The organism is Nonomuraea sp. NPDC050451, from assembly GCF_044458585.1.
Genome location: NZ_JBITHZ010000003.1, coordinates 397,117 through 454,387 on the forward strand (window position 1 = coordinate 397,117; position 57,271 = coordinate 454,387).

A 57,271-nucleotide genomic window follows, 5' to 3' on the forward strand; every position below is an offset into this window, starting at 1 on the left:
TGACGCTGGCCGTGGCCGCCACCGCATCGCTCGGCCTGCTCGCCGCCCCCGCCACCGCCGACGACCGCCACCGGGAGTTGCCGGTCGAGATCTACGGCGGCGCCTGGACCGAGGGGCACGTCCAGGGGATCGCCATTGACGAGCGCAAGGGGTACATGTACTTCTCCTTCACCAACGTCCTCGTCAAGACCGACCTCAAGGGCAACCCCGTGGGCTCGGTGACGGGCTTCACCGGGCACCTCGGCGATCTGGACTTCAACGCCAAGGACGGCCGGGTGTACGGCTCCCTCGAGTACAAGGAGCAGGAGTCGTTCTACATCGCGATCTTCGACGTCGACCGCATCACCAGCATGGGCATGGACGCCCAGACCAGTGACGTCGTCAAGACGGTCTACCTCAAGGAGGTCGTCGCCGACTACACCGCCGACATGAACGGCGACGGCAAGTTCGACGGCAACGTGGGCAACACCCCCGACCACCGGTACGGCTGCAGCGGCATCGACGGCGTGTCCTTCGGCCCCGAGTTCGGGAAGAAGCACGGCAAGCAGCTGCTGACCGTGGCGTACGGGATCTACTCCAACACCACGCGCAACGACAACGACCACCAGGTCCTCCTCCAGTACGACATCGAGCGGTGGAAGAAGTACGAGAAGCCGCTCACCGAGAGCGACCCGCACAAGAGCGGCCCGGAGCAGGTCGACGGCAAGTACTTCGCCTACACCGGCAACACCACCTACGGCGTGCAGAACCTCGAGTACGACGACTTCACGGGCAACTGGATGATGGCCGTGTACAAGGGCAAGAAGCCGCAGTTCCCCAACTACTCGTTCTTCATGGTGGACGGCCGCGAGCGGCCCAGGGAGGGCGACATCGTCGGCCAGCCGCAGCCCGAGCGGGGCCGGCTGCTCGCGCTGGCGCCGGGCGGGCTCCAGCACGAGGCCACCGGGGTCAGGGGCTGGGAATTCGGCGGCGAGTACGGCCTGATCTCGCTCGGCGGGGGGCGCTACTACGTGTCCAAGTCCGGGACCGTCACGGAGGGCGGGGTCAGCAAGTACACCGGTCACGCCCAGCTCTTCCGCTGGACGGGCCAGACGCCGACCCCGTTCGAGAAGGTCGGCTGATCGGAGCTGTAAGCGGTTGGTCAGTAAAGGCTGTTAGGGTCGGGCCGCAATCCCACGAACTCGTAAAGAATCCTGCATGGGAGGGTCATGCGGAGCGCGAGCAAGATCGCGGCCTTGCTGATCGGAATGACGGTCCCGGTGGCCGTGGTGGCGCCCGCGGCCGGCGCGCAGGCGCGTCCGGCCTGGGTCGCCTACCACGGCCTCACCGCCGAGCAGAGCGTGGCGAGGGTCAAGCAGCTCAGAGCTCAGGGCTTCCGGCCGATCACGGTGAACGTCTCCGACGGGGAGCGGTACGCGGCCGTGTGGGTCAAGGGCGGATCGCCGGCCAATTGGGGCCTCTGGCAGGGTATGTCGGCCGAGGAGTACCAGCAGCGGTTCGACCAGGGGCTGAAGGAGGGGGCGCAGCCGGTCTCCGTCTCCGCCACCGGGCCGAGCGACGCGCCGGTGTTCACGGCCGTCTTCGAGAAGCGGCGCGGGAAGTTCTTCGCCAGGTCGAACCTCACCCCCGCCCAGTTCGCCGCCGCCAACAAGCGGGCCACCGTCCAGGGGCTCGCACTGACCTCGGTCGACGTGTACGGCACCCCGGACGACCTGCGGTACGTGGGCGTGTGGACGGTCAACACGGGCGGGGCCTGGTACTACACGTACGGGAAGTCCAGGCAGCAGCACGAGGCCGCGTTCTACGCCAAGAAGAAGCAGGGGTTCCGGCCGGTCAAGGTGGCCGTGGCGCCCGACGGGACGTACACGGCGGTGTGGCGCAAGGACGGCGACAAGTCCTGGGCCCACTACATCGACATGACCTCCTCCGGCTACCAGAAGCGCTTCGACGACCTCAGGACCAAGGGGCTGGTCCCGGTCCAGGTGAACGCCGAGAACGGGCTGTACGCCGCCATCTGGCAGTAAACGGTGGGTCAGCGGGCCTGGAGGATGCGGACGTCCCCGGAGCCACTCAGGGCCTTGATGGTGTTGGGGCTCTTGGCGTCGTGCTTGAGCTCCGAGCGTTCGGTGCCGTCCGTGCTGCGGGCCGTGATCGCGTAGGCCGCTCTGGGCACGGTGGCGGTTACCCGGCCGTCGCTGGAGCGCAGGTCGAGGGCGGCGGGCGGGCTGGCGAACGACACGTCGATCGCGCCGTCCGACGTCCGGCACCTGACGCTCGGCGACTTCAGCCCTTCGCCCGTGATCGGGCCCTCGCTGCGCAGCCGCAGCTTGCCCGCGGCGCCTGACACCTGGATGCGGTCCCGGCTGGCCGCGTCGACGTCCTGGGTGAGGCCGTTCAGGATGACGCCGTCGTCGGCCTCGATCGACAGCGGCACGCCGGGCGGGACCTTGACGTGGTAGCGGGCGCCGCAGTCGCCGAAGACCATGCTGCAGTTCGCGCTCAGACGAAGGGTGCCGTCCCGCAGGGACCAGGTGGCGTTGCCGTCGTCGGCGGCCTTGCCGCGTACCCACCGCTCCACCTCGACGCGGCCCCCGGTGCCCTGCAGGACGCGCACGCCGCCCAGGGAGGCGCTGATCTTCAGCGCGGTGCCCGTGAACGGGAACGCCTGCGCGGTGTGGACCTCTTCGGCGTCCAGGTCCACCTTGCACCCGGTCAACGCCAGCGCCGCCGCCAACGTCGCCCCTGTCGCCACGACTCGCCTCATGGAGATGCTCATGACGACGATCGTGGCCGATCGCCCGCCGCCCGCCATCGACCATCCGGCCGAACGCGCCCGCCCCGCCATCGGCCTTTCGGCCAGGAACGACCGTCAGGCCGGAGAATGACCGTCAGGCCCGAGAACGAGCACCAGGCCGGAGAACGAGGGTCAGAGGGCCGACAGCAGGGCCGTGACGTGCCGCAGCGGGTCCGAACCCAGCGGCCGCACCGCCACCGTGGCGGCCCCGGCCGCCCACAGCGCCTTGACATGCTCGGCCGCGGCCTCAGGAGACCCCGACGCCATCGCCACCTCCTCGGGCGCGACCCCGAGGAACCCGGCCTGCCCCTCCAACATGGCACCGGCGCTCTCCGGGACCTCGCTCTCGGTGTTCAGGAAGGAGAAGACCACGAGCTCGTGATCAGCCGAGCCCCCGATCTGGTCCAGGATCCCGGGCAGCTGCGCGGGCCCGACCCCCTCGGGGATGATCGTCCCCTGGGCGACCCGGCCCGACAGGGCCAGCGAGCGCGGCCCCTTCACCCCGGCCAGCACGGGCGGGGGCGAGGCGGGCGGGTGCACCAGGGACACCCCGTCCAGGTGGACGGACTTGCCGTGCAGGGTGACCGTCTCGCCGCGCAGCAGCGCGCGTACGGACGTGATCGTCTCCTCCAGGAGCGCCAGCGGCGACGACGGGGCGGCGCCCACCTGGCGCATCCAGTCGCCCACGCCGTGCCCGATGCCGGCGGCCAGCCGCCCGGGATGCACCCTGGCCAGGTTGGCCAGCTCCATCGCGAGCAGCATCGGGTTGCGCAGGGGAGCGGGCGTGATGCCGATGCCGACCCGCAGCCGGGACGTGACGGCGAGCGCCGTGGCGGCCGACGAGACGCCACCGGTCCAGCCCAGGTCCTCCACCACCCAGAGGTCGTCCACGGACGTCTCGTCGAGCGCCTTGGCGAACGGGATCAACTGCTCGGGAGGAAGCTCCCGGTCGAACATGACTCCGAGTCTCACGATGCCCTCCAGTAATAGCGGAACAACCGGCCGACCTCCGAGTATTCAGCACGCAGGAAGGCGTCGGCAGTCGGGACGTTCGCCACGTCCGTGACGGCGACGATGCGCTGCAGCCCCGCCTCGGCCAGCGTGCGGGTGCCCTTGGCCAGCAGGTCGTCGACGTAGCCGTGGCCGCGGTGCTCGGGCACCACGCCGATGTACGCGATCGAGTGGTCGTCGGGGGCCACCAGGCCGACGGGGGAGTCGCCCAGGTAGCCGATCACGAACCAGTCGGGCTTGCCCTTGCGGTTGACCAGGTCGTCGTACATCCACCGCGCCTCGCGCCCGGCCCCCGACGTGGCCACCTCGATCCGCGTGTCGTGGTCGAGCGAGCCCTCCGAGATGCGCACGAGGATGTCGATCACCTCGGCGCTGTCCATGCGGCGCGCGGGGCGATACGTCAGGCGGCCGGGATCGACCGGGACGTCGCTGCCCGCCACCCATTCGAGCACCAGCCGCTCGACCTCCATGACGAACCCCGCCAGGGTCAGGGCCTCGTGCTCGACGGCGCGGTCGACCACGGGGTCGAGCCCCGGTTTGAGCGAGATGTCGTGGATTATCTTGCTCAGTCCCATCGTGCGCAGGCTGCCGCGCAGCAGCTCCGCGGCGGCGACCGGGTCGGGGCCCGGGTCGAACTGCCAGATGGTCACCGGCTCCGCGCCGGGGAAGGGCGCCCAGAACGCCAGGCGGGCCTGCCCCTCCACGAAACACCACTCAGGCCGGGTCCTGCCCTCGTCGAAGGCGGCCGCGAGCTGGGAGCGCCCCGGCTCGGGGAACTGGTCGAACAACGTGAAGGCCTCCACAGCTGAGGGGCTCTCCCCGGCCGCGGCCGTGGCGAGGGGTGCCCGTGATGACATGACCATGTTCTCGCACGGAAGCGATCAGTCAGACCGTCCCGAGCGGGTCCCGCTCAAGGTCAGGCGGCGCTGCCGAAGGCCGAGCGCGCCTCGCCGAGGGATTCGCGCGTCTCGAAGTGCCGGTCGAGGTTGGTGATCGTCAGCAGGTGGCGGATCATGCCGGGGGCGAGCACCAGGATCAGGCGGCCGTTCACGCGCCGGACGTGGTTGAGCGTGGCCACCAGCACGCCGAGGCCCACCGAGTCGCAGAACGGCACCTCGGTCAGGTCGACGACGAGGTTGAGCGGGTCGGCGGCGGCGATGGCCTGTTCGAGCTCGTCCCGCAGCCGGGGAGCGCCTGCCACGTCGAGGTCGCCCACGACGTGCAGCACCGTACAGGGGTCCTCCCGCCACGACCTGACCACCATGAGGTCTTCACCTGCCGAACCGCCGACTGTTATTACTGTTTCTTACATATGTTCTGCATTGCCGTTTTGGTGGTCGGAGTAACACTCGGTTTCGCTGAGGGCATGGAAGTCGACTTGGATTTCGCGATCTTCGGCTGATCGCTGCCGATGATCACTTCGACGCCCTTGACGTCGGCCTTGTCGAGCTCGGCTCCCGGGATGGCGGCGGCCACGACCTTCGCCTCGTCCTCGTGGCCCGCGCCGTAATGGATGACCGTCTTCTTGTAGTCCTTCTTGGTCGTGTTGCCGGGCTGGCCGGGGACCTTGAAGCCGTACGCGACCAGGCCCTCCTTGGTGCGGGCGCCGAGACCCGTGATGAGCGTGCCGTTCTTGACCTTGACTGTGATGCTGCCGGGCGGAATGGCCGACGGCTTCACCGAAGGAGTGGGCGAGGGGGAGACGGCGGGCTTGGTCAGGTCCTGGTCCGCGTTGATCTTCGCGAACATGTCGCGGGCGGCCGGCTTGTCCCACAGGACCGCGGACTCGCCCGTGGGCGCCTTGAAGTCGACGTTGGACAGCGGCACCTCGGCGAAGCGCACGTCGTCGAGGGAGACGTCCCGCAGCTGGGTGGCCAGGCCGAGGAGCCCGTCGTCGGGATCGACCTTGACCGTGCTCAGCGTGGAGTTGACGAACGAGGCCAGCTTGGCCGGGTTGGCCAGGGTGTCGGCGCTGAGCGCCCGGTTGAGCAGGGCCGAGATGACCTGCTGCTGCCGGTCGATGCGGTCGAGGTCGGAGCGCGCGGTGGCACGGGTGCGGGCGTAGCCGAGCGCCTGCACGCCCTGGAGCTGGTGGGTGCCGGCGGGCAGGTTGAGCCCGGTCTTGGGGTCGTTGATCGGCACGGGCGTGCAGACCGTGACGCCGCCGAGGGAGTCGACGACGTCGATGAAGCCGAGGATGTTGACCTCGATGTAGCGGTTGATCTGCAGCCCGGTGGCGGCCTCGACGGTCTCCTTGGTGAGCTTGGGTCCGCCGAACTGGTACGCCGAATTGATCTTGTGGTCGCCCTTGCCGGGGATCGTCGTCCAGGTGTCGCGCGGCAGGCTCACCACGGTGACCCGCCTGTGGTCCTCCGACAGGTGGATGACCATGATGGTGTCGGTGCGCTGGCCGGACTCGCGGCCCAGCTTGAGCCGATTTTGCTGCTGGCGGGTGAGGTCGTCGCGCTTGTCGACGCCGACCAGCAGGATGTTCTCGGCGCCGCGGGCCGCCGGCACGGTCACCCCGGCGTCGACGGTGCCGATCTGGCGCGGGGTCGCCCACACCACGCCGGTGGCGACCAGGACCCCGGTGGACAGGAGCCCGGCGACGAGAATGTTGCGACGGCGGGCCTTGGCGCTCCTGAGCGGCCTGCGGGGACGCGTGGGCGCGAGCTTGACGCCGCCGTAGGCGTCGCCGCCCACGAGCACACCGCCGTCCTCCTCGCCCGGGTCGCGCATCCCGTCCCCCTTTTGTCACCCGGAGGATCAGGCTTTCGATTGCCCGACTCCCCTGGTCGTACAGTAGCGTGAGCCCCGCCATGAAGCAGTTCCCCGACTCGCCGCAGGCCCCCGCGGAGACGCGCGCCTGGCCCCCCATCTCCGTCGTCATGCCGGTCCTCAACGAGGAGCGGCACCTTCGCGAGGCCGTCGACCAGGTCCTCGCCCAGAGCTACCCAGGTGAGATCGAAGTCGTGCTCGCCGTGGGTCCGTCCCAGGACCGCACCCAGGAGGTCGCCGACGCCATAGCGGCGGCCGACCCGCGGGTGACGGTCGTGCCCAATCCGACGGGCCGCACCCCCAACGCCCTCAATGCCGCCATCGCCGCCGCGCGCAACGGCATCATCGCCCGGGTCGACGGGCACGCCATGCTGCCCCCCGACTACCTGCGCGTCGCCGTCGAGACGCTGGCCGAGACCGGCGCCGACAACGTGGGCGGCGTCATGGCGGCCGAGGGCATCACGCCGTTCGAGCAGGCCGTCGCCTGCGCCATGACGTCCAAGATCGGGGTGGGCGCCGCCGCCTTCCACGTGGGCGGCACCGCGGGTCCCGCCGACACCGTCTACCTGGGCGTCTTCCGCCGCTCGGCGCTCGACCGGGTGGGCGGCTACGACGAGCACTTCCAGCGGGCGCAGGACTGGGAGATGAACCACCGCATCCGCGAGAGCGGCGGCCTGGTCTGGTTCCAGCCGCGCATGCGGGTCTCCTACCGCCCCCGCCCCAACGTCAAGGCTCTGGCCAAGCAGTACTTCCACTACGGCAGGTGGCGGCGCGTGGTCGCGCGCACCCACGAGGGCACGATCAACCTGCGCTATCTGGCCCCGCCCACCGCGGTGCTGGCCATGCTGCTGGGGCTGGTCGTCTCGCCGTTCTTCCCCTGGGCGCTCATCGTCCCCGGCGGCTACGCGCTCGCCATCGTGGCGGGCTCCGCGGTGACGGGCAGCGGGCTGTCCCCGAGCGCGCGGCTGCGGCTGCCGATCGTGTACGCCGCCATGCACTGCTCCTGGGGCTGGGGCTTCCTCACCAGCCCGAAGAAGCTGGCCAGGCCGCCCCGGTCATGACCCGGCGAAGACCCGCTCGACGGCGGCGTCGAAGCGGGTCAGCGCGTCCGGATACTCCGCCCCGAACAGATAGCTCCTGAGCTTGATCCTGGCCCGGGCCAGCGTGTCCTCCCCGTCGAGGAACTCCGCGAGCCCGGCCAGGTCCTCCCCGATCAGCACGCCCGCCTCGGTGCTCGGGTAGCGCTCGTGGAAGGCGCGCTCGTCCAGGCCGGCGACGTTCGTCACCGCGTACGGCTTCTCGCTGGCCAGGAAGTCGGCCACGACGCTGGAGATGTCGCTGATCAGCAGGTCGCACTGGTTGAAGCAGTCGTACAGGTGCGGCTCGGGGCCGGTGACGATCTGGTGCTCGATCCGCGGCGTCTCCCCGGTCGCCCGCGACGGGTGCCTGGCCTTCGACTTGGCCAGCTCGGCCGCCTCGATCATGGTTACGATCTTCCGGTGCGCGCGGGTGGCGCTCCGGTCGCGGTGGCCGGTCAGCGGGTGCGGCTTGTAGATCACGCGCACGCGCGGCCGGTGGTCGAGCAGCGCCCGCACGATGCGCGGGCCCATCATGATCAACGACGTGTGGAACAGGTCGTCGTTCCAGCCCTCCCAGGTGGGGGCGTACAGGACGGTGCGGTACGGCAGTTGCGGCCCCTCCGTCGAGATGCCTTCGAGCTGCGGCCGGCCGACCTCGTGGATGCTCTCGTCCCTGACGCCCACCCTGGCCCGGCGGTAGCGGTCGCGGCCCGCGGGACCGGCCACCCACACCTCGTCGTACACCCGGGAGAACGGGTTGAACGACGCCTCCTTGTCGCTGTCGCCGTGGTTGAGGAACGCGCTGCGCAGGGTCGGGATGCGCAGCATGTGGACGTTCCTGCCGACGTTGGAGACATACAGGCAGAGCTTGGCGCTGGACAGGGCGCGGAAGCTCATCAGGTCGGCCGCCGACGGGATGCACAGCATCGGCAGCGTGGTCGCGTCGAGGTGGTTGGCCATGCCGCGCTCGCGCAGCACGACGATGGCGCGCCGGCCGATGCGCTCCAGCGTGGGCAGCCACATCCTGGCCTGGTAGGCGGCCGCGGTGGCGCCGGAGAAGTAGAGGATGACCTCGGGCCGGTACTTCTCGACCTGCTCGCCCACGACGGCCAGCACCCTGGCCTTGTCGGTGAGCGGCGTGGCACGGCGCACGTACGGGATGAGCGCGAGCGCCCCGGCGGTGCCCAGCAGGACCGCCAGACCGGCGCCGATCGCGGCGGGCACGGCGCCGACGGCCGCGCCGACCACCGGCAGCGCGTCCAGGTAGAGGAAGCGCACGCTGCGGCTGTCACGCAGGAACGGAGGAGGCATCTTCGGGATGCGCAGCGCCGAGACGTCGAGGTTGCGGGTGGTCAGCGGCATTCGGCTGAGCATCCCCTTGAGCCGCAGCGCCAGGGCCGTGTGCCCGGCCCGCACCACGTGGATCGCGAAGATGCCCGACGCCAGCGCCACGAACCACGGCGAGTCCACCCCCGCTATCCGCGCCACCAGCAGCAGCGCCATGGTCTCCCTGGCGGCGAAACGCAGCGTGACCCCGAGGTGCACCCTGCCGAGCAGCTCGGGCAGGGGTCTGGCGGCGCGTGAGGCCGCGTACTCCACCGCGTAGGAGAGCGCGGCGACCGCTCCGAACACCGCCGGCGCGGGCCAGAGGGCCGACAACAGCAGGGTGGGGTAGCAGCCGAGCAGGGCCGCGATCACGATGAGTCTCCTCATGTGATCACACGGTAACAACTCTCAGGTCAAGGGGCATCCACGCGAACGTCTGTGACCTATCTGGGCAAGTCGGAGATCGACGGGGTTGCGGCGAGCTGGAAGAGCAGCTCGGCGATCCGCAGGTCGAGGGGGTGGGTGACCTTGATGTTGTGCTCGCTGCCCGGCACGAGGTGGATCGGCACGTCGGGCAGGTAACGCAGCACCACGCCGCAGTCGTCGGTGGCCGGGCGGCGGGCGAACCCGGGGTCGGCCAGCGCCCGCTCGTACGCCTCGCGGATCACCGAGAGCCGGAAGCACTGCGGCGTCTGGCTGCGCCGAAGCACCGACCTGTCCAGCACGTCGCCGATCACCTCGCCACCGGGGCCGGGCACGGCCACGAAGACCGTGTCGGAGCTCGGGATCGCCACGTTGACGGCCGAATGGGTCTCCAGCGCCTTGACGCACTCGGTGATGATCCGGGGCTCCACGAGCGGGCGTACGGCGTCGTGCAGCAGCACGTTGCACTCCTCGGTGCCCAGCGCCCCCAGGGCCAGCCATGTGCTCTCGGTACGGCTCGCGCCACCCTCCACGACCTTGCTGACCTTGTCGTAGCCGCCCTTGTCCACGATCTCGCGGACCCGGTCGGTGTAGCCGGGCGTCATCAGCACCACGATCTCGTCGATCTCCGGCGCGTTCTGGAAGACCGCCAGCGAGTGCTCGATGATGGGCTTTCCGGCGACCTCGATGAGCTGCTTTGGCCTCTCCTGCCCGATTCGCTGCCCCACGCCGCCCGCGAGAAGCACCCCGACCGACCGCAACCGTGAATCCATATCGGCAGCGTAACGGTCCTGTTCCGTGATTACGCCTTGACCTGTCGCTACGCTGTGCCTACGCACCCCCAAGCCACGCGGCTCCCGCGCGACCGGGAGGAGACCTGCGCTTTGCCCGACTCATTGACCCGCGAGACCACGGCCACCTCGGTCGTCCTGCTCGCCACGACCCCGGCATGCAAGCTCTCCGGCTCCGATGGCACCCTGCTCGACCGCGTCACCGACCAGCTCGCCACGCTGCCCGTGCGGGAGATCCAGGTGGTGACGCCGGGTGGCGGCCTCGGAGCCGACCTCAGAGGCGTCGCCAAGATCGCCCGGATCTCGACGGGCGCGGTCGCCGTGCTCCCCGCCGACCTGGTGGCGCACACCGAGGCGCTGGCGCTGCTGCTCGACCACCCCGCGCGCGGCAGCGGGGCCCTGGTCTCCTATGACGCCGCCGCGACGCCCATGCGGCCGCCCGTCCGCGTCGAAGGCGGCAAGATTGTCGCCGCGGGCAGCTCGTTCCACGTGGTCCCCGAGGCCAACGCCACGTTCAGGGGCGTGCTGAAGGCGGGCGAGGCCGACCTGGGCGCGCTGGCGGACATCGCGGAGGAGCTGGCCGAGCTGGCCGACACCGGCAAGCTGGGCCCGGTCACCCCCGTCGAGGCCGTCGACCTGCTGCTGGTCGGGCTGGTCAGGTCGGGCGTGTCGGTGCGGGCGGCCGGGATCGGGCCGCTGCACGCCGACCGGGTGACCGGCCAGAACGCCGCCGACGCCGCCGTCGCCAGGCTGGCCGAGGTGGACGAGGCCAAGGTCAGGCTCGACCTGTCCATCAAGGCGGACGACGGCTTCTTCGCCACCTTCTTCGTCTCCACCTGGACGCGCCACCTGATCAAGCCGGCGGTCCTGCTCAAGCTGGCCCCCAACACCGTCACCGGCGCCTCGATCGGGCTGGCCGCGCTGGCGGCCGTCTGGTTCTCGGAGGGCACCCAGGGCGGGCGGCTGGCGGGGGCGCTGCTGTTCTACCTGTCGTTCGCGCTCGACTGCCTCGACGGGCAGCTGGCCCGCTACACGCGTACGTTCTCGCCGCTGGGGGCGTGGGCCGACGGCATGGCCGACCGGCTGAAGGAGTACGTCGTCTACGTCGGCCTGGCCCTGGGCTTCGCGGGCGCCGGCATCTGGCAGCTCGCCGTGGCCGCCATGATTCTCCAGGTCGCACGGCACGCCATCGACCAGACGTACGCCGGGGCCCTCGTCGACGCCGCCCGGGTCGGCGCTCAGTGGGGGCGCCCAGCGCGCTCCCTCCTGGAGTCGGCCGACGGCAGCCGGGCACGGGGCGTGCTCGGGATCGCCCAGCGCCTGGAGCGCGACGCGATCGCCCGCTGGCTCAAGAAGAGCGTCGTGCTGCCCATCGGCGAGCGCACCGCGCTGATCGCCGTCACCGCCGCGGTCTGGAACGCCAGAGTGACGTTCCTGTCCCTGCTCTGCTGGGGCGGCGTGGCGGCCCTCTATCAGCTCGCCGGACGGATCGCGAGGTCGGCACGGTGATTTCGGTCCACATGACTCCCGTCCCCCGCAGCACGGTCGTGGCCTACCGCGACGACGGCCCGCTCTCGCGCGCCATGGGCCTGCTCGTGGCCGGGCAGCTCCCGCCCCTGCCGCCGGTGATCGCGGGCACGTTCGTCACGGGCGTGCTGCTGCTGCTCGGCGTGGCGGGCACGGACGGGCTCGCGGTGTTCGCGCCCGCCGTGACGCTGCTGCTGGCCGGTCCCGGCAGCACGCACGCGCACGACGGCAGGTTCGACTGGCTGGTCCCGCCGATCCTGCGGCTCATCGAGTACACCTTCGTCGCGGCGTGCGGGTTCGCCCACCAGGTGCACCCCGTGGTGATCTTCCTGCTGCTCGGCGCGCTGGCGTTCCACCACTATGATCTTGTTTACCGGCTGCGGCAGCGCGTGTACGCACCGGCGTGGCTGTCCACGTTCGGCCTCGGCTGGGACGGCCGGATGATGGTGGTCTCGCTGGTCGCCCTCACGGGCTGGCTGACCGGCGGTTATCTGCTGCTCGCGCTCTATCTGTGGGCGTTCTTCGGCTGGGAGAGCCTCACCTGCTGGCTCGCCGCGCCCCGTTCCGGGGTGGAAACGCCTGATATGGGAACGCAAGACTAACGCCGGATTACCCGCTCAGGGCCCAAAGACGAATACTCTTTGGGCTCACGAAGACATGCTCGACTGAGGAGTGCACGTTGCTGGGAATGGTTCTGGCCGCTGGAGCCGGACGACGTCTGCGGCCGTACACCGACACGCTGCCGAAGGCGCTCGTGCCGGTCGACGGCGAAACCACGATCATGGACATCTCCCTGCGCAACCTCGCCGAGGTGGATCTGCGGGAGGTCGTGGTCGTCGTCGGTTACGCGGCGCAGGCCGTACACGACCGCAAGGAGGCCCTGGAGCAGCGGCACGGCGTCAAGCTGACCCTCGTCCACAACGACAAGGCCGAGGAGTGGAACAACGCCTACTCCCTGTGGTGCGCCCGCGACTACTTCTCCCAGGGCGTGCTGCTGGTCAACGGCGACACCGTGCACCCGGTCTCGGTCGAGAAGACGCTGCTGTCCGCTCCTGAGACGAGCGACATCCTGCTGGCCGTCGACAACGTCAAGAAGCTCGCCGACGAGGAGATGAAGGTCACGCTCTCGCCGGAGGGCTCGCTGCGGCGCATCACCAAGCTGATGGACCCGGCCGAGGCGTACGGCGAGTACATCGGCGCCACCCTCATCCGGCCCGGCGCGGCAGACCTGCTGGCCGACGCGCTCAAGACGACCTTCGAGCGTGACCCCCAGCTCTACTACGAGGACGGTTACCAGGAGATGGTCGAGCGCGGCGAGGTCATCCACGCCGCGCCCATCGGCGAGGTCGACTGGGTCGAGGTGGACAACCACGACGACCTGGCGAAGGCTCGTACCATAGCCGTCCGCTACTGAGGGGGCGCGCATGCCGCTTCTAGCGAGGATGCTGCCGGCGCCGCTGACCATGCAGGTCAGGCGGGGCGCGGTGGCCGAGCTCGGCGCCCTGCTGGCCGACAGCCGGGTGGCCACCTCCGGCAGGGTCGCGGTGGCCGTCGGCCGCGGTCAGGGCGACCACATCGAGAGCTTGATCACACCCCAGCTGGGCGAGGCCGAGGTGTTCCGGGTGGCCGACGGCTCGGTCGACGCGGCCGTCTCGCTCGGCGCCGACCTGCGCAAGGCCGCCTACGAGGTGGTGGTGGGCGTCGGCGGCGGCAAGACCATCGACGCCACCAAGTACGCCGCCTCGCTCGCCGGCATCCCGATGGTCGCGGTGGCCACCAACCTCTCCCACGACGGCATCTGCTCGCCCACGGCCTCCCTGGTCTACGAGGGCGGCAAGGGCTCGTTCGGGGTGCCGATGCCGCTGGCCATCCTGGTCGACCTCGACTTCGTGCACAACGCGCCGGAGTCGCTGGTCAGGGCGGGCGTGGGCGACGTGGTGAGCAACCTGTCGGCCATCGAGGACTGGCAGCTCGGCAACACCGAGCGCGGCGAGCCCATCGACGGGCTGGCCTGCTCCATGGCCCGCACGGCCGCGGAGGCTCTCATCGGCCGCGGCGACTCCATCGAGTCCGACGCGTTCCTGACCGTGCTGGCCGAGTCCCTCATCCTGTCCGGCATGTCCATGGTGGTCGCGGGCTCGTCCCGGCCTGCCAGTGGCGGAGATCATGAGATCATGCATGCCGTGGACCAGCTATTCCCCGGCACCTCCAACCACGGCGAGCTCGCCGGGATCGGCGCCGCCTTCTGCTTCTTCCTGAGGGAGGACGAGGCCCGGGTCACGCAGGTGGTCGACTGCCTGCGCCGGCACAAGCTGCCCGTCGTGCCCGCCGACATCGGGCTGACCGGCCAGCAGTTCGCCGAGGCCGTCGCCCTGGCCCCGGCCACCCGCCCCGGCCGCTACACGATCCTGGAGCACCTGCGCATGCAGGACTCCGAGATCCACGATCGGGTGGGGGACTATGTCCGGGCCTTCGGTAGCTGAGATCCGGCGGGTCGCACAGCCCGCCGGCCACCTCGAGCGCAGGAACGGCGAGCACTGGGCCGGCGTGCTCTACATGCGCCAGCTGTCCATCTACGTCACCTGGCTGTTCGCCAGGACGTCCGTCACGCCCAACCAGCTCACCTGGGTGATGACGGTGGCCGGGGCCCTGGCCGGGGTCGTGCTCGCCCTGCCGGGCCTGTGGGCCGCCGTGGGCGCCGCCCTGCTGGTGCAGGTCTACCTGCTGCTCGACTGCTCCGACGGCGAGCTGGCCCGCTGGACGGGGAAGACCTCGCTGGTCGGGGTCTACCTAGACCGGGTCGGGGCCTACTTCTGCGAGGCCGCGGTGCTGGCCGGGCTGGGCTGGCGGGCGTCGGCCGTCCTGCCCGACTGGTACACCGTGCTGGGCTTCGCCGCCGCGCTCGGCGCGATCCTCATCAAGGCCGAGACGGACCTGGTGGAGGTGGCGCGGGCCAAGGGCGGCCTGGAGGCCGCCACGGAGGCGGCCGCGGTGCAGTTCCGCTCCGGGCTCCTGGGCCTGGGCCGGCGGGTGCTGTCGGCGACGAAGTTCCACCGGATCGTGCAGCCGATCGAGCTGTCGCTCATGGCATTGGTGGCCGCCGTGGTCGACTTGTTCCTCGGTGACCTGACGGCCTCGCGGGTCCTGATCGTGGCCTGCTTCGTAGCGGCATGCCTACAGGTTGTCCTGCATTTGGTAAGCATCATCGCCTCGAAGCGGCTGGCGTGATCTGATGTCGGAACCGGAAGAGCTCCCCGTCCGTCGTATAGATCGGACGTCCGCCGTTCGGTGGGGGTTCATCCTTGGTTCCGATACGCTTAGCCCCAGCCTTTCCAAAACATGCAGACCAGCAGACTCGGTGATCATGAAAGAATGCTCCGCCCGTGTTCTCAACGCGTCAGGACAGTGATTCGTTGAAGATCTCGTGCGTCATCCTCACCATGGGTAACCGGGTCGCGGAGCTGAACCGGGCGGTCGAGTCCGCGCTCAACCAGGTCGACGGCGACGTCGAGGTGGTGATCGTCGGCAACGGCGCAGATGTGCCCGAATTGTCGGCGACGCCACCCGAAGGGTCGGCCGCGGTCGTGAAATCGATCCGGCTCGATCAGAACACGGGCATCCCCGCAGGCCGCAACCGCGGCGTGGAGGAGTGCTCGGGAGACGTCGTGCTGTTCCTCGACGACGACGGCTGGTATGCCAACCAGAAGGTCGTCGCGCACGTACGCGACCGCTTCGCCACCGAGCCGGACCTCGCGGTGATCTCCTTCCGCGTGATGGACCCCGACGGCGGCATCGGCCAGCGGCGCCACGTGCCCCGGCTGCGCGCGGGCGACCCGCAGCGCTCCTCGCCGGTCACGACGTTCCTCGGCGGCGCCTCGGCCATCAGGCGCTCGGCCTTCCTCCAGGTGGGCGGGCTGCCCGAGCGGTTCTTCTACGCCCACGAGGAGACCGACCTGGCCTGGCGGCTCCTGGGCGAGGGCTACCGGATCGAGTACGACGCCGAGACGGTGATGTACCACCCGCAGGTCCCGCCGACCCGGCACGTCGAGTTCTACCGGCTCAACGCCCGCAACCGCGTCTGGCTGGCACGGCGCAACCTGCCGTGGCCGCTGGCGTTCTTCTACCTCACCAACTGGGTCGTGCTCACCCTCGTGCGCGAGCGCGGGGCCGGGCCGGCGCTCAAGGCGTGGTTCAGCGGGTTCTTCGAGGGCCTGCGCACCCCTGCGGGGGAGCGGCGACCCATGGCGTGGCGTACGGCGTGGCGCATGGTCAAGCTGGGCCGCCCGCCGATCGTCTGACCCGCGGCGGGCCATCGGGGCCTCAGACCTCGACGGCCTCGCCGAAGGTCATCTCGGCCCGCGAGATCGTGCTGGTGAACATCGCCCGCCTGGGCAGCCCCAGCTCGCTCAGCTCCTTGGCGATGGGATGGTTGCCCAGGCGGATCAGCGCGCCGCTGGGGCGGATCCGGGCGCCGCGGGCCCGTACGGACCAGGGCACGCGCCGCGTGATCCCGTCCCGGTGCGTGTAGGCGTCGAGCGGCGCCATCACCGTGGCGCCCGGCGCGGGCACGCCCGGCTTGATCAGGATGTCCAGCACGAGCCTGCCGTCCCTGCGCAGGACGCACCGTTTGTACGGCGTGCCGAGCCGCAGCTCGATGTCCGCCAGCTCCTTCGGGAACCCCCACAGCGTGCGTCCGGCCTCCAGCGTGAACGGCTGGTCCACGGGCAGCCAGTGCACGAACACCCCGGCCTGGCGCAGGTCCCACAGGCCGCCGGACCCGGACACGCCCGGGGGACGCACCAGGAACGCCATGCCGAACTCGTGATACGGGTCCAGGTCACCCTCGCGGTAGTCCACGAACAGCAGCACGCAGACGGCCTTGCCGGGCATGATCTCGGCCACGTCGAGTCCGGAGTACGCGATCACCGCCCTGGCGGCGTCGGCGCGCACCGCGTAGAAGGCGCTGCACACCTCCGCGTCCCGCACCCGCACCGGCATGGCCACCGTCCGGCCCTGGATGAGATGCGTTGCCATGGCCCCAGTACATCAACCTCTCGGTCGTGTCGCCATTCCCACCCCCGATGTCCTTCCGTCCACCCCGGCCCCCGGCGTGTCGCCGCCCGCGCTCTCGGAGGGGCGGCCGTCCGATGAGGGGTGCCGGTGGAGGTGGGTCAGACGGCCAGGGCGTGGGCGGGGAGGCCGGCCCAGGACTCGGCGCGGTTCACGAAGGCCGCCGCGTGGTCCGGCCAGTGGTGGTGCAGGCGTGCCTCCGCGTGCCCCAGGGCGCCCAGCCGGGCCCGCCGCACCGGGTCCTCCTTCAGGTCCAGTACGGCGTTCAGCACGGCGTCCACGTCCAGCGGCACCACGAGCCCGCACCCGGTCCGCTCGACCAGCGCCGAGCCCTGGGGAGTCGTGATGACGGGCAGCCCGCGCCCCATGTAGTCCATGATCTTCGTCGGCACCGTCCGCACCGTGTCGTCCGCCAGCGAAAGCCCGGCCAGCGCGCCCTCGGCCATGCGCAGCGCGTGCCGGTTGGGCACGTACCCGAACCAGTCGAGCAGCCCGACCCGCTGCGCGTCGCGCAGCAGCGGGCGGACGTCCCGGGCCGCCGCGCCGATGAGGTCGAGCCTGACGCCGTACGGGACCAGCCGTTCGGCCAGCCCGATCAGCTCCGACACGCCGCGCTCGGCCGAGAGGCGGCCGATGTGCACGACCCTGGTGTCGCCGGGAGGAGGCGGGCTGGGCGACACCAGGGTCGCCTCGGGAACCACCGCGGGCGTGATCACGCGGTGGCGTCTCCCCGCGCGGTCCAGCCGCCTGGGGGAGACCTCTTCGCGTATGTCCCAGACGACCGGAGGGCGCCTGTAGGGCAGCGCGCGCAGCAGCCGGTGCTCGTGCACGATCAGCAGGTCCGCGCCCTTCACACCGCGTCTCAGCGCCGCGCGCGCCCTGCCGTACGAGGCGTGCCGCGCCACGTCGATCGCGGTGATCCCCATGGCGGGGGTCACGTTGAAGTACGTGAACGGTGCGACGTAGGTGACCTCGTGGCCGGCGTCGAGCAGCGCCCTGATCTGCCGGTGCATGATCCGGGCGTCCTCGGGATGATGGACGGTCGTGGCGACACATGCGCGCATGTGTCGATGCTCCGCGCTTACCAGGTCAAAGGCGTAAATGTGGGTAGAACGGTCGCTTAACTTCGTGAGGGCCGGCGATAGAGCCAGGTCAGGCGGGGTTCGAGCACCCACTTGAAGACCGTGCGGGTCTCAGGCAGGCACAGCACGATCGCCAGCGCGAAGGCGCTGGAGGCGATCGCCAGCACGCCGAGCGGCCCGAACAGCCACGGGAACTCCAGCCAGCCCATCTCCTTGGCGACCAGCACGGGGATGCCATGCAGCAGGTAGCAGTAGAGCGTGCGGGTGCCGAGGTCGGAGAACCACGTCTCGCCCCGGGGCACCAGCGCCAGGATGGCGAAGCACATGGCCAGCGCGCACACCAGCAGCCCGGCGCGCAGGGCGAGGCCCATGTACCACGACAGGCCGAGGTCCTGGAAGCTGGCCTTGAAGTAGAACGGGTCGAGCGGCGCCTTGGGGGCGACGTAGATCGCGACCGCCGCCGCGCCGAGGACCGTGACCACCGACACGATCTTGATCCACCGCCGGTTGAGCATCTCGAAGTGCTCCGGCTGCATCACCAGGCCGATCACGAAGAACGGCATGAGACCGAAGAAGCGGTCCATGCTGAAGTCGCCCTCGATCTGCGAGAACCCGGCGAACAGGTAGATCGCGATCGCGACCGGCACCGGATATTTCATCCGCTTCCACACCGGTGTGGACAGCCGCCAGAACAGCAGCGCCAGCAGGTACCAGTTGAGCCACGCCGGGTCGATGATCGTCAGGCTCCACTTCTGGCCCACCGAGACGCGGAGCAGGGCGTAGCCGACCTCGACGATCACGTAGGGGACCAGGAACGTGTCGACCAGTTTGTTGGTCTTGGCGTTCGAGTTCCAGAAATTTCTGGACAAATAGCCACTGATCAGCACGAACAGCGGCATGTGGAACGTGTAGATGAAGATGTACAGGGCCCTGGAGGAGTCGGCCGACAGCGTCGGCACCAGCGAGTGGCCGACGACCACCATCGCGATCAGCACGAACTTGACGTTGTCGAGGTACGGGTCGCGCTTGCGCTTGGGCGGCTGGGGCTCCTGCTTCGGCTCCGGCTGCTGCTGGGCCGTCTCGTCCGCCGTGGCCTTGGGCCGCCGCCGGGGACGCCGCTCCTCCGCCGCCTGCGGGGGCTCGTCCGCCGCGGCCGGACCCTTCGCCGTGGGCTTCTCGTCCTTGACGGCGGGTTGCGGCTCGGTCAGCTCTCCCGGGGCCATCCAGTGCGGATCGGCCTCCTCGCTCCAGAACGCCTCCTCCGGCAGCGGCCAGCGGGCTCCCGTCTGGGCGGGGCCGCCGGTCTCCTCCTCGGGGCTCCGCGGAGTCGTGACCGGTGGGGAGAATCTGGTGTCAGACACAGGGGAGTCGCTCAGCTTCGCTCGGGGCCGGGGAACACGACGGCAGCACGACCAACGGTTGGCCTCTCGGCTCCGGGTCGCGCTGCGTCGCCGACCCGCAACAGACTATCCCGCCCACGCGCCTCCTGTCCCTTGAGCGAAGCGAGAATGCCCGATTCCACAGGGAACTTGGAGGCTCGTCAGGTGCAGGCGTTCTTCTGCTCGGAGGCGGTGATCGTGCTGTTGTTGACGCTGTCGGGCAGCTTGGTCACCTTGACCGAGTCGAAGTCCTCGCCCACCACCAGCTGGATCACCGGAGTGCCCTTGGGCGGGGTCTTCGCAGGGGGCGTCACCGGTGTGTACGGCTGCGGGTTGGTGACCGCGACCTTGCCCTCCGCCGGGGCGGGCTTGGGCACGACGGCCCCGGCCAGGGTGCCGGCGTGGTCGGGCGCCGACTCGACGGCGTTGGCGTAGTGGACCTCGGTCTTCGGCAGGCTCTTGCCGTCGGCGGCCTCGAAGTTGCCGAGGCCGGTGACGTTGAAGCCCTCCTTGGCGAGCTGGTCGGCGACCTCGCGGGCCTTGCCGACGGTCTTGGTGCCGTTGAGGACCTGGACCTTCACCTGCTCGGGCTTGAGCGTGACCTTGGGCTTGGTGGCGGTGCTGGCGCTGGCGGACGGAGCCGGCGTGGCGACCTCGGTGTCGGTCTTGATCGAGGTGAACAGCTCGTTGGCGTCGGGCTGCTTCCAGACCACGCGGTTCTTGTCCTCGGGGTCGGGCCCCCACGGGATCGTCGTGAACTTGACGCCGCCGGCCGTCATCTCCTTGGCGCTCAAGGCGATGTTGATGAGCTGCTCGGTGTCGTTGGCCAGTTCCGGGTCCATGGTGACCGACCCGGCGGCGGCCGCGATGAAGTCGCGGAGCTTGCCGACGTCGGTGAGCAGCTCGCTGCTGGTGGCCTTGGCGACGACCTTGCTCAGGAAGATCTGCTGCCGCCTGATGCGCTGGATGTCGCTGCCGTCGCCGTAGTGGCGCAGGCGCACGTAGCCGAGGGCCTTCTCGCCGTTGAGCAGACTCTTGCCGGGCGGCAGGACCAGCTTGGAGCTCTTGTCGTTGACGCCGGACTTCAGGCAGATCTCGATGCCGCCGAGCGCGTCCACGATGTTCTTGAAGCCGCTGAAGTCGACCTCGACGAAGTGGTTGACGCGGATGCCGGTGAGGGTCTCGATCGTGGAGATCGTGCAGGCGATGCCACCCGAGTTGTACGCCGAGTTGATCATGTCCCGGCGCGGCGCCATCTCCTGCTTGGTGGTCTCGTTCTTGCACTTGGGGATCTGCACCATCGAGTCACGCGGGAAGCTGATCAGCCGTGCCTTGTCCCGGTTGGGCGAGATGTGCATGAGGATGATCGTGTCGGTGCGCTTGCCGCCCGCGTCGGCCGTCCTGGCGAGCTTCTGGCCGTACCGCGCGTTGTCCTTGCCCGCGCGGGTGTCGGAGCCGACGAGCAGGACGTTGAGCGCGCCGGTGTCGACGGGCCGGGGGTTGATGATGTCGCTGTTGACGCTCTTCTTCTTGATGTTGCCGAAGGCGTCGCGGTAGACCGTGTAGCCGGTCAGCGCGCCGGCCACCATGAGCGTGGTGACGCCGATGCTGACCCAGGCCAGGACGCGCATCTTGTTCTGGCCACCGCCGCTGCCGCCGCCACGGTGGCCGCGCGGCGGCCGGTCGTCGGGCGGGGGCGGCGGAGTCGCGGCGGCCGCCGCTCTGCGCGCCATCCTGCTGCCGGGCTGAGTGGGGGCAGCCCGGTAGTCCTGCCCGGAGGTGACTACGGGCACGCTCCTGTAGTCAGTCATACGTCCCCTAGCCTCACTTCTCGCGCCTGACGCGCTGGCTTCGTCGCCTCGCGCCACGAGACGAGGTCACGTACGGCGTGCCAGGTGCCATGACCGCGGGGAACGACCGTGACCCGGGCGTGATTTTTCCGCGGCAAAGCATACTCAGAGCTGGACATTACGTGGAATATCATCGCCAAACTCTTTCTTGCTTTCGCACTGTCTTCGCACGTCAGGCCTGATGCTCAGGGCCGCCGCCAAACAGGCCAGGGGCACGGCCGGCAACACGTATCGGTAGTCGAACTCCGCCGCCGCGGCCGGTGTGACCAGCAGCACCACGGCCGCCGACCAGGGCACCAGCCAGGGCGCGGGACGTCTGCGCCTGCGGATGACGGCCGCCACCGGGGGCACCAGCAGCACCCCCAGGAACACCGGGCCGGGCAGCCGCACCATGCTCTGGTAGGCCCTCAGCCAGCCGGCGTAGGGCTCGACGATCTCGGTGCCGATCGCACCCCGCTCGTAGAGCTTGGCATAGTCGGCGCCGACCTGCGCGGGATAGCGGCCAGGTGGCCCCGGCTCCGTCACCGGGAACTGGTAGTAGGCGTAGATCTCCGGATCGGGGTAGACCGGGCGGCCCCACGTGAACGTGCGGCCCAGCTCGGACAGCACCGAGGCGGCGTAGTCGAGCGGCTGCCTGGCGATCGCCAGCGTCGCGAACCGGCCCGCCAGGTCGTCGGTCTCCTTCGTGAACGTGATGCCGGGCAGCAGCACGAGCGGGGAGTCCTTCGCCCAGATGTACTCCTGCGACGGCGGCCGCCGCTCCGGGGGGCGCGGGTCGCACAGGACCCGCAGGTCCGGCGGCGGGTCCATCCTGGCGCAGTCGGCGAACGACATCGTGCGGGCGTACAGGAAGACGCCGTTCGCCCCCACGAGCCCGACCCGCTGGTACGTGGCGTAGAACCAGGCGCCGTACGCGATGATCGGCACGAGGGCGGTGGCCAGCAGCAGCCCGGCGAGCCGCAGGCGCCCGCGCAGCACGTACCAGGCGGCCAGCAGCACGATGAGGGGCTGGCCGACGGTCCGAGTGAGGGTGGCGGCGGCCAGCAGCAGGCCGATCGCGACGACCCCGCCCGCCGCCCGGGCCCGCCGCTCCGACACGCACAGCGCCACCGCCGCCACGACCAGGAACATGAAGAGCGTGTCCGAGACGAGCAGGTGCTCCAGCTCGATCTGGTACGCGTCGAGCAGCACCGGCACCGTGGCCAGCGTCGCCACCCACCTCGGCGCCCTTCGCGCGACCCGGTAGATCAGCACGCCGGTGGCCAGGCCGAGCAGGTGCTGCGCGACCGCGACCATCCCGAAGCCGTGGAACGGCTCCAGCAGCTTCAGGAACATCGAGTAGCCCGCCGGGCGGACCAGGTCGGGGCGGGGTTTGAAGACGGTGACGATGTAGGTGTAGGAGTCGGGGAACCACAGGGCGGGCCGGTAGCCCAGCATCGCCAGGGCGCGCAGGGCCGTACCGAGGGCGAGGACCGCCAGGAACCACCCGTGCGGCTTCCACCGGGACGGATCCCTGACCCACGCCAGGCTGCCGCGAGCGGCCTTCGCGGGCTCGTCGGCGCGAGTCTCCGCCATCACCCGCACGTCCTCCCGCTGTCTCTCCGGCATGTCCCGTAGTGCCCACGTACGCTACCCGCCATTCAGTGAACCCCGTGCCAACCGGCCGATAGGGGGTACGCACGCCAGGTCTGCCCGGTTGCGCCGGACGGGGACAAGATCGCGCGCCGTGTGGCGGAACCCACCGGGACCTCCAGTTTGGATACGCTCGCTCACCGATGGGACTCGACCGATCCGGGCGGATGCTCGCCGTGCTCTCGGTGGCGCCCGCGCTCGCCGTGGCGGGCTGGCTGCTGGCGGGGCTGCCGCTGCTGCTGCTCGGCCACTTCGCGCCGCTGCCCGCGGCGCTGATCGGGCTGCCCGCCGCCGCCCTGCTCTGCTGGGCCGGCACCCGGCGGCTGGGCAAGGTGGTCGAGGCCACGTCCCGGCAGGTCATGGGCGTCGTGGCGGTGGCTGTGGCGTCCGGCGTGTTCAACACGCTCATGCACACCGAGCAGCTCGTCGTCAGGCGCGACCCGGCCACGTACGCGCAGTACGCGGCCTGGATCGCGGGCCACGGCTCGCTGCCCATCCCTACGCAGGCCGAGGCGTTCGGCGGCGCGGACCCGTCGCTGATCTTCAAGAGCGTCGGGTTCTACGAGGTCAATGGGGCGGTGGTGCCGCAGTTCATGCCGGGGCCGCCGATTCTGTTCGCGGTCGGCGACTGGCTGGGGGTGCCCTTCGCGATCCCGGCGGTGCTGGGCGGCCTGGCCGTGCTCACGGTGGCCGGCGTGGTGGCGCGGCTGGCGGGTGCGCGGTGGGCGGTGCTGGGCGCGGCGGTGTTCGCGGTGAGCCTGCCGATCCTCTACACCTCGCGCAGTACGTTCAGCGAGATCCCGTCGCTGATCCTGCTGTTCGGCGGGCTGGCGCTGGCACACGACGCGCTCGCCCGGCCGGGCCGGGGCCGCGGGCTGCTGGCGGGGCTGGCGTTCGGGCTGGCCGTGCTGGTCCGGGTCGACGGGCTGCGCGACGTGCTGCCGGTGCTGGCGTTCGCGGGGCTGCTGATCGCGATGCGCCGCTTCGCCAGGCCGCAGGGGGCGCTGGGCCTGCCGCTGCTCGCCGGGCTGGTGGCGGGCGCCGGCGCCGGGATGCTCGCGGCGTACCTGCTCTCCCGGCCCTACCTCGAGTACCTGTCGGGTTCGGTCAAGCCGCTGCTGCTCATCTGCGCCGCCGTCCTCGTGCTCACCGCGGTGGGCACGGCCGCCGCCCCGCAGCTGGCCAGGATTCGGCGGCCGGCGTGGGTCCCCGCGGCCGGGGCCGGGCTGGTCGTGCTGCTCATGGCCGGCCTGTACGCGCGCCCGTGGTTCCAGACCGTGACCCGCGTGCCCGTGACGGAGGACGACCGGCGCACGGCCCTGATGATCGCGCAGACCCAGCAGGCCAACGGCCTGCCCGTGGACGACACCCGGCTCTACTTCGAGAACTCCCTGCACTGGGTGACCTGGTACGTCGGCCTCCCAGTGGTGCTGCTGGCCACGGTCGCGGCGGCGGTGCTGGTGCGCAGGCTGCTGCGGGACGGCGGGCCGTTCGAGTGGCTGCTGCCCCTCGCGGTCGTCGGCTGGACCACCGTCACCACGCTCCTGCGCCCCGAGATCACTCCCGACCACCCGTGGGCCGCCCGCCGCCTGGTCCCCATCGTGATCCCGGGCCTGATCCTGCTCGCGATGTACGGCCTGGCCTGGCTGCGCGACCTGCTCCGGGCACACCCCCCGTCCTGGCCGCGCGGGCCCCGCGCGCGGCGGTGGGGGATGGCACTAGCCGTGCTGCTCGTCCTCGTGCCGCCGGCCGTCACCTCGATCGGGACGGCGTTCACGCCGGTCGAGCGGGGCGAGGCGGCGGCGGTGGCGGCGATGTGCGCGAAGTTCCCGCCCAACGCGTCGGTGCTGATCGTGGAGCGGGTCACCGGTGATCGGTTCACCCAGCTCGTCCGCGGCATGTGCGACCGCCCGGCGGCGAAGGTGGCTCTCGACGGCCCGGACACCGCCCCCGAGGCGCAGGTGCGCCGGCTGATCGCGCGAGTGCGCGCGGTGGGCCGCGTCCCCGTCGTGCTGGCCGCCGACGCCGCCCAGGTGGCGCCGTACGGACGTCCGTCTCAGGTCATGGCCCTGGTCTCCCGCCAGGACGAACGCTCTCTCGTGGACGCCCCGAACGGCACCTGGTCCCTGCGGATCGGCGCCTGGATGGCCCTCCCCGAGGGGAACGGGTGATCTTGGAAGTGGGAGCTCCCAGTGGGCGCGCGTGGACTCGGCTTTGAGTTGGGCAGAGTACCCTCAAGGCCCGTGAGCACGCTAGAGACCCCGAAGAGTGGACCTGCCGTGGAAGAAGCGCCGTACGTCACCATCGTCCTGCCCTGCTACAACGAGCAGAATCACGTCATCGATGAAGTCAAGCGCATCACGAGGGCCATGGACTCGAGCGGCTACACCTACGAGCTCGTGGCCGTGGACGACTGCTCGACCGACGGCACGCTGGCCAAGTTGAAGCAGGCCGCTCCCGAATATCCCCACCTGCGCGTCCGCGCCTTCCACCGCAACGGCGGCGCGGGCACGGTGCGGCGCATCGGGACGCAGGAGGCCAGGGGCGAGATCGTCGTCTGGACCGACGCCGACATGACCTACCCCAACGACCGCATCCCCGAGCTGGTGCAGATCCTGGAGAAGGATCCGATGATCGACCAGGTGGTCGGCGCGCGCACCAGCGAGGAGGGCTCGCACAAGTTGCTGCGGGTCCCCGCCAAGTGGGTGATCCGCAAGGTGGCGGAGCAGCTGGCCGGGCAGAAGATCCCCGACCTCAACTCGGGGCTGCGGGCCTTCCGCAGGACGGTGGCCAAGCCCTACCTGCGGCTGCTCCCGCCCGGGTTCTCGTGTGTGACGACGATCACGCTGTCGTTCCTGTCCAACCAGCACGACATCTACTACCTGCCGATCGACTACGCCAAGCGGGCCGGGAAGTCGAAGTTCAGCTTCGTGTCCGACGCGTACCGCTACATCCTGCAGGTGCTTCGGATGATCATGTACTTCAACCCGCTCAAGGTGCTCATGCCGCCCGCGCTGTGGCTGGTGGGCATCGGGTTCGTGAAGGGTCTGTGGGACATGATCCAGCACCCGTTCTACTTCCCGGCCAACACCGTGATGATCTTCCTTTCCGGGATGCTGATCGGGTCCGTGGCGCTGCTCGCCGACCTGATCGTGCGGTCGCGGGGGGAGTAGCGCGTGCGGATCGCGATCGTCGGCCCCACCTATCCGTACAAGGGGGGCGGGGCGCAGCACACCACCGAGCTGGCGCACCGGCTCGCGGCCCAGGGCCACGACGTGGTGATCGAGTCGTGGCGGGCGCAGTACCCGTCGTTCCTCTATCCGGGACAGCAGACGATCTCCGCGCCTGAGGGCACGCCTTTCCCGAAGACCCTGCGCAGGCTCGACTGGCGGCGACCCGACGGGTGGGTGTCCGCCGGGAGGCGGCTGAGGTCGGCGGATCTCGTGGTGCTGGCCGTGCTGAGCCCGGTGCAGGTCCCTGCATATTTGGGGATTTTGTACGGGATAGGGCGAAAAGTCAGGACTGTTGCCCTCTGTCACAACGTGCTGCCCCACGAGCGCAAGCCGTACGACGAACCGCTCATGAAGGCGCTGCTCAAGCGGGTCGACGGGGTGCTGACCCACTCCGAGCAGCAGGCCGGGCTGGCCAGGGGCCTGACGGGCAGCTCGGTCAGCGTGGCGGCGCTGCCGCCGCACCTGCCCTCCACCAACGCCGAGAAGTCCACCCAGGTCCATCGCCGGCTGCTGTTCTTCGGCATCGTGCGGCCGTACAAGGGGCTGGATCTGCTGCTCAGGGCGCTGCCCGACGGGATCTCGCTGACGGTCGCGGGGGAGTTCTGGGGCGGGCTGGAGGAGACGCGGGCGCTGATCGCCGAGCTGGGCCTCGGTGACCGGGTCGAACTGCGGCCCGGCTACGTGGCGGCCGAGGACGTGCCGGGGCTGTTCGCGCGGGCGGACGCGCTCGTGCTGCCGTACCGGAACGCGACCGCCAGCCAGAACGTCTGGCTCGGCCACGAGCACGGCGTGCCGGTGATCGCCACCCGCGTCGGCGCGCTCGCCGACCACGTCACCGACGGCGTGGACGGGCTGCTGGTCAAGCCGGGTGACGCCGGGGCGCTGCGCGCGGCGATCGAGCGCTTCTACGCCTCGGGCGAGCCCGAGAGGTTGCGGTCGGGCGTCAAGGCCGTCGACCCCGAGCCGTTCTGGTCGGCGTACGCGGGGACCTTGCTGGCCGCCTGACGGCCGAGCACGAACGAGATGCCCGCGGCCGTCGCGTCCGCCAGCGTGAACGCCAGCCGCGACACGATCGCCACCGCGAGCGCCGCCGGGGTGCCGATGAGCGGCCCGAGCACCAGCACCAGCGCGCCCTCCCGGACGCCGACCCCCGCGGGCACGACGATGGTGAGGATCCCGGTGGCCCACGCGAACGCGTACGCGCCGGTCGCGACGAGGTAGAGGTCGGAGCGGCCGGTGAGCAGCCACGTGTGCAGGCCGTACACGAACCAGCCGAGCGCGGTCCACGCCACCGCGACGACCACCGTGCGGCCGGGCAGCACGCTCTCCAGCGGCTCCTTGCGCGCGATGCGCAGCGCCAGGTTGAGACCCCAGGTGAGCACCTTGGGATGCAGGCACACGATGATCAACGGCACGAGCAGCACGAGGTACCAGGCCTTGCGCACCGCCTCCAGCGAGCCCAGCGTCGCGGCGGCGATCGAGACGGCGACGCCGAGGTTGATCACCAGGCTCAGCGAGATCGTCGCGAACGTGCGCCGCGGCGGGCTGCCGTGGTCGCGCCCGAGGTCCATCATCGCCGCGTACGCCCACACGGCGCCCGGGATGTACTTGCCCAGCTGGCCCACGAACATGATCCGCCCGGCGATCCGCAGCGGCACCCGCGTGCCGAGCCCCGCCAGGATCTCCCGCCAGGCCACCAGGATGAAGAACTGGCCGAGCAGCACCGCCGCGAACGCCCCGAGCACCGCCCACGGCGACATCGCCGCCACCGCCCCGGTGGTCTCGTCCCAGTTCGTGGCCAGCCCGTAGCCCAGGAAGCCGAGGGCGATCAGGGCGAGTACGACGCGCAGCAGGCGACGGAGCATTCGCTCAGGCTACGCGCGGTTCGCGGGGTAAAGCCAGACGACGCCGCCGACGAACGCGAGCCTCCACCAGTGCCAGGCCGGCCACCGTACCAAGCCCATTTGGGTACTGTGGGTCCTCGTGGGTAAGCAACGGGTCGCGCAGCTCGAATACTCGGAGTTCCAGTCAGCCATGCTCGACGAGGGCAAACGGCGGCGGAAGGCTGCGAAGATCATCGCGGTGCTCGAGCACTTCCGCGGGCCGCTCGGCGGGCTGACGGTGGGCGACGTGGGCTGCTCCGCGGGGTTCATCGCCGACGAGCTCGCGCAGGCCGGGGCGAAGCACACGCTGGGCATCGACATCGACGTGCCGGGGCTGCGCAAGGCCGCCGACCGGTTCGGCGAGCGGGTGGCGTTCGTGTGCGGCGACGGCACCGCGCTGCCGTTCCCCGACGGGTCGATCGACGTGCTGGTCTTCAACCACATCTACGAGCACGTGATCGACCCCGACGCCGTGGTGGCCGAGATGCACCGGGTGCTGTCCGACGACGGGGTCCTCTACCTGGGGCTGGGCAACCGGCTCGGCGTCATGGAGCCCCACTACAAGCTGCCGTTCCTGTCCTACCTGCCGCCCGCGCTGGCCGACCGCTACGTGCGGGCGTTCGGGCGGGCCGACCACTACTACGAGCGGTTCAGGACGCGGCGCGGGCTGCGCAGGATGCTGCGGGCCTTCCACGTCTGGGACTACACCTTCCCGGTGCTGGCCACGCCGGGCCGGTTCGCCGGGGGCGAGCTGTTCCCGGGCGCTCTGGGGCGGATCGCGCAGACCGTGCTGGCCCGCACTCCTCGCGAGGTGCTCAGGCTGCTGCTGCCCCTGGTGCCCACGTACCTGTGGGTGGCCACCAAGACGCCGCGGCGGCCCGCGGGTGCGGCGCTGCCGCAGCCGCCCGAGCGGGTCCGTCCGCTGTGAGCCAGGGCACCACCGTGGAGCAGCCCGAGAGCGCGGAGGCCGCGCCGCGGCGGTCGCCGGTCCGCAGGCTCGTCCGGTACGGGTTCCTGGCCGTCGCGCTCGGCTTCGGCGCCTACGCCGTGGCGAAGCAGTGGGACGCCGTGCTGGCCGGGTTCGCCCGGCTGTCGTGGGCCGCGCTGGCCGGGTCGCTGGTCGCCGTGGTCGCCGCGCTGCTCGGCGCCATGCTCACCTGGCGCACCCTCCTGGCCGACCTCGGCTCCCCGCTGCCGCTGAGGCCCGCCGCCAAGGTCTTCTTCGTGGGCCAGCTCGGCAAGTACATCCCCGGCGCGGTCTGGCCGGTGATCGCCCAGATGGAGATGGGCCGCGAACTCGGCGTGCCGCGCTCGCGCAGCGCGGCGGCGTTCTTCCTGATGATGCCCATCCAGCTGGCCACCGGCCTGCTGGTCACGCTGGTCACGCTCGGCTGGGACCGCTATGGCTGGCTGCTGCTGTTCATCCCGCTGCTGCTGGTCCTGCTGGAGCCCAAGGTCATCAACGCCGTGATCGGCTACGCCCTGCGCAAGCTCAAGCGGGAGCCGCTGGAGCGCCCGCTCACTCGGCGAGGCATGCTCACCGCCCTCGGCTGGGCGCTGGCCGGCTGGCTCTGCTACGGCGTGCACCTCTACTTCGTCGCCCCCCAGGGCGGCCTGCTCTTCGCCGTCGGGGCCTTCGCGGTGTCGTGGTGCCTGGGCATCCTGACCTTCGTCGTCCCGGCGGGCGCGGGGGTGCGGGAGGTCGCGATGGTCGCGGTGCTGGCGCCTCACGTGGACGGCGGCGCGGCGATCGCGGTGGCGCTTTCGTCCCGCATTGTCATCATTTTGGGGGACCTGATCTGCGCCGGTATGGCGGGAATCGCAGCGCGTCGCGACTCCGTGTGATTTGACCCTCGTTTTAGGGGAGGCTGGTCATAAGCTGAACTTCAGAGGGGGACGACCAGTCCCACGTTGATCTTGAGGGGAGAAGATCTACGTAATGCCTCGAGTGCTCGTCGACGCGGCGGCGGTCCCCGCGGACCGCGGCGCGTTGATCAGATATGTGGACGGGCTCGTGGCCGCGCTCGACCGGGCCGGCGCAGACCTCGCAGTGGTCTGCCAGCGCTCCGAAGCCGAACGGTACCGGCGCCTCGCGCCCTCGGCCCTGGTCCTCCCGGGGCCCGTGGCGATCTCCAACAGGGCCGCCCGGCTCGCCTGGGAACAGACCGGCCTCCCGCTGCTCGCCCGTCAGGCGGGGGCGGACGTGATCCACGCCCCCTACTACTCCATCCCGCTCGGCTCGGGCCTGCCGACCGTGGTGACGATTCACGACGCCACCTGGTTCACCGAGCTCGACCAGCACGGTCCGCGGGCGTCGTTCTTCCGCTCGGCCACCCGCACGGCCGTGCGCCACGCCCGGCGGGTGATCGTGCCCTCCAAGGCGACCAGGGACGAGCTCGTCCGCGTGCTCGCCGCCGACCCCACCCGCATCGACGTCGCCTACCACGGGGTCGACCTGGGGCAGTTCCACCCGCCGAGCGACGACGAGATCCGCCGGGTCGCGCTGCGGTGCGGGCTGCACGGCCAGCCCTACGTGGCCTTCCTGGGCGCGCTCGACCCCCGTAAGAACGTTCCCAACCTCATCCGCGGCTTCGCCGCCGCCGCGAAACGCCTGGACGCGCCGCCCGCGCTGGTGATCGGCGGCGGGGTTCACGAGGACGACGTCGACGCCGCCTGCCGGGAGGTCGAGGCCACGGTCAGGGTCATCCGGCCCGGCTACCTGCGCGCGCCCGACCTGCCCGGGTTCCTGGGCGGGGCGCTCGTGGTGGCCTTCCCGTCGCGCGGCGAGGGGTTCGGGCTGCCGGTGCTGGAGGCCATGGCCTGCGGCGCGCCGGTCCTGACGACGCATCGCACGTCTCTGCCAGAGGTCGGCGGCGACGCCGTGGCCTACACTGAGCCCGACGCCGACAGCATCGCCGCGGCGCTCGGACATCTGCTGGGCTCCCCCGCCCGCAGGCGGCAGCTGCAGGAGGCGGGGCTGGCGAGAGCACGCGAGTTCACCTGGGACGCCTCGGCCGAGGCGCATCTCAGCTCTTATCAACGCGCGATCGAATAGTTCGGTAACCTCACGGAGTGATGGAGAGCTCTTTGCCAGACCTCGAGGCGATCCTCCTGGTCGGGGGGCAGGGCACGCGCCTGCGTCCGCTGACACTGGGCACGCCGAAACCACTGCTGCCGACCGCCGGAGTGCCGTTCCTGGCCCACCAACTCGCTCGTGCGCGATCTTTCGGCGTCCGCCGGATCGTGTTCGCCACCTCGTACAAGGCGTCGATGTTCGAGCCCGCCTTCGGCGACGGGTCGGCGTTCGGGCTCTCCCTCGAATACATCACCGAGGAGACGCCGCTGGGCACCGGCGGCGCGATCCGCAACGCCGCCGAAGCCCTCACGGTGGGGCCGTCCGACCCGGTCCTCATCCTCAACGGGGACATCCTCTCCGGCCACGACATCGGCGATCAGGTGCGCACCCACCTCGCGCGACATGCCGCTGTAACGCTCCATTTGACAGAAGTCGACGATCCCTCTCGCTTCGGGTGCGTCCCGACCGATGAGACCGGGCGGGTGACGGCCTTCCTGGAGAAGACGCCCAACCCGGTCACCAACCGGATCAACGCCGGCTGCTACGTGTTCACCCGGTCGGTGATCGACTCGATCCCCCGGGACGAGATCGTGTCCGTGGAGCGGGAGACGTTCCCCGGGCTGATCGAGGCGGGCGAGCTGGTGCTGGGCTACGCCGACCGCACCTACTGGCTCGACGTCGGCACGCCGGCGGCGTTCGTGCAGGGGTCGCGCGACCTGGTGCTGGGGCGGGTCGAGTCGCCCGCGCTGCCCGGGCCGACCGGGGAGTTCCTCGCGCTGGAAGGGGCTCAGGTCTCGCCGGAGGCCAAGGTGCAGGGCGGCACGGCCGTCGGCGCGCGGGTCGTGGTCGAGGCCGGGGCGACGGTGGTGGGCTCGGTGCTGACGGACGACTGCGTCATCGAGACGGGCGCCTCCGTGACGGACTCCGTGGTGGGCCGGGGCGCGCGGGTCTGCGCGGGCACGGTGGTGTGCGACGCGGTGATCGGCGACGGCGCCATCGTGGGGCCGGGCAACGAGCTGCAGAACGGCGTGCGCATCTGGCCCGGGGTGGAGCTGCCCGAGCGCGCGATGCGTTATTCGAGCGACGTCTGAGCCCCAGCCCTCTGGGTGTCTGCCCTCGCTCCCGCGGCCCGGTCACGGGCAGCGGGGAGGTGGGGGCAGACTGGACGGGTGAGGGAGCGCAGGTGGGTGCCCGAGGGGCCGCTGGACGTGGGGCTGGCGTTGCAGCCGCACAAGCGCGGCGGCGGGGATCCCACCTGGCGGCAGAGCGGTGACGGGGCCGTGTGGCGCACGTCCAGGACGCCCGACGGGCCGTGCACGCTGCGGGTGAGCGTCAAGGCCGGGTGCGTGCACGGGCAGGCGTGGGGTCCCGGGGCGGAGTGGGCGCTGGAGGCGTTGCCGGCGCTGTTGGGGGCGCTTGACGACGTTTCCGGATTTGTCGCCAAACATGAGGTTTTGGCGGAGGTTGTCAGGAAAAATCCGGGTTTGCGGATTGGGCGTACCGGGCGGGTCATGGAGGCCCTCGTACCGGCCGTGCTCGAGCAGAAGGTGGTCGGGCAGGAGGCGTGGCGGGCCTGGCGGTGGCTGCTCGACCGCTACGGCGAGCCCGCGCCCGGACCGGCGCCCGAGGGGATGCGGGTCGTGCCCGAGACCGTGGTGTGGCGGCAGATCCCCAGCTGGCACTGGCACCGCGCGGGAGCGGAGGCCGTCCGCGCCCGGACGATCGCGAACGCCGCCTGGCATGCCGACAAGCTGGAGGCCGCCGCGAGCACCGAGGAGCTCGACCGGCTGCTGCGGGCGCTGCCCGGGATCGGGGTGTGGACCTCGGCCGAGGTGCGCCAGCGCGCGCTGGGCGACCCGGACGCGGTGAGCGTCGGCGACTACCATCTGGCCAAGCTCGTCGGGTACGCCCTGACCGGGGAGAAGACCGACGATCCTGGGATGTTGCGGCTGCTGGAGCCGTACCAGGGGCATCGGCACCGCGCCACGGTGCTGGTCTGGCTCAGCGGCCTGCGCCCGCCCGCACGCGGGCCCCGGATGCCCGTACGCGACTACCGGTCCTTCTGACCCGCGGGCCCCCTGAGTGCGGGCGGCGAACTCAGCCGTCGGTACTGTGCCCGTATGAGTCTCGTCAGTGATTCCGCGCTCCGCCGGGCCCTCGCGCGTGCCCGCGACGGCAAGGCCCTCGACGTCACGGAGGTGACCGTCCTCCTGCACGCCCGGGGCGAGCACCTCGACGCCCTGCTCGAACACGCCTCCCGCGTACGTGACGCCGGACTGCGGGCGGTCGGCCGCGAAGGGATCATCACTTACAGCAAGAAAGTGTTCATCCCGTTGACCCGGCTGTGCCGGGACCGTTGTGGTTACTGCACCTTCGCGACCGCGCCGCACAAGCTGCCCGCGCCGTTCCTGAGCCCTGACGAGGTGCTGGAGATCGCCCGGCAGGGGGCGGCCATGGGGTGCAAGGAAGCGCTGTTCACGCTGGGGGACCGGCCGGAGGACCGCTGGCACCAGGCGCGCTCCTGGCTCGACGCGCACGGCTATGACGACACCCTTTCTTACGTCAGGGCCATGGCGATCGGCGTGCTGGAGGAGACCGGGTTGCTGCCGCACCTCAACCCGGGGGTGCTGACCTGGCGTGACCTGCAGCGGCTCAAGCCCGTCGCGCCGTCCATGGGGATGATGCTGGAGACGACGTCGCGGCGGCTGTTCGAGGAGAAGGGGGAGGCCCACTACGGGTCGCCGGACAAGGACCCGGCCGTACGCCTGCGCGTCCTGGAGGACGCCGGACGGACGAACGTGCCCTTCACCACCGGCATCTTGATCGGCATCGGCGAGACCGTCGAGGACAGGGCCGAGTCGATCTTCGCGATCCGGCGGGTGGCGCGCGAGTACGGCGGGATCCAGGAGGTCATCGTCCAGAACTTCCGCGCCAAGCCCGACACGGCGATGCGGGGGCTGCCCGACGCGTCCCTGGAGGAGCTGGCGGCCACGATCGCGGTGGCGCGGCTCGTGCTCGGGCCCCGGGTACGCATCCAGGCGCCGCCCAACCTGGTGGACTCCGAGTACGCGCTGATGATCCGGGCGGGCATCGACGACTGGGGCGGGGTGTCGCCCCTCACGCCCGACCACGTGAACCCCGAGCGCCCCTGGCCGCAGATCTCCCTCCTGGAGGACCGGACCGCCGAGTCCGGGTTCCAGCTCCGGGAGCGGCTGACGATCTATCCCGAGTACGTGGTGGCCGGGGAGCCGTGGCTGGACCCCCGGCTCTTCGCCCACGTGGCCGCCCTGGCGGACCCCGCCACGGGGCTCGCCCGCCCGGATGCCGTGCTGCGGGGGTTGCCGTGGCAGGAGCCGGACGGGGGGTTCGCGCCGTCGGGGCGGGTGGACCTGCACGTGGAGGTGGACACGTCGGGGCGCACGCACGATCGGCGGGACGACTTCGACCACGTCTACGGCGACTGGACCGCCCTCCGCGACCGCCTCCCTTCAACCCCAGCCACCACGCCATCGTCCACCACGCCGTCGTCCACCGCACCATCGGACGGTGCGCCATCGGACGGTGCGGGGTCGGATCCCGCCGCCCGCGTTGCGCCGAGTGCCGCCGCCGGGGTGCCCGCCGTACCGGCGCCTGGAGCGCGGGTTGCGGAGGGCACGGCCGCCGACGCCGCGCTGCCAGGTGCTGTGGCCGGGAGCGCCGCTTCGGCGGGCGCGCCGGCGGACGGCGGGGCGGTGGGCGGCGTGACGGCGGGTAGCGGGACGGTGGACCGCGCTTCGCTCGCCGGGGTCGGTGTGGCGAGTGGTTGGGCGGCTGGGGAGGTGTGGCGGGCGTTGCGGCGGGCGGCGGCCGATCCGGGCGGGTTGAGTGACGCCGAGGCCGTCGCGTTGCTGTCCGCCGAAGGGGAGGCGCTGGACGAGCTGGCCGCCATCGCCGACGACCTCCGGCGGCAGGCCGTGGGCGACGAGGTCACCTACGTCGTCAACAGGAACATCAACTTCACCAACGTGTGCTACACCGGATGCCGCTTCTGCGCCTTCGCCCAGCGCAGGACGGACGCCGACGCGTACACCCTGAGCCTCGACCAGGTGGCCGACCGGGCGCAGGAGGCGTGGGACGCGGGCGCGACCGAGGTGTGCATGCAGGGCGGCATCCACCCCGACCTCCCCGGCACCGCGTACTTCGACCTGGCCAAGGCGGTCAAGGAGCGGACGCCCGGGATGCACGTGCACGCGTTCTCCCCCATGGAGGTCATCAACGGGGCGAGCCGCACCGACATGTCCATCCAGGCGTGGCTGGAGGCGGCCAAGGAGGCCGGGGTCGACTCGCTGCCCGGGACGGCGGCCGAGATCCTGGACGACGACGTCAGGTGGGTGCTGACCAAGGGGAAGCTGCCCGCGAAGGAGTGGGTGGAGGTCATCACGACGGCCCACAAAGTGGGCATCCCGACCACGTCCACCATGATGTACGGGCACGTCGACAACCACCTGCACTGGGTCAGGCACATCAAGCTGATCCGCAGCCTCCAGGAGCGGACCGGCGGGTTCTCCGAGTTCGTGCTGCTGCCGTTCGTGCACACCAGCGCCCCCATCTACCTGGCCGGGATCGCCCGCCCCGGCCCCACGGCGCAGGAGAACCGGGCCGTGCACGCGCTCGCCAGGATCCTCCTGCACGGCGCGATCAAGAACATCCAGTGCTCGTGGGTGAAGCTCCGCGACGACCTGTGCCGTCACGTGCTCCAGGGCGGCGTGAACGACCTCGGCGGCACTCTCATGGAGGAGACCATCAGCCGCATGGCGGGCTCGGAGAACGGCTCGTACAAGACGATCAGCGAGCTGCGCGAGATGGTCGAGGTCACCGGCAGGCCGGTCAGGCAGCGCACCACCGAGTACGGCATCCCCACGGACGAACGGCTCGCGGCGTCCGAGGCCAGCGACGGCGTGTGCAAGAGCGTCAGGAGGGTCCTGCCGATGGCGTAGTTGTAACATGTTCTAACAAGGCTTGCGCCCGCCATGGGAGGCGCTGGAAGAATCATCACTCCCCTGGGAGAGAGGTTCACCGTGCGGCTAGGTCGGCACCGCGCGCCGCTGCCCCCCGAGCAGCGACGCAGGAAGGCTTTCCGGCGCGGCATGCTGGCGGGTCTCACCGCCCTGGCCATCGTGGCCGCCGGCCTCGTCGTGGTGTTCGGCGGTGGCGGCGTGCTGTGCAGCACACGAGAGCCTGTTCTGGTCAGCGTCGCGGCGGCCGTCGATGTGGCCCCGGCGGCCATGGAGGCCGCCGAGCGGTTCAACGAGACGAAGACGTCCGTGGGCGGCCGGTGCGTGCTGGTCCAGGTGACCGAGCAGCCGCCGGCCACCGTGCTGCGCACCCTGATCGGCGACCGCGCGGGCGTCCTGCGCGAGCGGCCCGACGGGTGGATCGCGGACTCGTCGGCCTGGATCAGGCTGGCCCGCCAGCAGGGCGCGAGCGCGCTGCCCGCCGGTGAGAGCGTGGTGGCGACCTCGCCGCTGGTGTTCGCGACCCGCTCGTCGCTGGCCCAGCGCTTCTCGGTGGGCAAGACCGAGATGAACTGGCGGATGGTCTTCCCCGCGACCGTGCGCGGGCGGCTGACGCCCAACTCGTCCGAGCCGGACGTCGTACGCGTACCAGACCCGTCGCTGGCCGGGGCGGGCATCGCGACCGTGGCCGCCGCCAGGGACGTCGTCGGCACGGGGCCGGAGGCGGACAAGGCGCTGACCGCGTTCGTACGGTGGGCGCAGGCCGGCTCCGCCCCCGACTACCGCAGCATGCTCGCGGCGGTCGACGACCACACGTTCTGGCAGCGTCCGGTGGTCATCGTCCCCGAGCAGTCGGTCTGGAACCACAACCTGCGCCCCTCCGCCGACCCGGTCGTCGCGCTGCACCCGCGCGAGGGCACGATCAACCTCGACTACCCGTACGTCGTCACCGCCACCGACCCCACGGTCGCCGAGGCGTCGACGGTCTTCGCCGGCTGGCTGAAGGGCTCGCAGGCGCAGGAGATCGTCCGGCGGGCCGGGTTCAGGTCGGGCGACGGCACCCTGGGCCCGATCTCGCCGGGGCCGCAGATCCCCTCGGAGACCCCGAAGACCAGGTCGTCGGTGTCACCGCAGGACATCGACGAGGCGCTGCGGGCCTGGAGCCGGCTGGCCCCGCCGACGAACATCCTCGTCCTGGCCGACACCTCCAAGCACATGGCCGAGCCGCTGAACGGCAGCACCAGGATCAGCATCGCGCTGGACGCGGCCAAGATCGGGCTGCAGCTCTTCCCGGACTCGACGCACATGGGCCTGTGGGAGTTCGCCGAGCGGCTGGGCGGCATCAAGCCCTACCGGGAGCGGGTCGGGCTCGGCCCGATCAACGAGGCCCAGACCGGACAGGTGGTACGCAAGAGCCGCCTCGCCGAGCTGACCGGCACGATCACCGCCCACCCCACCTTGGACAGCTCGCTCTACGACGCGATCCTCGGCGGGTTCCGCAAGGTCACCAGCGAGTACCGCGAGGAGATGAACAACGCGCTCCTGGTGATCACGGCGGGCAAGGACGACGGCAAGGGCACGAAGCTGCCGGAGCTCCTCGACAAGCTGCGGCGCGAGTGGAACCCCGACAAGCCCGTACAGATCATCATCATCGCCTTCGGCAAGGGCGTCGACCACGACGGCCTGTCGCGGATCACGGCCGCCACGAACGGCTCGCTGCACGAGGCGCAGGAGCCGGGGGAGATCATCGATGTCTTCCTCGCCGCCCTGGCCCGCCGGATCTGCCACCCCACCTGCAAGCCGACCACATGAGAAAGGGGGCGCTCCAGGCGGAACGCCCCCTGAGGGCTAGACGCGCTGCCAGAGCGCCGGGACGTTGGGCGGCTCCCAGCCGGCCAGCGCGGTGTGGGCCTGGATGCAGCGGTACGTGACGCCGTTGTAGGTGACGGTGTTGCCGACCGCGTACGCGGTGCCGGCCTTCCACGTGCCCGACGGCGTCGTGGGAGTGGGCGTGGGCGTCGGGTTGGGGGTCGGCGTGACGGTCGGGGTGGGCGTCGGGGTCGGGTTGCCGCCACCGCCGCCGATCTGCAGGTCGATGCAGGAGTAGAAGGCGTTGATGGTGTCGGAGATGTTCCAGATCGCCAGGACCTTCTGCCGGCCCGAGTAGCCGGACAGGTTGACCGTGTGCGAGACCGTCGCGGGCGGCTGCTGGCCGTGGCCGTCGAAGACGGCGACCCGCGTGTTGCCGATGTAGTACTCGTAGTTGAGCGTGGCGTGCCTGGCGGTGAACGTCCAGTTGAAGGTCACCGTGGTGCCCACCTGGGCGGCCGGCCACGGCTTGCTCTCGTCGCTGAGCTGGGCGAACTGCGACAGGTTGGCGTGGCAGCTGCGCAGCCCCTTCGGGCCCTCCACACTCTGCGGCTCGTAGATGATGTTGCCGCAGTTGGGCACCTTGCCCTGGGCGCAGTTGGCCTGCCGGCTGGGCGGGGAGTTGACGTAGCCGTGCGCGAACGCCGGCGCCGTGTTGAACACCGTGGTGGCGACCGCGATCACCACCACGGCGACTAACGTGAGCGTCCTTCTCATGAAGTTGCTCCTTCACATGGGGGGATGCCCCAAATGTAAAGGAAAGTTTCCTAACGGTAAATGCCCGCCTGACCCATCCTTTCGGGTCGCGGTCAGCGGGTGACGATGAAGTCGTCCGGGTCGCGGGGCGCGCGGTCGCGCGGCGGGGCGGCCGCGTGGCCGACGGCCACACAGCCCATCGGGTCCCAGGAGGCGGGCAGGTCGAGCACCTCGCGGACGACTGGGCGGCAGAACATCGTGGACGACACCCACGCCGAGCCCAGCCCCTCGACGGCGAGCTGGATGAGGAGGTTTTCCACCCCGGCGCCGGTCGCCACGACGAACATCTCCCGCTCCGACGCGTTGCGCCGATCATCGCGGTAGGTGTGGGAGCCCTCCATCACCAGGCACGGCACAATCAGATAAGGCGCGTCGCGCAGCACGTCGCCCCGCTTGATCCGCTTGGCGATCGACTGCTCGGTGAACCCGTCGCCGCGCAGGTCCTCGATCCACGCGTCGCGCATGGCGTCGAGCAGCTTGGTGCGCGTCTGCGGCGACTCGACCAGCACGAACCGCCAGGGGGTCGTGTGGTGCGGCGCGGGCGCGGCGACGCCCGCCGCGACCGCCCTGCGCACCTTCTCCGGATCGACCGGCTGGTCCGAGAACTCCCTGATGGTACGGCGGGCGAACACGACATCCCGCGACCCGTAGCGGAACAGGTCGTCGTCGGCCGGGCGCACCAGCGGCCTGACCCCGGGCCCGTCGTCGTCGGTGACCAGATGGGACAGCCCGCGCACGATCGCCACCGGGACCCCGCTGAGCTTGCCCTTGACCAGCTCGGCCGCGCCCGCGAGCTCGTCGGCCAGCGCGGTGACGGTGGCGTTGAGCTCGTTGCCGTAGCCGTCGGAGGTGCCGCGGAAGTCGTCGAGCGGGCGCACGCCCGCCACTCCGATGGCCACGTCCGTGAGCCCGTGGCGCCACGGGCGGCCGAACGTGTCGGAGACGATCACACCCGCCCGCACGGCCAGGCCCTTCCTGATGCGCCTGGCCGAGGCGTCGGAATCTTCGGGGAGGAGGAGCACGGTGCCCGGCTCGGTGTTGGAGGCGTCGACCCCGGCGGCGGCCATGACGAAGCCGTGGCGGGTCTGCGAGATCACGGTGTCGCCCCGCCTGGCCACCACGCGCTCGGTCTCGTCCTCGATGGCCTGGATGCGGTCGGGCGCCCGGCGGACGCGGCCCTCGGCCTTGCTCACGATCTTGGACGTGACGACCACGATGTCGCCGTCCCGCAGCTCGGCGTCCTTGAGCAGCGCCGCGACGTCGTCGCCGGGCCGAACCTCACCGATGCCCTCGACGGCGATCACCTCGAAACGCCGGGGGGCGGTGGTCATCGGGCGAGCTCCTGGGCCAGGTCGAGCGCGGTGCGGGCGATGTCGGCGGCTGCGTCGGCGTCGTGCATGAGGATCGGCCGGGCGATCACCCGTACGCCGTCGAGCGCGACCCCTTCGTCCTCCTCCGCCACCAGCCATCCGTCGATCAGCTCCGAGCCGTACAGGTCGAGCACGGCCTGCGCCGTCGTCTCCACCCCGATGGCGGTCAGGCAGGCGTCGGCCATGCCCCTGACCGGCGCGCCGCCGATGATGGGCGAGACGCCGACCACGGTCTTGGGCAGCAGGGCCTCGCGGATGCCCGGGACCTGCAGGATCGTGCCGATGCTCACGACCGGGTTGGACGGCGGCAGGATCACCACGTCGGCCTGCTCGATCGCGTCGAGCACGCCCGGCGCGGGCTTGGCCGTGTCGGCCCCCACCAGCGCGAACGACTGCGCCGGAACCGAGGCGCGCAGCCGCACCCACCACTCCTGGAAGTGGATGGCGCGCTTGCCGTTTTCGTCCTCGATCACCACGTGGGTCTCGCAGCGGTCGTCGGTCATCGGCAGCAGCCGCACGCCGGGCTGCCAGCGCGTGCACAACGCCTGCGTGATCTGCGACAAGGGGTAGCCGGCCTCCAGCATCTGCGAGCGCACGATGTGGGTGGCGAAGTCGCGGTCGCCGAGCCCGAACCACTGCGGCTCCACGCCGTACGCGGCCAGCTCCTCCTTGACGACGTGGGACTCCTTGGCGCGCCCCCAGCCCTGCTCCTCGTCGATGCCGTTGCCCAGGGTGTACATCACGGTGTCGAGGTCGGGGCAGACCCGCAGGCCGAACAGGGTGATGTCGTCACCCGTGTTGCCGATGACGGTGATGGTGGCATCCGGCGCGGTCGCGCGCAGTCCGCGCAGGAAACGGGCGCCGCCGATGCCGCCGGCGAGTGACACGATGTGCATGCCGCCAGTCTTCCACCGGCCCCTCACAACCCCGTCTCGGGAGTGGTTTTACCCCACTTGTTATGAGAGAAGTGCCAGGTGTAGGCCGAATTGGGATGCAGGAGGTTCCTGGGACCCCCGCCACCCAAGTCAGTCATGTGGCAAACTCCCTTCGGGCTAAAGGGTCCGATGGGGGTACATGTGAGCAAATTTGACGTCGCCCGGCTTAAGGAGCCGGGCGCATGGATCATGCTCGTCCTCGGCTTGCTGACCGTGTTGCTGACGGTCGGCGACGTCCTGGTCGGCTCGTCGTTGTCCCTGACGAGGCGGGCAGCGGCCAACGTCCTGGACCTGGCGAACCCCGTCGTGCCCGCGCTGCTGCTCGGAGCCGTGCTGCTGGTCACCAAGGTCGGCGAACCGTCGCCCAAGGCCAAGCCGATCATGTACGGGTCGGCGGTCGGGCTGGTGCTGGCCACGGTGTTCGGCATGCTGTCGCTGATCCTCGGCCTGTTCTCCGGGCTCCCTCTCTGGGCGATGATGCAGCTGGTGCTCCTCGGTGTGCCCTCCGTCGCGTTGACCGCCGTCGCGCTGGTGTACCTGCTCCCGCAGATCCTGCCGGAGCGGCCCGTCGCGCAGGTCTACCACCACCCGAACCTCGGCCAGCAGGCGCCCTGGCAGCAGCCGCAGCAGTTCGGCCAGCCTGACCAGGGCCAGCAGTTCGGCCAGCCGGAGCAGGCTCCCGGCTTCGGCCAGGCCCCTTACGGCCAGCAGCCGCCCTCGGGCGCGTACGGCCCGCAGCCGGGCTTCACCCAGCAGCCGCCGTCCGGCCAGCAGCCCGGCTACGGCCAGCAGCCCCCTTCCGGCCAGTACGGCCAGCAACCCCCATCGGGCCAGTACGGCCAGCAGCCCCCGAGCTTCGGCGGCCAGCCCGAGCCTCAGGCCGCGCAACCGGAGCCCCAGGCCGCCGCTCAGCAGCCCCAGCCGCACGTGATCAGGGGGGCCCTGCCCGCCGCTCCCTCGGACCAGAGCCAGCCCGAGCAGCCCTACTCCACGCCCAGCTTCGGCCCGCCGGAGCAGAGCCAGCCTGACCAGTCCTACGCTCCCCAGCGCTTCGGGCAGGGCGAGCAGGGCCAGCCGGAGCCGTCCTTCGCTCCGCAGAGCTTCGGACACGAGCAGGGCCAGCCTGAGCAGCCTTTCGCTCCGCAGGGCTTCGGAGCTGACCAGGCCTATTCCTCGCCGAGCTTCGGCCCGGCTGAGCAGGCCCAGCCCGAGCAGCCCTTCGCTCCGCAGGGCTTCGGACCGGGGCAGCCGGACCAGTCCTACGCGCCGCAGAGCTTCGGGCAGGGCGACCAGGGCCAGCCGGACCAGTCCTACACCCCGCAGGGCTTCGCCCCGTCGGCCTACGCCCCCGCCGACACGGCCCCCTCGGTCCAGGAGTACTCCACCCCGCCGGCCGTCGAGTACCAGCCCGCCCCGTACGTCCCGGCCGACAGCCAGCCGAGCGTCTACGGCCAGCCCAGCCCCAACCCGTACGCGCCGCCCGGGACCGACCAGCCCAACCCGTACGCGCCGCCCGGGACCGACCAGCCCAACCCGTACGCGCCGCCCGGGACCGACCAGCCCAACCCGTACGCGCCGCCCGCGGACCAGCAGCCCAATCCCTACGCCCCGCCCGCGGACCGCCCGAACCCGTACGCGCCCCCGGAGCCCGCGCCCAACGCGTTCGCCGACCAGGCCTTCCCGACGCCGGCCGGCGACACCGCGCCGAGCGTCCCCTACCCGCCGGCCGCCGAACAGCAGCAGCAGCCGTACTTCGGCCAGAGCGCCTTCGACCAGCAGGGCGGCCAGCCGTTCACGGGCTACTCGGGCCGCGAGTACGCCACCCCGCCCGCCTACCAGGAGCCCGACCCGCCCGTGGACCCGCGGTCCCAGCAGCTCCTGGACGCCTACCAGCAGGCGGAGACGTACCAGCACTCGACCGGCCAGCACTCGACCGGCCAGCACTCCACGGCCCAGCACTCCACTGCGGGCACCCAGCCCGAGCTGCGCGTGCCCGACTACTCCAGCCAGGCGGCGCCCAGGTCGTACGACGACCCGTTCGGCCACCCGCAGCACCCGCAGCAGCCCCAGCAGGGCGGGTACGAGCCCCAGCAGGGCCAGTACCAGCCCACCCACCAGGCGCCACAACAGCAGCAGCCCTGGCCCCAGCACCAGGCGGAGCCTGTCGGCGACGCGACGATGCGGCTCGACTCCACCCCCTTCGGCGGCGACTACAGCACCCGCCCGGGAGACGACCCCATCGACCCGACGGCCATATACACCCCCAACGAACCCCGCAGGTAACGGACCGGTAATGAACGACTAGAGAGAAGGTGGGCCCTGGGCGGGTGTCTATCCCGCCCTGGTACGGTTCGGACCGCTGACAGGTTGAACGAGCCTTACGACGCCGCGCGCAAAAGGGTGTCGGCCGGGCGTGAACATCACATGCCAAGCACACCGGGGCGAGCTCTGGTCTTTCCCCGGATAGCTGCATGCCGCTTGACGTCAGCTACAGCACACGCGTGTAATTACAACCATGTTGTTACGCCTTCCGGATGGGTGGGTAATAAGGAAGGCGTCCATGGGGGGCTCCATTGCGGGCGGGCGGCAGGGAGGTGTGCAGTGACCGATCCGGTCATCGCACAGGATCAGCTTGACGCTGAAGAACTCGGCTGGCAGGAGCGCGCGTTGTGCGCGCAGACGGATCCGGAGGCGTTCTTCCCGGAGAAGGGCGGCTCCACCAGAGAGGCCAAGAAGGTCTGCCGATCGTGCGAGGTCCGTGCCGAGTGCCTTGAATACGCACTCGAGCACGATGAGCGGTTCGGCATCTGGGGAGGGCTGTCCGAGCGGGAGCGCAGACGGATCAAGCGCCAGGCCGTTTAGGTATATGGGCGGAAGGGTCACGCGGTCGAACGCGTGACCCTTTTCGCATCTGCTGTCCCCGCTGTCACAGGTATATGGTGGGCGCGCCTGCTCAACCCCCCTTCAGGAGCATCCGCCCATGTCACGTCCCTACGTCACCGTGATCGTCGTCGCTCACGACGGCGCGCGCTGGCTGGGGGAGACGCTGCGTGCTCTGGTGAACCAGAGCCGCAGGCCGGACCGCGTGGCCGGCGTCGACAACGGCAGCAGGGACGGCTCGGCCGACCTGCTCGCCCAGGCGTTCGGCCGCGGCAACCTGATCTCCCTGCCGCGCTCCACCGGCTTCGGCGAGTCCGTCGCCGAAGTCCTCGCCAAACTGCCGCCCGCCGGAAGCGACGAGTGGATCTGGCTGCTGCACGACGACTGCGCCCCCGACAGGCGCGCGCTGGAGGTGCTGCTCACCGCGGCGGCGCAGGACCCCAAGGCCGCCGTGCTGGGCCCGAAGCTGCTCGACTGGCTCGACCGCCGGCGCCTGCTCGAACTGGGCGTCACCGTGGGCCGTACCGGGCGCAGGGAGACGGGGCTGGAGCCGCGCGAGTTGGACCAGGGGCAGCACGACGGGACCCGCGACGTGCTGTCGGTGTCCACGGCCGGGATGCTCATCCGGCGCGACGTGTGGGAGCGGGTCGGTGGGCTGGATCCGTTCTTCCCGCTGTTCCGCGACGATCTCGACCTGTGCTGGCGGGTGCGCAACGCCGGGCACAAAGTCCTGAACGTGACCTCCGCCGTGGCCTGGCACGCCGAGGCGGCGGCGCGCAGGCGGCGCAGGATCACGGTCAGCGGCGACCATCCCCGCAGGCTGGACCGGCGTAACGCGATCTTCGTGGTGATGGCGAACCTGCCGTTCGGCGCCATGCTCTGGGCGCTGCTGCGGAACGTGCTCGGCTCGGCCTTCCGCACGGCGCTGTTCGTGGTGAGCAAACAGCCCGCGAACGCGCTGGACGAGATGGTGGCGATGGCGTCGGTCCTGCTGCATCCGTTCCGGCTGCTGCGGGCGCGCCGGGCGCGCCGTCACGGGCGCAAGAAGGGATATATCCGCATAAAGCGGTTGATGACCCCCCGGGGTGCGGCCTGGCGGCGGCTCACCGACATGGTGCAGAGCTTCCTCGCCGGCGAGGCGCCCGTGGACTCGGCGGGCCGCCACCACCACGCCACCGTCTCCACCGAAGACGAGTACGAGGTCGTCCCGGCGGACACCGGGGCGGTCAAGCGCTTCCTCAGCCGCCCGGGCGTCGTCCTCATGCTCGCGCTGACCGCGGTCGCGCTGGTCGCCGAGCGTTCCCTCCTCGGCGGCGAACGGCTCGGCGGCGGCGCCCTCGTCCCGGTCACGGGCGGCGCGGGCGACCTGTGGGCCTTCTACACCGAGGGTTTCCACGACATCGGGCTCGGCTCGAACACCTGGGCGCCCCCGTACGTCGCCGTGCTCGCGGCCCTGTCCACGCTCGCGTTCGGCAAGACGTGGCTGGCCGTGTCCGTGCTGCTGCTCGGCTCGGTGCCGCTGGCGGGCGCGACGGCGTACCTGGCCACCCGGCACGTCATCCCGGCGGTGCCCGCGCGGGCCTGGGCGGCGGGGACGTACGCGCTGCTGCCCGTCGCGACGGGAGCGATCGCGGCCGGACGGCTGGGCACGGCGGTGGTGTTCGTGCTGGTGCCGCTCTACGCCTCGCTCGGGACGGTGGTGCTGTCCGGCGAACGCCGTCGCGCCCGCCGGGCCGCGTGGGCGCTCGGGCTGCTGCTGGCCGTGGGGACGGCGTTCGCGCCCCTGGTCTATCCGCTCTTCGCCGTGCTGGGGGTGCTGGCGGCCGTCGCGTTCCGCGGCGTGGTGACCTCGATGGCCATCGCGCTGGCGGTGCCGCCGGTGCTGCTCTTCCCCTGGCTGGCGGGGCTGGTGACCTCCCCCAGCAAGATCCTGCTGGAAGCGGGGCTGCACGATCCCGCCCTGGTGGACGCCGCCCTCGCCCCCGAGTCGCTGCTGGCGCTCAGCCCGGGAGGGCCGGGGCTGCCGCCGTTCTGGGTGACCGGGGGCCTGGTGGCCGCGGCGCTGGCCGCGCTCCTCATGCGCCGCCAGCGGATGATCGTCGCCATTGGCTGGGGCATCACCCTGTACGGGGTGCTGGCGGCGATCCTGGTCAGCCGGGTCACCGTCGAAGGCGCGCGGGCCTGGCCCGGGGTCCCGCTGGCGTTCGCGGGGACCGGGCTCGTGGTCCTGGTGGGCCTGACCGCCCACCGGCTGGCCGAACTCCGCGCCGGGGGCGGGCTGCGGCGGCTGGGGGCGATGGTGGTGGCGGCGGTGGCGTTCAGCACGCCGCTGCTGGCGGCCGGGTACTGGGTCGCCACTGGCGTGCGGGGACCGCTCGTGGGCGACGCGCCGGACGTGCTGCCCGTGCTGGCCGCCGCCCGTACCACGCAGGGAGAGCGCACGCTGGTGATCAAGGGCTCCTCCTTCACCGTGCTGCACGGCCGTACCCCGCTGATCGGCGAATCGGAGCTCCCGATCGTGTCCGAGGCCAGCACCCGCCTGGGAACGGCGGTCCAGGGCCTGGTCGGCGGGCGCGGCGGCGACGCGGCCACACTGGGCAAGCTCGGCGTGGGCATGGTGGCCGTGGCGCCGCCCGTACCCGCCGAACTGGCCAGGACGCTCGACTCGCAGCCGTCGCTGGCACGCATGAGCCTGTCGGAGTCGGGCGGGCTGTGGCAGCTGGCCGAGCCGATCGTCCGCGTACCCGCCCAGCCGGTCAGCGCCCTGCACACGCCCTGGCTGTGGACGCAGGCGGTGCTGGTGCTGGTGATCGCGGTGCTGGCGGCGCCGGGGCGGCGCGAGAGCGCCCCCGAGGCCGTGGAGCCGCCGGCGGCGGTCGCCGCCAGAATGGCCGTGAACGTGGCGGGTGGGCGATGAAGGCGTTCGTGGAGAACCGGTTCGGGCTGCCGGCGCTGGTCGTCGTGGCACTCGCGGCCCTGTACGGCGTCGCGTACGTCACCAGGCCGGCCCCTCCGGCGGCCGCCGCCCCGCAGCCCAGGAAGGTCGCCGTCGAGTCGGTCACCGCGGTGTGCCCAGGCTCCAAGGGCGAGCGGGTCAGCGTGTACCTGCCCGGCACGCTCACCTATGAGCCGATGCGCGACGCCAAGCCGTACGTGACGAAAGGCCCCGGCGGGCTGGAGGCCGGCTACCTCACCCGAGCCACCAAGGGCGCCGGCCGCGGCCTCGCGGGAGTCCGCTGCACCGAACCCGCCCCCACGACCTGGCTGGTGGGCCCCGGCCCCGCGAACGCCGACATCCGCCTGCACCTCACGAACGCCGACAAGGCGCCGGCCCTGGCGGACGTACAGGTGTACGCGGCGGAAGGCCCCATCTCGGGCGACAAGGGCACCGGCCTGGAGATCGCGCCCGGCGAACACCGCGAGATCGACCTCAAGACCATCGCCCCGTCGGCGGACATCATGGCCGTGAGCGTCACCACCGCCTTCGGCCGCCTCGCCGTCGCCGCCAGGACCACCCTCGAAACCGGCGGCGTCGACTGGCTCCCCGCCGCCGCCCCGCCCGCCACCCGCGTCGTCGTACCCGGCCTCCCCGGTGGCGGCGGCCTCCGGGAACTCCTGGTCGCCGCCCCCGGCGAGAACGACGCCGAGGTGCAGATCAAGGCGGTGAGCGAGGACGCCGAGTACGCCATGAAGGGCCGCGAGTCCCTGGACGTGCCCGCCGGCAGCGTGACCTCCCTGGACGTCACCACAGGCGTCGGCGGCTCCTCGGCGGCCCTGGTCCTCACCTCCCCCACCCCGATCGTGGCCGGCCTCGTCATTACGGGCACGGGCGGCCGCTCGGACGTCGCCTTCACCGCCGGCACCCCCGCGCTGGACCTGGGCAGCACGGTGGCCCGCAACGGCCCGGGCTCGAAGCTGATCCTCACGGCCGTCGGGGGCCCCGGCAAGGTGCGGATCCAGGTGATACCCGAGAAGGGCCGGCCGGACGAGCCGTTCGAGGCGTCGATACCGGCGGGCCGCACGAAGAGCGTCAAACTGAAACCGAAGGGAGACTACGCGCTGGCGGTCACGCCGGTCGCGGGGGAGGTCTACGGCGCGAGAGTGATCGAGAACCCCCTGAAAACCGGCCTCCTGCTCACCACCCAGCCCCTGGCCCCTTCCCGCCTGTGGACCCTCCTCCCACCCTTGACCGACACCCCCAACGTGGTGACGCCTTAGGGGCTCCGGGGGGAACTGCATGGGCCTCCGCGATGCGAGGCGCTTCGCGCGGATCGGCTCCGGGCAGCGCCTCCCAAGGGGGCACGCCCCCTTTCGATCCCCCGAAGGCGAGGTCCTCGCACGAGGGCGCGCTTCGCGCGATGGAAAGCTCGGGCAGCGCCCTGTGGGGGCCAGGCCCCCACACCCCCAGGCGGGGACCTGCCGGTCCCCGCACCCCTGGGACGCGACCCCGATCACCTCGTGGCAAGCATGACGGTTGTGCGTTCAGGGGTGAGAGAGCCAGAGCGCGATGATCGTCATTCGTCGCCGCCGGCCAAGAGTCATTCCACTGCGCCGGGAGAATTCTCCGAGTCGGCGGCTTGCCGGTACGACAGTTCGTAGAGGTGGCCACCCTTGATCAGGATTGAAGCCTCCACGGGTCGCCCGGAGTCGGTGTAGACGACCCGGAACTGCCGGAACACCGGCACATCGGGCGGCAAGTCGAGGCCCTCCACTTCCTCCGTCGTGGGTTGCCTCACGGAGATGCGGTCCTCGAAGTGCCGCTCCGGGAATCCCAGATCGGCCAGGACCTGGGGCGCGCCTCCACGGATCTTTCTGCGAGCCGCCAGAGGAGTCCCCGCGGCGACATGCAACGGGTAGTACGACCACGACAACTCGACAGGATCCCCGTCGTGCATCAGTAGCCGATGGCGCATGATGACCCGGTCACCGTCTGGGATCGTGAGCGCGGCGGCCACGTCGTTCGGCGGCTCTGCTTCGGTGACCTCCAGGAGTTCGTAGCTGTAGCCATGTGGTCCTGGGGATTTGTAGCTGGTGGCTTCCACGACGAGGGGTTGCTTGTCTCGTACGAACACGCCTTTGCCCGCGTGGCTCCGCACGAAGTCCTCATCCTTCAGAGATTGAAGAGCGCGCTGGATCGTCGCGTTGGCGGCGTCGAAGCGGGTGACCAAGCCCGCTGTCGAGGGGAGTTGTTCGCCTGGTCTCAACGCACCGGACATGATCTCGGCGCGTAGCTCTGCCGCGATCTGCTGATGACGAGGACGCGGGTCCGATCGCCTTGCCAAGATAGTCAGGTCCCCTCGTTGATGATCATTTTGTAGTGCAACTCACGGCCATCGGCGACCATGGTCATCACGGTGACCTCAATCGGTGCTTCTTCGCTGGTTCGCAGCACCCTGGTGAGCACCAGGACCCAGTCTTCCTGGCGAATATCAAGCGCTTGCTGTTCCGGTTCGGTCGAGGGACGGGCCATGACCCGCTCCTCTGCGCTGTGTGGCCGATAGCCGAGTTCGGCCAGCATGGCGAGGGCTCCGCCCGGGATCTTCCGCATTTCAGCAAGCCGGGTACCGCGCGCGAGCGCCGCCGGGTAGTAGGAGTCCGCGAGCTCGGTCGGCCGCCCGTCGAGGAGCACCAGCCTGCGTCGGACGATGGACGTCTCCTCGGGGCTGAGGCCAAGCGCTTCAGCGACATCTCGGGGTGGGCGGACCTCTTCGACATCGCGGAGTTGGTGTGTGCCGACGTGGCCCTGCTGCGCGGCCTCTTCCGCCCAGGCGTCCGGTTCTCCTGGGCGGCGAGGCCTCACATAAGGCGCAGAAACGCTGACCCAGCCTGTGTCTGCCATGCGCTCCTCCACCGGACATGACGGGCCATCTACCAGCCACCGTACCGGCTCGGCGTGGGGCGGTCCGATCAAGAGTACCCACTGTTTCCTTGATGCCTTTCGGGAAATGCAGTAAGCCTATGCGCGTTAGAGAGCGGCTAACCGAAAGGAGAACCCGAGTGAGGAATCTGTACGGCCAGCAACTTGGCCGATGTGCCGTTCACCAAGCTGTGCGGTGGCAACCAACAGGAAGAAAACATGGAGTCCTGCGTCCTGATTGCCCCCATCCCTGGCATTGAGGACGCCTACGCGCTCCGCGACTCCAAAACCCGGACGCCGGGACCCTCCGGTTCACCGGTACCGAACTGCGCGCCGCAGGCCTGACCACCGTCTAGTCGCCACCCGCGAGACGGCGGTCCCTGCCTGATCGAAGCAAGCAGGTGCCGCCGCCTCAGCACTGTACGGGAGCAATCGGGCCCATGCACTGGCATGCCTACCACTGGGCCGGTACCGGTACCGACCGCGCCAACGAAGCCGAACGCCGGACGAGTTCCCCTGACTTCGCCACCTCACCGCTGCCGCCCATGCGCACCGGCGACTGGCTGGCCAAACCCGCCTCCCGGATCGCCGCCAGTTTCGATCAGGTCGACGCGGCGACCGCCTGGCTCGCGGCCGAGTACGACAAGATTCGCTCGGCGCTGCTGCTACCTGAACGGATCCCGCCGGAGGACCGGCTGGAGCACGCCCGGGATCTCCTGTCGCGCGGTGTGGACGTCCAATAGGGTGAGTGGCTCCAAGGTGGCCGGTTCGCCACGATTGGCATGATCTGCTGCCCGAACCGACACGTCTCCCGCCCCTGCCCGATTCGGCGAAGCGCCGGAGCCAGTGGCTAGCGCCTCATGAGCAGGCGCGGCGGCGGCGATCCCACTGGCTGGTCTCGCCGCTGCGCCATGAAAGCGATCCGACATGTACCGATGGGATCCTCACCTGCCGCACTGCCCGCGCCTGCGGGTGGTCGCCGTGTCCTGTTGCGACGAGTATCAGCTGTGCTCCGAAGGTGGCCAGTACTTCGTCCTGCGCCGTGCCGGCGACGGCTACGAGGAGACCGGCAGGGGCGTCCACGCCAAGGCCGTCCAGGTGTGGAACGCACTCGTCACCAGCCACCGGCACCAGGCGGCAGATGCGTCGTGACCGCTGTCCGTGGGACCGCCAGTGGGTATCCCTGGATGGCTCTGAAGGGCTGAGCTGGGACCTTCCGGCCCAGCTTGCTTTGAGGGCGGACGAAGGCTGCCCGCACGCCAGAGGTCACTTGAGCTGAAAGTGGCATCTCGGGTCGAGCGATGAGTTTTTTGCGGTTCACGAGTCCAACCGGGCGAACTGAACGACAGGAGGCCCGAGGTGGGCGAGCAAGTGAGTAACGGGGTCGCCGGCGTCAAGACTGTCGGCGTCCCCGTCACCGACCAGGACCGTGCCGTCGAGTTCTACGTGGGCACACTGGGACTGGAGAAGCGGCTGGACGCGCCCGTCGAGCAGCTCGGCGGACGATGGATCGAGGTGGCGCCGCCGGGAGCGGCGACCACGATCGCGCTGATCCTGGCGGCTCCCGGGACGGCGGTCGGGGTCGAGACGGGCATCCGGCTCGGCACGGCGGACGCGGCGTCCCTGCACAAGGACCTGGTGGTGCGTGGAGCTGACGTGGACGAGCTGCTGCGATGGGAGGGCGTCCCGCCGATGTTCGCCCTCCGTGACCCGGACGGCAACGGCCTCAAGATCGTCGAATAGCGGAGAGGGAAGCCTGCGATGAGTGGTGTCACGCGAGCGCATGACGTGGTCCAGGAGCTCGACAAGGAGTTCACCGCGACGCTGGTGAAGAGCCCGAACAGGGGTGGGTGGACGTACGTCGTGATGCCCGGGTCCGCCGAGTTCTTCGGCACTCGGGGGCTCGTGAAGATTCGGGGGACCATCGACGGTCACCCGTTCCGGAGCTCGTTCATGGCCCTGGGGGATGGCACGCACAAGCTGCCCGTGAAGAACGACGTACGGGAGCTGATCGGGAAGGGGCCGGGGGACAGCGTCACCATTCACCTGCTGGAACGGATCAAGTAACGGGCTGTAGGGAGCGCGAGTGTCTGTCGCCCTCCTTCGAGTCTTTGCGGTCCGGAGGACGGCAACCAGGCCAGGCCGCCCCTTGTCTCAATCCTGAAAGGGAGAGATCGCGGCGCGTGATGTCGACCTCCGTCACGCGGCTCCGACCGTTCGGGGAAGATGGCGGCTATGACCGTTCTGGGGTTCGGTGAGGGTCCTGCGTTAGCGAGTGACTTCGGAGTGGTGCCGTCATGCTTCGAGGCGTGAAGCGGCGCGCTGTCCTGACGACTCTGATCGGGATCGTGGTGGGTGCCCTGGTCGTCGCATGCGTCTTCTTTCTGCCCGCCTGGATTGTCCGGCATGACCTTGGGGACGCAGCGTCAGGGTTCTCGGCCGGCGAGCGGCTCAAAGCCGTCAACGACGTGCGGGTGACCTTGCTGCAGGCGTTGGCTGCGCTGGTGGCGCTGGGGAGTGTTGCGCTGGGCGCCATGATGACGCTGCGCCAGATTCGGGTGAGCAGGGAGGGACAGTTCATCGATCTGTTCACCAAGGCCATCGAGCAGCTGGCGAGCGATCACGTCGGAACGCGGATGGGCGGTGTCTACGCGATGGAGCAGATCGCGTATGCCGCGCCGCACTATCGCGGTCACGCCGCCGCCCTGCTGGCCTCGTTCGTCCGGTTGCACGCGCCCTGGCCGCCCAGCCGCCCGATGCAGGAGGTCGACCTTGAACGGAAGCGCTATCACGGAGGGTTGCGCGACGATATCGGTGCGGCGATGGCGGTGCTCAGCCGGCGAACGATGGTTCTTCCGGGCGACAGCATCGAACTGGAGAAGATCGACCTACGGGCGGCCGACTTGGCCGGGCAGGACCTGAGCCGATTCTGCTTCGCCGGCTCCAACCTCGAAGGCGCGATCCTGACCGGATGCAACCTCACGGAGACCACCTTCGCCGGCGCCATCCTGCGGAACGCGGACCTGACTGGTTCGAGCCTTTCTGGAGCGGATCTCAGCGATGCCGATCTCACAGGAGCTGTCGGCATCAATTCGGGTCGGGTGGAGCCGACTCCGGCTGACGGTCGTGGCGTGGCTGGAGGGCCGTCCATAGAGCGGGACTCATGAAATCAATGGGAGCGCACCGGAAACGCAGAGTCAGTCCGAGATTCTCTGTGTGGAGCGCCTGCGGATCACTTCTTGCTCCTCCGGCGGCAGTGCCTCGGCGACCAGCAGTCGCGGCAGTAGTTCCGGCTCCAGGGTCATCGCGCGGAAGACGAGCGCGACGGTCACATCATGATCGGGCCGGTGCACGATCTCGACCGGGTCGCCGGCGTGGATATCACCGGGCTCGATCACGCGCAGATACGCGCCCGGCCGTGCGGCCTGTGTGAATCGCTTGATCCAGCCGTCACGCTCCAGCCAGCCCTGGAAGGTCCCACACGGGATCCGCGCGCACGACACCTCCAGGACAACGTCCGGCCCGATCCGCCAACGCTCACCGATCAGGGCGCCATTGACGTCCAGGCTCAGGGTCGTGAGGTTCTCCCCGAAGACGCCGTTTGTGAGTGGCCTGCCCAACTCGGCCTGCCAGGTGTCGAGATCCTCGCGGGCGTAGGCGTAGACGGCCTGGTGAACGCCGCCGTGATGCTTCACGTCGTACACCCGGTCTCCGGCGAGGCCGACCTCACCGGTGCCCTTCGGGCCTGGGGCTCTCACAGCGACTGGGCCGTCGACGGGCCGCTTGTCGATGCCCGTCGCGCTCAGGCCCTTCCAGGGGTTGGGTCGGGGTCTGCCGATATTGACGGAGAGCAACCTCATAGAGCATGACGGTACGGCCCTCATCCGCGCTCTCGCGACTCATTTCTCCTGGGCCCTTGGGAATCAAGCGCCCGTGCCCTGGTCTGCGCCGGCCAAAGATCATCCATGGTGGAAAACGGCCAGGGCCGGGGAGCGCGAGGGGCCGGGAGGCCTCTCGCCGATCCGCGCGAAGCGCCTCGCCTGGCGGAGGTCCATGCAGTTCCCCCGGGGCTCAGCGGCGGTCGTCGTAGCCGGGGTCGACGGTTTCGGGGGAGAGGCCCAGGAGGGTGGCCACTTGTTCCACCACCGTGTCGTGGACCATGGCGCCCAGGGTGTCCCGGTCTCTGGCCCGTGCTTCCAGCGGGCGGCGGTAGACCACGATCGACGCTGGGTTCTGGCCGGTTGCGGCGTCGGCGCGGCCGAAGGGGATCGGGTCGGTGCCCAGGCTTGGGCCGTCGCCGAGCTCGCTCAGCGGAGGGACCTCCTCCACCGCGAACTCCACCGCCGACAGCTGTCGCTCCCAGCGGGGGCGGAGGCGGTCGACCGCGTCCAGGACGAGGTCGTCGAAGCGCTCGCTCCGGGACTTGGCCATGGGCACGTGGGAGGGAGCGAGCGGGCCGCGCAGGCCGCGACCGTGGCGATCGCGCCGTCTGGGACCGCGCTTCTGTGTCACGCAAGCAAGTGTACGGGGATGGCCTGTCAATTCTGAGGAATGGTGTCACGTCTCCGCGCCTCTGGGTGATGAGGTTCTGGGTGGTTGCCGGCACCGCGAGAGGTTCGGGGAGTCGGTCCGTGGTGTCGGTTCTGCGGGGGCAGGGGTGGGGTTCCACGGAGATGCGGGGGTCGGCTGGGCGGAGGCCGGGTGGGGTGCTGGGGCGTTGCCCGTGTCCCTGGGGTCCGGGTGGGTGCCGGGCGTCGTCCGTGTTCCGGTGTCCGGGCGATCTGGGGTGGGGTGGGCGATCTCTGGGGAGTTGGTACGGCGTTGCCGCTCCCCACCACGCGTTGATCCCCTTAGGCTCTGTGGAAGCGTCACCGTTCACCACCTCTGCGTGATCCCCCAAGGTCCGGAGGGCCGGTGTCTTCGGGGCATGTGGGTGGAAAGGCTGCGACAAGTGTCCGAATTGTGGCGACACGCTCGTTAAGAGCCCTCAGATAGTGGCGCCTCGCACACTTACCAGATACGGTCCCTCCGTGAGCCCCGTCCGCCGCTGTTCCCGCACCGCCTGCAGTCAGCCTGCCGTCTTCACGCTCACGTACGTATACGCCGACTCGACCGCTGTTCTCGGCCCCCTGGCGACGTACGCGGAGCCACACTGTTACGACCTGTGCGCCGAACATGCCGAGCGGCTGACCGCTCCCCGAGGCTGGGAGGTGGTACGGCTGCCGACGGACGGCGCCTCCCCGAGTTCCGACGACCTCGAGGCGCTGGCCAACGCGGTCAGGGAGGCCGCGCGGCCCACGCCCCCCGGCGGCGGTGAGCCGGTCGGTCAGGGCGTGGAGGTCGGTCGCAGGGGGCACCTGCGCGTTCTGAGGTCGGCTCAGCAGCACCGCGACCGGTAGGCTCGATTACGCTGGAGAATCGACCCAAGGGCGGAGCTGGAGAGTGGGCGACCTCGCCAAGATCTTCAAAGCGTACGACGTTCGCGGAGTGGTGCCCGACGAGCTCGACGAGCCGACCGCCGAGGCCGTTGGGGCTGCCTTCGTCGAAGTGACAGGGGCCGAGTCGATCGTGGTCGCGCACGACATGCGCGAGTCCTCGGGTCCGCTGTCCGACGCGTTCGTCAGGGGTGCCCGTTCGCGTGGCGCGGACGTGGTGCACGCCGGGCTGGGGTCCACCGATCTGCTCTACTACGCCAGCGGCAGCCTGGGGCTGCCCGGGGTGATGTTCACCGCCAGCCACAACCCCGCCCGCTACAACGGCATGAAGATGTGCCGGGCCGGCGCCGTGCCGATCGGCGGCGACACGGGGCTCGTCGACATCCGTGACAGGGCCGCTGAGCTGGTGGGCGTCACGGCCACGCCCACCGGGTCGGTGATCGAGAAGGACCTGCTGCAGGGCTACGCCGACCACCTGCGCACGCTCGTCGACCTGTCGCGCATCAGGCCGCTCAAGGTGATCGTCGACGCGGGCAACGGCATGGGCGGGCACACCGTCCCCGCCGTGTTCGAGGGCCTGCCGATCGAGCTGACGCCGCTCTACTTCGAGCTGGACGGCAACTTCCCCAACCACGAGGCCAATCCGATCGAGCCGCAGAACCTCGTCGATCTCCAGCGGGCCGTGGTGGAGGGCGGGGCGGACATCGGCCTCGCGTTCGACGGCGACGCCGACCGGTGCTGGGTGATCGACGAGCAGGGGCGGTCGGTCTCGCCGTCGGCCGTCACGGCGCTGGTCGCGACGCGAGAGCTGGCCAAATACCCCGGGTCGACGATCATCCACAATCTGATCACGTCCCTGGCCGTTCCCGAGATCGTGCGCGAGCAGGGCGGGGTGCCCGTGCGCACGCGCGTCGGCCACTCGTTCATCAAGGCCGAGATGGCCCGCACGGGAGCCGTCTTCGGCGGCGAGCACTCGGCCCACTACTACTTCCGCGACTTCTGGTTCGCCGACTCCGGGATGCTGGCGGCGCTGCACGTGCTGGCCGCGCTGGGCGAGCAGGAGCGCCCGCTGTCGGAGGTGGTGGAGGTCTACTCGCGCTACCACGCCTCCGGCGAGATCAACAGCGCCGTGGCCGACCAGGGCGACGCGTTGCGGCGGGTGCGGGAGGCGTTCGCGGCACGGGGAGAGTTCGACGAGCTCGACGGGCTGACCGTGACCGGGTCGGGCTGGTGGTTCAATCTGCGGGCGTCCAACACCGAGCCGCTGCTCAGGCTGAACGCCGAGGCGGCCGACGAGAGCACAATGAGGGCGATCAAGGACGAGGTCCTCGCCATCGTGGGAAGGGTGTCAGAGTGAAGATCGACGACTGGCTGCTGGAGATCCTGGCCTGCCCGGCGTGCAAGGCTCCCTTGCGCGCCGAGAACGAGGCCGAGGAGCTGGTCTGCACGGGCTGCGGCCTGATCTATCCGGTACGGGATGACATCCCCGTCCTGCTCGTCGACGAGGCCAGGAAGCCGTGACCTGGGAGCCGGAGCGGCTCGACGACCAGCGTCACCTCAGCGAGGCGGATCCCGGCGGGATGCTGCCGGCGGTCGCCTCCTCGGCGGCGCACGTACGCACCGGCTATCGCACCGCGGTCGAGACCCGCGTCGACCGCCTGGCCGGCCACGGGCGGCCGCGCGCCATCGTGGTCGCGGGCATGGGCGGCTCGGGCATCGTCGGCGACATCCTGGCGGCGATCGTCGGCAACGGCGCGCCCCTGCCGATCGTCACGCTGCGCTCCTACCAGCTCCCCGGCTGGGTGGGCGCCACCGACCTGGTCGTGGCCGTGTCCGGCTCCGGCGACGCCGAGGAGACGGTGTCCGTCGCCACCCAGGCCGTGCGGCGCGGATGCACGCTGCTCGGCGTGGGCGCCCCCGGCTCCCCACTGGAGGCCGTCGCCACCCAGGCCTCGGCGATCTACGTGCCGGTGCCGGTCACCGGCCAGTCCAGGTCGAGTCTCTGGCTGCTGGCCGCCCCGGTCATCGTGGCCGCCGCCGCGCTGCGGCTCGTCCAGGCCGACGCCGACCTGTTCGAACGGGTGGCCAAGACGCTGGAGGACATGGCACACAGGTGCCGGCCGTCCAGCGAGTCGTTCATCAACCCCGGCAAGTCGCTCGCCATGGATCTGGCCGAGAGCGTGCCGATGATCTGGGGGTCGTCGCCTGTCGCGTCGGTGGCGGCGTACCGGCTGGCCTGCC

Annotated in this window: 52 protein-coding genes (2 of these 52 running past the window's edge); 32 read left to right on the top strand and 20 right to left on the bottom strand. The window is 70.6% G+C overall.

What is annotated here, in order from left to right; all coding sequences use genetic code 11:
* Window positions 1-1,121, top strand: the 3' portion of a protein-coding gene (locus ACIBI9_RS13080; protein WP_397222196.1) for a hypothetical protein. 13 nt of this gene lie to the left of the window's left edge; only the last 1,121 of its 1,134 coding nucleotides appear in the window; the start codon falls outside the window, past its left edge; the stop codon is at window positions 1,119-1,121.
* Window positions 1,122-1,208: 87 nt separating this feature from the next.
* Complete coding sequence (locus ACIBI9_RS13085) at window positions 1,209-2,024, top strand: hypothetical protein (RefSeq protein WP_397222198.1); 816 nt, start codon at window positions 1,209-1,211, stop codon at window positions 2,022-2,024.
* An 8-nt stretch (window positions 2,025-2,032) separates the two neighbouring features.
* Here ACIBI9_RS13085 and ACIBI9_RS13090 read toward each other — a convergent pair whose 3' ends face one another.
* From ACIBI9_RS13090 to ACIBI9_RS13110, 5 genes are all read right to left on the bottom strand, one after another.
* Window positions 2,033-2,776 (bottom strand): hypothetical protein, encoded by a 744-nt coding sequence (locus tag ACIBI9_RS13090; protein ID WP_397222199.1) that lies wholly within the window; start codon window positions 2,774-2,776, stop codon window positions 2,033-2,035.
* A 150-nt stretch (window positions 2,777-2,926) separates the two neighbouring features.
* On the bottom strand, window positions 2,927-3,766 hold the full coding sequence (locus ACIBI9_RS13095) for an LLM class flavin-dependent oxidoreductase (protein ID WP_397222200.1): 840 nt from the start codon (window positions 3,764-3,766) through the stop codon (window positions 2,927-2,929).
* Window positions 3,763-4,662, bottom strand: a complete 900-nt coding sequence (locus ACIBI9_RS13100; RefSeq protein WP_397222201.1) for a GNAT family N-acetyltransferase — start codon at window positions 4,660-4,662, stop codon at window positions 3,763-3,765. The genes ACIBI9_RS13095 and ACIBI9_RS13100 overlap by 4 nt, the downstream gene beginning before the upstream one ends.
* Window positions 4,663-4,721: 59 nt before the next feature.
* Entirely contained in the window at window positions 4,722-5,069 is a 348-nt protein-coding gene (locus ACIBI9_RS13105; RefSeq protein ID WP_397222202.1) for an STAS domain-containing protein, read from the bottom strand.
* Between the two features lie 32 nt (window positions 5,070-5,101).
* Window positions 5,102-6,544, bottom strand: coding sequence for an LCP family protein (locus ACIBI9_RS13110; protein ID WP_397222203.1), 1,443 nt, complete (start codon window positions 6,542-6,544; stop codon window positions 5,102-5,104).
* 80 nt (window positions 6,545-6,624) lie between these two features.
* On the opposite strand from ACIBI9_RS13110, the gene ACIBI9_RS13115 reads away from it, so the two are divergent.
* The gene (locus tag ACIBI9_RS13115) at window positions 6,625-7,644 is read left to right on the top strand and encodes a glycosyltransferase family 2 protein (protein WP_397222204.1); all 1,020 of its coding nucleotides are present in this window, start codon (window positions 6,625-6,627) and stop codon (window positions 7,642-7,644) included.
* Here the strand turns inward: ACIBI9_RS13115 and ACIBI9_RS13120 are convergent.
* Together ACIBI9_RS13120 and ACIBI9_RS13125 are read right to left on the bottom strand one after the other, a co-directional pair.
* Window positions 7,639-9,375, bottom strand: coding sequence for a CDP-glycerol glycerophosphotransferase family protein (locus tag ACIBI9_RS13120; protein ID WP_397222206.1), 1,737 nt, complete (start codon window positions 9,373-9,375; stop codon window positions 7,639-7,641). The genes ACIBI9_RS13115 and ACIBI9_RS13120 overlap by 6 nt on opposite strands.
* Before the next feature lie 56 nt (window positions 9,376-9,431).
* On the bottom strand, window positions 9,432-10,184 hold the full coding sequence (locus ACIBI9_RS13125; protein ID WP_397222207.1) for a 2-C-methyl-D-erythritol 4-phosphate cytidylyltransferase: 753 nt from the start codon (window positions 10,182-10,184) through the stop codon (window positions 9,432-9,434).
* Window positions 10,185-10,295: 111 nt separating this feature from the next.
* On the opposite strand from ACIBI9_RS13125, the gene ACIBI9_RS13130 reads away from it, so the two are divergent.
* The 6 genes from ACIBI9_RS13130 (at window position 10,296) to ACIBI9_RS13155 (ending at window position 16,027) form a co-directional block, all read left to right on the top strand.
* Complete coding sequence (locus ACIBI9_RS13130; protein ID WP_397222208.1) at window positions 10,296-11,711, top strand: CDP-alcohol phosphatidyltransferase family protein; 1,416 nt, start codon at window positions 10,296-10,298, stop codon at window positions 11,709-11,711.
* An 11-nt stretch (window positions 11,712-11,722) separates the two neighbouring features.
* A complete protein-coding gene (locus tag ACIBI9_RS13135) occupies window positions 11,723-12,331 on the top strand; it encodes a DUF5941 domain-containing protein (RefSeq protein WP_397222209.1) in 609 nt (202 codons plus the stop codon).
* A 77-nt stretch (window positions 12,332-12,408) separates the two neighbouring features.
* A complete protein-coding gene (locus ACIBI9_RS13140) occupies window positions 12,409-13,143 on the top strand; it encodes a sugar phosphate nucleotidyltransferase (protein ID WP_397222210.1) in 735 nt (244 codons plus the stop codon).
* A 28-nt stretch (window positions 13,144-13,171) separates the two neighbouring features.
* The gene (locus ACIBI9_RS13145; protein WP_397222594.1) at window positions 13,172-14,212 is read left to right on the top strand and encodes an iron-containing alcohol dehydrogenase family protein; all 1,041 of its coding nucleotides are present in this window, start codon (window positions 13,172-13,174) and stop codon (window positions 14,210-14,212) included.
* Window positions 14,190-14,957, top strand: coding sequence for a CDP-alcohol phosphatidyltransferase family protein (locus tag ACIBI9_RS13150; protein ID WP_397222211.1), 768 nt, complete (start codon window positions 14,190-14,192; stop codon window positions 14,955-14,957). Before ACIBI9_RS13145 ends, ACIBI9_RS13150 begins: the two co-directional genes overlap by 23 nt.
* Window positions 14,958-15,142: 185 nt before the next feature.
* On the top strand, window positions 15,143-16,027 hold the full coding sequence (locus ACIBI9_RS13155; protein WP_394492983.1) for a glycosyltransferase family 2 protein: 885 nt from the start codon (window positions 15,143-15,145) through the stop codon (window positions 16,025-16,027).
* 22 nt (window positions 16,028-16,049) lie between these two features.
* On the opposite strand, the gene ACIBI9_RS13160 is transcribed toward ACIBI9_RS13155, so the two are convergent.
* From ACIBI9_RS13160 to ACIBI9_RS13180, 5 genes are all read right to left on the bottom strand, one after another.
* Entirely contained in the window at window positions 16,050-16,763 is a 714-nt protein-coding gene (locus tag ACIBI9_RS13160) for an acetoacetate decarboxylase family protein (RefSeq protein ID WP_397222212.1), read from the bottom strand.
* A gap of 137 nt (window positions 16,764-16,900) precedes the next feature.
* Complete coding sequence (locus tag ACIBI9_RS13165) at window positions 16,901-17,863, bottom strand: glycosyltransferase (RefSeq protein ID WP_397222213.1); 963 nt, start codon at window positions 17,861-17,863, stop codon at window positions 16,901-16,903.
* A gap of 56 nt (window positions 17,864-17,919) precedes the next feature.
* On the bottom strand, window positions 17,920-19,242 hold the full coding sequence (locus ACIBI9_RS13170) for an acyltransferase family protein (protein WP_397222214.1): 1,323 nt from the start codon (window positions 19,240-19,242) through the stop codon (window positions 17,920-17,922).
* Window positions 19,243-19,421: 179 nt separating this feature from the next.
* The gene (locus tag ACIBI9_RS13175) at window positions 19,422-21,071 is read right to left on the bottom strand and encodes an LCP family protein (protein WP_397222215.1); all 1,650 of its coding nucleotides are present in this window, start codon (window positions 21,069-21,071) and stop codon (window positions 19,422-19,424) included.
* Between the two features lie 144 nt (window positions 21,072-21,215).
* Window positions 21,216-22,718, bottom strand: a complete 1,503-nt coding sequence (locus ACIBI9_RS13180; protein ID WP_397222216.1) for a hypothetical protein — start codon at window positions 22,716-22,718, stop codon at window positions 21,216-21,218.
* A 167-nt stretch (window positions 22,719-22,885) separates the two neighbouring features.
* Here ACIBI9_RS13180 and ACIBI9_RS13185 point away from each other — a divergent pair, with 167 nt between their 5' ends.
* From ACIBI9_RS13185 to ACIBI9_RS13195, 3 genes are all read left to right on the top strand, one after another.
* A complete protein-coding gene (locus ACIBI9_RS13185; protein WP_397222217.1) occupies window positions 22,886-24,913 on the top strand; it encodes a hypothetical protein in 2,028 nt (675 codons plus the stop codon).
* 72 nt (window positions 24,914-24,985) lie between these two features.
* Window positions 24,986-25,915 (top strand): glycosyltransferase family 2 protein, encoded by a 930-nt coding sequence (locus ACIBI9_RS13190; protein ID WP_397222218.1) that lies wholly within the window; start codon window positions 24,986-24,988, stop codon window positions 25,913-25,915.
* Between the two features lie 3 nt (window positions 25,916-25,918).
* The gene (locus ACIBI9_RS13195) at window positions 25,919-26,980 is read left to right on the top strand and encodes a glycosyltransferase family 4 protein (RefSeq protein WP_397222219.1); all 1,062 of its coding nucleotides are present in this window, start codon (window positions 25,919-25,921) and stop codon (window positions 26,978-26,980) included.
* On the opposite strand, the gene ACIBI9_RS13200 is transcribed toward ACIBI9_RS13195, so the two are convergent.
* The gene (locus ACIBI9_RS13200) at window positions 26,881-27,840 is read right to left on the bottom strand and encodes a YbhN family protein (protein WP_397222220.1); all 960 of its coding nucleotides are present in this window, start codon (window positions 27,838-27,840) and stop codon (window positions 26,881-26,883) included. The genes ACIBI9_RS13195 and ACIBI9_RS13200 overlap by 100 nt on opposite strands.
* 118 nt (window positions 27,841-27,958) lie before the next feature.
* Here ACIBI9_RS13200 and ACIBI9_RS13205 point away from each other — a divergent pair, with 118 nt between their 5' ends.
* The 7 genes from ACIBI9_RS13205 to ACIBI9_RS13235 all read left to right on the top strand — a co-directional run bounded on the left by ACIBI9_RS13205 (window position 27,959) and on the right by ACIBI9_RS13235 (window position 37,740).
* Window positions 27,959-28,786 (top strand): methyltransferase domain-containing protein, encoded by an 828-nt coding sequence (locus ACIBI9_RS13205; protein ID WP_397222221.1) that lies wholly within the window; start codon window positions 27,959-27,961, stop codon window positions 28,784-28,786.
* A complete protein-coding gene (locus tag ACIBI9_RS13210) occupies window positions 28,783-29,703 on the top strand; it encodes a YbhN family protein (protein WP_397222222.1) in 921 nt (306 codons plus the stop codon). Before ACIBI9_RS13205 ends, ACIBI9_RS13210 begins: the two co-directional genes overlap by 4 nt.
* 94 nt (window positions 29,704-29,797) lie before the next feature.
* Window positions 29,798-30,913, top strand: a complete 1,116-nt coding sequence (locus tag ACIBI9_RS13215) for a glycosyltransferase family 4 protein (protein WP_397222223.1) — start codon at window positions 29,798-29,800, stop codon at window positions 30,911-30,913.
* Between the two features lie 20 nt (window positions 30,914-30,933).
* Complete coding sequence (locus tag ACIBI9_RS13220; protein ID WP_397222224.1) at window positions 30,934-32,025, top strand: sugar phosphate nucleotidyltransferase; 1,092 nt, start codon at window positions 30,934-30,936, stop codon at window positions 32,023-32,025.
* A gap of 78 nt (window positions 32,026-32,103) precedes the next feature.
* Window positions 32,104-33,000: a DNA-3-methyladenine glycosylase family protein gene (locus tag ACIBI9_RS13225; RefSeq protein ID WP_397222226.1), complete on the top strand. Its 897-nt coding sequence runs from the start codon at window positions 32,104-32,106 to the stop codon at window positions 32,998-33,000.
* A gap of 54 nt (window positions 33,001-33,054) precedes the next feature.
* Window positions 33,055-35,910 carry a bifunctional FO biosynthesis protein CofGH gene (locus ACIBI9_RS13230; protein ID WP_397222227.1) on the top strand — a complete coding sequence of 952 codons (2,856 nt, stop codon included), beginning with the start codon at window positions 33,055-33,057 and terminating at the stop codon, window positions 35,908-35,910.
* Between the two features lie 81 nt (window positions 35,911-35,991).
* Entirely contained in the window at window positions 35,992-37,740 is a 1,749-nt protein-coding gene (locus tag ACIBI9_RS13235) for a substrate-binding and VWA domain-containing protein (protein WP_397222228.1), read from the top strand.
* A gap of 36 nt (window positions 37,741-37,776) precedes the next feature.
* Here ACIBI9_RS13235 and ACIBI9_RS13240 read toward each other — a convergent pair whose 3' ends face one another.
* From ACIBI9_RS13240 to cofD, 3 genes are all read right to left on the bottom strand, one after another.
* Window positions 37,777-38,514: a lytic polysaccharide monooxygenase gene (locus ACIBI9_RS13240; protein ID WP_397222229.1), complete on the bottom strand. Its 738-nt coding sequence runs from the start codon at window positions 38,512-38,514 to the stop codon at window positions 37,777-37,779.
* 92 nt (window positions 38,515-38,606) lie between these two features.
* Window positions 38,607-39,884 carry a coenzyme F420-0:L-glutamate ligase gene (locus ACIBI9_RS13245; protein ID WP_397222230.1) on the bottom strand — a complete coding sequence of 426 codons (1,278 nt, stop codon included), beginning with the start codon at window positions 39,882-39,884 and terminating at the stop codon, window positions 38,607-38,609.
* Window positions 39,881-40,819, bottom strand: coding sequence for a 2-phospho-L-lactate transferase (gene cofD / locus ACIBI9_RS13250; protein WP_397222231.1), 939 nt, complete (start codon window positions 40,817-40,819; stop codon window positions 39,881-39,883). The genes ACIBI9_RS13245 and cofD overlap by 4 nt, the downstream gene beginning before the upstream one ends.
* A 180-nt stretch (window positions 40,820-40,999) precedes the next feature.
* Between cofD and ACIBI9_RS13255 the strand changes: the two genes are divergently transcribed.
* The 4 genes from ACIBI9_RS13255 (at window position 41,000) to ACIBI9_RS13270 (ending at window position 47,956) form a co-directional block, all read left to right on the top strand.
* Window positions 41,000-43,141, top strand: a complete 2,142-nt coding sequence (locus ACIBI9_RS13255) for a hypothetical protein (protein ID WP_397222232.1) — start codon at window positions 41,000-41,002, stop codon at window positions 43,139-43,141.
* Window positions 43,142-43,459: 318 nt separating this feature from the next.
* Window positions 43,460-43,720: a WhiB family transcriptional regulator gene (locus ACIBI9_RS13260; protein ID WP_020546325.1), complete on the top strand. Its 261-nt coding sequence runs from the start codon at window positions 43,460-43,462 to the stop codon at window positions 43,718-43,720.
* A gap of 118 nt (window positions 43,721-43,838) precedes the next feature.
* Entirely contained in the window at window positions 43,839-46,655 is a 2,817-nt protein-coding gene (locus tag ACIBI9_RS13265; protein WP_397222234.1) for a glycosyltransferase, read from the top strand.
* Complete coding sequence (locus ACIBI9_RS13270) at window positions 46,652-47,956, top strand: DUF5719 family protein (protein ID WP_397222236.1); 1,305 nt, start codon at window positions 46,652-46,654, stop codon at window positions 47,954-47,956. Before ACIBI9_RS13265 ends, ACIBI9_RS13270 begins: the two co-directional genes overlap by 4 nt.
* Before the next feature lie 320 nt (window positions 47,957-48,276).
* On the opposite strand, the gene ACIBI9_RS13275 is transcribed toward ACIBI9_RS13270, so the two are convergent.
* A complete protein-coding gene (locus tag ACIBI9_RS13275; RefSeq protein ID WP_397222237.1) occupies window positions 48,277-49,020 on the bottom strand; it encodes a GntR family transcriptional regulator in 744 nt (247 codons plus the stop codon).
* A 5-nt stretch (window positions 49,021-49,025) separates the two neighbouring features.
* Complete coding sequence (locus ACIBI9_RS13280; RefSeq protein WP_397222238.1) at window positions 49,026-49,577, bottom strand: GntR family transcriptional regulator; 552 nt, start codon at window positions 49,575-49,577, stop codon at window positions 49,026-49,028.
* 458 nt (window positions 49,578-50,035) lie between these two features.
* Between ACIBI9_RS13280 and ACIBI9_RS13285 the strand changes: the two genes are divergently transcribed.
* The 5 genes from ACIBI9_RS13285 (at window position 50,036) to ACIBI9_RS13305 (ending at window position 52,762) form a co-directional block, all read left to right on the top strand.
* Complete coding sequence (locus ACIBI9_RS13285) at window positions 50,036-50,338, top strand: hypothetical protein (RefSeq protein ID WP_397222239.1); 303 nt, start codon at window positions 50,036-50,038, stop codon at window positions 50,336-50,338.
* 184 nt (window positions 50,339-50,522) lie between these two features.
* On the top strand, window positions 50,523-50,747 hold the full coding sequence (locus tag ACIBI9_RS13290) for a hypothetical protein (protein WP_397222240.1): 225 nt from the start codon (window positions 50,523-50,525) through the stop codon (window positions 50,745-50,747).
* A gap of 219 nt (window positions 50,748-50,966) precedes the next feature.
* Window positions 50,967-51,338 (top strand): VOC family protein, encoded by a 372-nt coding sequence (locus tag ACIBI9_RS13295; RefSeq protein WP_397222241.1) that lies wholly within the window; start codon window positions 50,967-50,969, stop codon window positions 51,336-51,338.
* Between the two features lie 18 nt (window positions 51,339-51,356).
* Window positions 51,357-51,662, top strand: a complete 306-nt coding sequence (locus ACIBI9_RS13300) for a DUF1905 domain-containing protein (protein WP_397222242.1) — start codon at window positions 51,357-51,359, stop codon at window positions 51,660-51,662.
* A gap of 242 nt (window positions 51,663-51,904) precedes the next feature.
* Window positions 51,905-52,762, top strand: coding sequence for a pentapeptide repeat-containing protein (locus ACIBI9_RS13305; protein WP_397222243.1), 858 nt, complete (start codon window positions 51,905-51,907; stop codon window positions 52,760-52,762).
* Between the two features lie 30 nt (window positions 52,763-52,792).
* On the opposite strand, the gene ACIBI9_RS13310 is transcribed toward ACIBI9_RS13305, so the two are convergent.
* Complete coding sequence (locus ACIBI9_RS13310) at window positions 52,793-53,455, bottom strand: MOSC domain-containing protein (protein ID WP_397222244.1); 663 nt, start codon at window positions 53,453-53,455, stop codon at window positions 52,793-52,795.
* Between the two features lie 211 nt (window positions 53,456-53,666).
* Complete coding sequence (locus tag ACIBI9_RS13315; protein ID WP_185070974.1) at window positions 53,667-54,107, bottom strand: metallopeptidase family protein; 441 nt, start codon at window positions 54,105-54,107, stop codon at window positions 53,667-53,669.
* Between the two features lie 518 nt (window positions 54,108-54,625).
* Between ACIBI9_RS13315 and ACIBI9_RS13320 the strand changes: the two genes are divergently transcribed.
* The 4 genes in view from ACIBI9_RS13320 to ACIBI9_RS13335 are tightly spaced (at most 43 nt apart) and all read left to right on the top strand, a layout consistent with a single transcriptional unit that may run on beyond the window.
* Window positions 54,626-54,994, top strand: coding sequence for a DUF3499 domain-containing protein (locus tag ACIBI9_RS13320; RefSeq protein ID WP_185070975.1), 369 nt, complete (start codon window positions 54,626-54,628; stop codon window positions 54,992-54,994).
* 43 nt (window positions 54,995-55,037) lie between these two features.
* Window positions 55,038-56,387 carry a phosphomannomutase/phosphoglucomutase gene (locus ACIBI9_RS13325; RefSeq protein ID WP_397222245.1) on the top strand — a complete coding sequence of 450 codons (1,350 nt, stop codon included), beginning with the start codon at window positions 55,038-55,040 and terminating at the stop codon, window positions 56,385-56,387.
* Window positions 56,384-56,551: a Trm112 family protein gene (locus ACIBI9_RS13330; RefSeq protein ID WP_080042874.1), complete on the top strand. Its 168-nt coding sequence runs from the start codon at window positions 56,384-56,386 to the stop codon at window positions 56,549-56,551. The genes ACIBI9_RS13325 and ACIBI9_RS13330 overlap by 4 nt, the downstream gene beginning before the upstream one ends.
* Window positions 56,548-57,271, top strand: the 5' portion of a protein-coding gene (locus ACIBI9_RS13335) for an SIS domain-containing protein (protein WP_397222246.1). It continues 383 nt past the right edge of the window; the window shows 724 of its 1,107 coding nt (coding positions 1-724); the start codon lies at window positions 56,548-56,550; the stop codon falls past the right edge of the window. The genes ACIBI9_RS13330 and ACIBI9_RS13335 overlap by 4 nt, the downstream gene beginning before the upstream one ends.

Bases quoted from the DNA above. Each gene is read 5' to 3' on its own strand.
- ACIBI9_RS13110 (WP_397222203.1), bottom strand. From the start codon at position 6,544: ATGCGCGACCCGGGCGAGGAGGACGGCGGTGTGCTCGTGGGCGGCGAC.
- ACIBI9_RS13215 (WP_397222223.1), top strand. From the start codon at position 29,798: ATGCCTCGAGTGCTCGTCGACGCGGCGGCGGTCCCCGCGGACCGCGGC.
- ACIBI9_RS13230 (WP_397222227.1), top strand. From the start codon at position 33,055: ATGAGTCTCGTCAGTGATTCCGCGCTCCGCCGGGCCCTCGCGCGTGCC.
- ACIBI9_RS13270 (WP_397222236.1), top strand. From the start codon at position 46,652: ATGAAGGCGTTCGTGGAGAACCGGTTCGGGCTGCCGGCGCTGGTCGTC.
- ACIBI9_RS13100 (WP_397222201.1), bottom strand. From the start codon at position 4,662: ATGTCATCACGGGCACCCCTCGCCACGGCCGCGGCCGGGGAGAGCCCC.
- ACIBI9_RS13115 (WP_397222204.1), top strand. From the start codon at position 6,625: ATGAAGCAGTTCCCCGACTCGCCGCAGGCCCCCGCGGAGACGCGCGCC.
- ACIBI9_RS13150 (WP_397222211.1), top strand. From the start codon at position 14,190: ATGTCCGGGCCTTCGGTAGCTGAGATCCGGCGGGTCGCACAGCCCGCC.
- ACIBI9_RS13220 (WP_397222224.1), top strand. From the start codon at position 30,934: ATGGAGAGCTCTTTGCCAGACCTCGAGGCGATCCTCCTGGTCGGGGGG.
- ACIBI9_RS13245 (WP_397222230.1), bottom strand. From the start codon at position 39,884: ATGACCACCGCCCCCCGGCGTTTCGAGGTGATCGCCGTCGAGGGCATC.
- ACIBI9_RS13175 (WP_397222215.1), bottom strand. From the start codon at position 21,071: ATGACTGACTACAGGAGCGTGCCCGTAGTCACCTCCGGGCAGGACTAC.
- ACIBI9_RS13310 (WP_397222244.1), bottom strand. From the start codon at position 53,455: ATGAGGTTGCTCTCCGTCAATATCGGCAGACCCCGACCCAACCCCTGG.
- ACIBI9_RS13185 (WP_397222217.1), top strand. From the start codon at position 22,886: ATGGGACTCGACCGATCCGGGCGGATGCTCGCCGTGCTCTCGGTGGCG.
- ACIBI9_RS13165 (WP_397222213.1), bottom strand. From the start codon at position 17,863: ATGCGCGCATGTGTCGCCACGACCGTCCATCATCCCGAGGACGCCCGG.
- ACIBI9_RS13300 (WP_397222242.1), top strand. From the start codon at position 51,357: ATGAGTGGTGTCACGCGAGCGCATGACGTGGTCCAGGAGCTCGACAAG.
- ACIBI9_RS13180 (WP_397222216.1), bottom strand. From the start codon at position 22,718: ATGCCGGAGAGACAGCGGGAGGACGTGCGGGTGATGGCGGAGACTCGC.
- ACIBI9_RS13120 (WP_397222206.1), bottom strand. From the start codon at position 9,375: ATGAGGAGACTCATCGTGATCGCGGCCCTGCTCGGCTGCTACCCCACC.
- ACIBI9_RS13240 (WP_397222229.1), bottom strand. From the start codon at position 38,514: ATGAGAAGGACGCTCACGTTAGTCGCCGTGGTGGTGATCGCGGTCGCC.
- ACIBI9_RS13105 (WP_397222202.1), bottom strand. From the start codon at position 5,069: ATGGTGGTCAGGTCGTGGCGGGAGGACCCCTGTACGGTGCTGCACGTC.
- ACIBI9_RS13090 (WP_397222199.1), bottom strand. From the start codon at position 2,776: ATGAGCATCTCCATGAGGCGAGTCGTGGCGACAGGGGCGACGTTGGCG.
- ACIBI9_RS13290 (WP_397222240.1), top strand. From the start codon at position 50,523: ATGTACCGATGGGATCCTCACCTGCCGCACTGCCCGCGCCTGCGGGTG.
- ACIBI9_RS13135 (WP_397222209.1), top strand. From the start codon at position 11,723: ATGACTCCCGTCCCCCGCAGCACGGTCGTGGCCTACCGCGACGACGGC.
- ACIBI9_RS13200 (WP_397222220.1), bottom strand. From the start codon at position 27,840: ATGCTCCGTCGCCTGCTGCGCGTCGTACTCGCCCTGATCGCCCTCGGC.
- ACIBI9_RS13160 (WP_397222212.1), bottom strand. From the start codon at position 16,763: ATGGCAACGCATCTCATCCAGGGCCGGACGGTGGCCATGCCGGTGCGG.
- ACIBI9_RS13085 (WP_397222198.1), top strand. From the start codon at position 1,209: ATGCGGAGCGCGAGCAAGATCGCGGCCTTGCTGATCGGAATGACGGTC.
- ACIBI9_RS13265 (WP_397222234.1), top strand. From the start codon at position 43,839: ATGTCACGTCCCTACGTCACCGTGATCGTCGTCGCTCACGACGGCGCG.
- ACIBI9_RS13285 (WP_397222239.1), top strand. From the start codon at position 50,036: ATGCACTGGCATGCCTACCACTGGGCCGGTACCGGTACCGACCGCGCC.
- cofD (WP_397222231.1), bottom strand. From the start codon at position 40,819: ATGCACATCGTGTCACTCGCCGGCGGCATCGGCGGCGCCCGTTTCCTG.
- ACIBI9_RS13145 (WP_397222594.1), top strand. From the start codon at position 13,172: ATGCTGCCGGCGCCGCTGACCATGCAGGTCAGGCGGGGCGCGGTGGCC.
- ACIBI9_RS13280 (WP_397222238.1), bottom strand. From the start codon at position 49,577: ATGGCAGACACAGGCTGGGTCAGCGTTTCTGCGCCTTATGTGAGGCCT.
- ACIBI9_RS13125 (WP_397222207.1), bottom strand. From the start codon at position 10,184: ATGGATTCACGGTTGCGGTCGGTCGGGGTGCTTCTCGCGGGCGGCGTG.